This window comes from Candidatus Solirubrobacter pratensis, assembly GCF_000425945.1.
Lineage (GTDB): Bacteria > Actinomycetota > Thermoleophilia > Solirubrobacterales > Solirubrobacteraceae > Solirubrobacter > Solirubrobacter pratensis.
Genome location: NZ_AUEK01000021.1, coordinates 1 through 43980, shown reverse-complemented (window position 1 = coordinate 43980; position 43980 = coordinate 1). Strand labels below are relative to the sequence as shown.

Annotated in this window: 46 protein-coding genes; 28 read left to right on the top strand and 18 right to left on the bottom strand. The window is 73.6% G+C overall.

From position 1 onward, the window contains the following. Window positions 1-2 precede the first annotated feature (2 nt). The 4 genes from H958_RS0123335 to H958_RS0123315 form a co-directional block, all read right to left on the bottom strand. Complete coding sequence (locus tag H958_RS0123335; protein ID WP_156028204.1) at window positions 3-698, bottom strand: ArsR/SmtB family transcription factor; 696 nt, start codon at window positions 696-698, stop codon at window positions 3-5. Next, entirely contained in the window at window positions 646-1023 is a 378-nt protein-coding gene (locus H958_RS0123325) for a hypothetical protein (RefSeq protein ID WP_156028202.1), read from the bottom strand. Before H958_RS0123325 ends, H958_RS0123335 begins: the two co-directional genes overlap by 53 nt. A gap of 46 nt (window positions 1024-1069) precedes the next feature. Beyond that, window positions 1070-1843: an SDR family NAD(P)-dependent oxidoreductase gene (locus H958_RS0123320; RefSeq protein ID WP_028060413.1), complete on the bottom strand. Its 774-nt coding sequence runs from the start codon at window positions 1841-1843 to the stop codon at window positions 1070-1072. A gap of 107 nt (window positions 1844-1950) precedes the next feature. Further along, window positions 1951-2949, bottom strand: coding sequence for an LLM class flavin-dependent oxidoreductase (locus H958_RS0123315; RefSeq protein ID WP_028060412.1), 999 nt, complete (start codon window positions 2947-2949; stop codon window positions 1951-1953). A gap of 61 nt (window positions 2950-3010) precedes the next feature. Between H958_RS0123315 and H958_RS39800 the strand changes: the two genes are divergently transcribed. Then, window positions 3011-3493: a MarR family winged helix-turn-helix transcriptional regulator gene (locus H958_RS39800; protein ID WP_037411285.1), complete on the top strand. Its 483-nt coding sequence runs from the start codon at window positions 3011-3013 to the stop codon at window positions 3491-3493. Window positions 3494-3577: 84 nt separating this feature from the next. Beyond that, the gene (locus H958_RS0123305; protein WP_028060411.1) at window positions 3578-4552 is read left to right on the top strand and encodes a zinc-binding alcohol dehydrogenase family protein; all 975 of its coding nucleotides are present in this window, start codon (window positions 3578-3580) and stop codon (window positions 4550-4552) included. 9 nt (window positions 4553-4561) lie between these two features. Here H958_RS0123305 and H958_RS0123300 read toward each other — a convergent pair whose 3' ends face one another. After that, window positions 4562-5191 (bottom strand): GntR family transcriptional regulator, encoded by a 630-nt coding sequence (locus H958_RS0123300; protein WP_231379353.1) that lies wholly within the window; start codon window positions 5189-5191, stop codon window positions 4562-4564. 62 nt (window positions 5192-5253) lie between these two features. Here H958_RS0123300 and H958_RS0123295 point away from each other — a divergent pair, with 62 nt between their 5' ends. The 9 genes from H958_RS0123295 to H958_RS0123255 are packed head-to-tail and all read left to right on the top strand — an operon-like array spanning window position 5254 to window position 13655. Further along, window positions 5254-6297, top strand: a complete 1044-nt coding sequence (locus H958_RS0123295; RefSeq protein WP_037411299.1) for a zinc-dependent alcohol dehydrogenase — start codon at window positions 5254-5256, stop codon at window positions 6295-6297. Beyond that, window positions 6294-7208: a BKACE family enzyme gene (locus H958_RS0123290; RefSeq protein WP_028060408.1), complete on the top strand. Its 915-nt coding sequence runs from the start codon at window positions 6294-6296 to the stop codon at window positions 7206-7208. The genes H958_RS0123295 and H958_RS0123290 overlap by 4 nt, the downstream gene beginning before the upstream one ends. A gap of 32 nt (window positions 7209-7240) precedes the next feature. Then, window positions 7241-8968 (top strand): PEP-utilizing enzyme, encoded by a 1728-nt coding sequence (locus H958_RS0123285; protein ID WP_028060407.1) that lies wholly within the window; start codon window positions 7241-7243, stop codon window positions 8966-8968. Then, entirely contained in the window at window positions 8965-9804 is an 840-nt protein-coding gene (locus H958_RS0123280; RefSeq protein ID WP_028060406.1) for an FAD binding domain-containing protein, read from the top strand. Before H958_RS0123285 ends, H958_RS0123280 begins: the two co-directional genes overlap by 4 nt. Beyond that, the gene (locus H958_RS39795; protein ID WP_051324723.1) at window positions 9801-11870 is read left to right on the top strand and encodes a xanthine dehydrogenase family protein molybdopterin-binding subunit; all 2070 of its coding nucleotides are present in this window, start codon (window positions 9801-9803) and stop codon (window positions 11868-11870) included. Before H958_RS0123280 ends, H958_RS39795 begins: the two co-directional genes overlap by 4 nt. Next, window positions 11867-12304 carry a (2Fe-2S)-binding protein gene (locus H958_RS0123270; protein WP_028060405.1) on the top strand — a complete coding sequence of 146 codons (438 nt, stop codon included), beginning with the start codon at window positions 11867-11869 and terminating at the stop codon, window positions 12302-12304. The genes H958_RS39795 and H958_RS0123270 overlap by 4 nt, the downstream gene beginning before the upstream one ends. Continuing rightward, window positions 12292-13134 (top strand): fumarylacetoacetate hydrolase family protein, encoded by an 843-nt coding sequence (locus tag H958_RS0123265; protein WP_028060404.1) that lies wholly within the window; start codon window positions 12292-12294, stop codon window positions 13132-13134. The genes H958_RS0123270 and H958_RS0123265 overlap by 13 nt, the downstream gene beginning before the upstream one ends. A gap of 1 nt (window position 13135) precedes the next feature. Then, a complete protein-coding gene (locus tag H958_RS0123260; RefSeq protein ID WP_028060403.1) occupies window positions 13136-13426 on the top strand; it encodes a putative quinol monooxygenase in 291 nt (96 codons plus the stop codon). After that, the gene (locus H958_RS0123255; RefSeq protein WP_028060402.1) at window positions 13398-13655 is read left to right on the top strand and encodes a hypothetical protein; all 258 of its coding nucleotides are present in this window, start codon (window positions 13398-13400) and stop codon (window positions 13653-13655) included. Before H958_RS0123260 ends, H958_RS0123255 begins: the two co-directional genes overlap by 29 nt. Window positions 13656-13657: 2 nt before the next feature. Here H958_RS0123255 and H958_RS0123250 read toward each other — a convergent pair whose 3' ends face one another. From H958_RS0123250 to H958_RS0123235, 4 genes are read right to left on the bottom strand one after another with little or no spacing between them, the layout of a single operon-like run. Beyond that, on the bottom strand, window positions 13658-14389 hold the full coding sequence (locus tag H958_RS0123250) for an ABC transporter ATP-binding protein (RefSeq protein ID WP_028060401.1): 732 nt from the start codon (window positions 14387-14389) through the stop codon (window positions 13658-13660). Then, window positions 14376-15131: an ABC transporter ATP-binding protein gene (locus tag H958_RS0123245; protein ID WP_028060400.1), complete on the bottom strand. Its 756-nt coding sequence runs from the start codon at window positions 15129-15131 to the stop codon at window positions 14376-14378. Before H958_RS0123245 ends, H958_RS0123250 begins: the two co-directional genes overlap by 14 nt. Beyond that, complete coding sequence (locus H958_RS39790) at window positions 15128-16135, bottom strand: branched-chain amino acid ABC transporter permease (protein ID WP_051324722.1); 1008 nt, start codon at window positions 16133-16135, stop codon at window positions 15128-15130. The genes H958_RS0123245 and H958_RS39790 overlap by 4 nt, the downstream gene beginning before the upstream one ends. Further along, on the bottom strand, window positions 16132-17139 hold the full coding sequence (locus H958_RS0123235; protein WP_196807513.1) for a branched-chain amino acid ABC transporter permease: 1008 nt from the start codon (window positions 17137-17139) through the stop codon (window positions 16132-16134). The genes H958_RS39790 and H958_RS0123235 overlap by 4 nt, the downstream gene beginning before the upstream one ends. A 112-nt stretch (window positions 17140-17251) precedes the next feature. Here H958_RS0123235 and H958_RS39785 point away from each other — a divergent pair, with 112 nt between their 5' ends. The 5 genes from H958_RS39785 to H958_RS0123210 are packed head-to-tail and all read left to right on the top strand — an operon-like array spanning window position 17252 to window position 21770. Beyond that, window positions 17252-18619 carry an ABC transporter substrate-binding protein gene (locus H958_RS39785; RefSeq protein ID WP_196807512.1) on the top strand — a complete coding sequence of 456 codons (1368 nt, stop codon included), beginning with the start codon at window positions 17252-17254 and terminating at the stop codon, window positions 18617-18619. A gap of 40 nt (window positions 18620-18659) precedes the next feature. Further along, window positions 18660-19379: a cyclase family protein gene (locus H958_RS0123225; protein ID WP_196807511.1), complete on the top strand. Its 720-nt coding sequence runs from the start codon at window positions 18660-18662 to the stop codon at window positions 19377-19379. Beyond that, on the top strand, window positions 19376-20281 hold the full coding sequence (locus H958_RS0123220; RefSeq protein WP_028060397.1) for a PEP/pyruvate-binding domain-containing protein: 906 nt from the start codon (window positions 19376-19378) through the stop codon (window positions 20279-20281). The genes H958_RS0123225 and H958_RS0123220 overlap by 4 nt, the downstream gene beginning before the upstream one ends. Continuing rightward, on the top strand, window positions 20278-20850 hold the full coding sequence (locus H958_RS45355; protein ID WP_081686191.1) for a hypothetical protein: 573 nt from the start codon (window positions 20278-20280) through the stop codon (window positions 20848-20850). Before H958_RS0123220 ends, H958_RS45355 begins: the two co-directional genes overlap by 4 nt. 32 nt (window positions 20851-20882) lie before the next feature. Continuing rightward, window positions 20883-21770 carry a cyclase family protein gene (locus H958_RS0123210; RefSeq protein ID WP_196807510.1) on the top strand — a complete coding sequence of 296 codons (888 nt, stop codon included), beginning with the start codon at window positions 20883-20885 and terminating at the stop codon, window positions 21768-21770. On the opposite strand, the gene H958_RS39775 is transcribed toward H958_RS0123210, so the two are convergent. After that, window positions 21763-22437 carry a GntR family transcriptional regulator gene (locus H958_RS39775; RefSeq protein ID WP_051324718.1) on the bottom strand — a complete coding sequence of 225 codons (675 nt, stop codon included), beginning with the start codon at window positions 22435-22437 and terminating at the stop codon, window positions 21763-21765. The genes H958_RS0123210 and H958_RS39775 overlap by 8 nt on opposite strands. A 32-nt stretch (window positions 22438-22469) precedes the next feature. On the opposite strand from H958_RS39775, the gene H958_RS0123200 reads away from it, so the two are divergent. Further along, window positions 22470-23306 (top strand): SDR family NAD(P)-dependent oxidoreductase, encoded by an 837-nt coding sequence (locus tag H958_RS0123200; RefSeq protein ID WP_051324717.1) that lies wholly within the window; start codon window positions 22470-22472, stop codon window positions 23304-23306. A gap of 43 nt (window positions 23307-23349) precedes the next feature. Here H958_RS0123200 and H958_RS0123195 read toward each other — a convergent pair whose 3' ends face one another. After that, complete coding sequence (locus tag H958_RS0123195) at window positions 23350-23742, bottom strand: VOC family protein (RefSeq protein ID WP_028060395.1); 393 nt, start codon at window positions 23740-23742, stop codon at window positions 23350-23352. Window positions 23743-23855: 113 nt separating this feature from the next. On the opposite strand from H958_RS0123195, the gene H958_RS0123190 reads away from it, so the two are divergent. Further along, a complete protein-coding gene (locus H958_RS0123190; RefSeq protein ID WP_051324716.1) occupies window positions 23856-25532 on the top strand; it encodes an FAD-dependent oxidoreductase in 1677 nt (558 codons plus the stop codon). A gap of 25 nt (window positions 25533-25557) precedes the next feature. Here the strand turns inward: H958_RS0123190 and H958_RS0123185 are convergent, their stop codons facing one another. Next, window positions 25558-27006, bottom strand: a complete 1449-nt coding sequence (locus H958_RS0123185; protein ID WP_037411282.1) for a gamma-aminobutyraldehyde dehydrogenase — start codon at window positions 27004-27006, stop codon at window positions 25558-25560. A gap of 54 nt (window positions 27007-27060) precedes the next feature. Between H958_RS0123185 and H958_RS0123180 the strand changes: the two genes are divergently transcribed. Continuing rightward, on the top strand, window positions 27061-28038 hold the full coding sequence (locus tag H958_RS0123180; RefSeq protein ID WP_028060392.1) for a TIGR03557 family F420-dependent LLM class oxidoreductase: 978 nt from the start codon (window positions 27061-27063) through the stop codon (window positions 28036-28038). Here H958_RS0123180 and H958_RS0123175 read toward each other — a convergent pair. Beyond that, window positions 27993-31085 (bottom strand): AAA family ATPase, encoded by a 3093-nt coding sequence (locus tag H958_RS0123175; protein ID WP_028060391.1) that lies wholly within the window; start codon window positions 31083-31085, stop codon window positions 27993-27995. The genes H958_RS0123180 and H958_RS0123175 overlap by 46 nt on opposite strands. 97 nt (window positions 31086-31182) lie before the next feature. Here H958_RS0123175 and H958_RS39770 point away from each other — a divergent pair, with 97 nt between their 5' ends. After that, on the top strand, window positions 31183-31539 hold the full coding sequence (locus H958_RS39770; RefSeq protein WP_196807509.1) for a nuclear transport factor 2 family protein: 357 nt from the start codon (window positions 31183-31185) through the stop codon (window positions 31537-31539). A gap of 2 nt (window positions 31540-31541) precedes the next feature. Then, window positions 31542-32816: an MFS transporter gene (locus H958_RS0123165; protein ID WP_196807508.1), complete on the top strand. Its 1275-nt coding sequence runs from the start codon at window positions 31542-31544 to the stop codon at window positions 32814-32816. Here the strand turns inward: H958_RS0123165 and H958_RS45350 are convergent. Next, on the bottom strand, window positions 32702-33763 hold the full coding sequence (locus H958_RS45350) for an amidohydrolase family protein (RefSeq protein ID WP_156028199.1): 1062 nt from the start codon (window positions 33761-33763) through the stop codon (window positions 32702-32704). The two genes, H958_RS0123165 and H958_RS45350, sit on opposite strands and share 115 nt — an antisense overlap. A 465-nt stretch (window positions 33764-34228) precedes the next feature. On the opposite strand from H958_RS45350, the gene H958_RS0123160 reads away from it, so the two are divergent. Further along, window positions 34229-36463 (top strand): transketolase-like TK C-terminal-containing protein, encoded by a 2235-nt coding sequence (locus H958_RS0123160; protein ID WP_028060389.1) that lies wholly within the window; start codon window positions 34229-34231, stop codon window positions 36461-36463. Here H958_RS0123160 and H958_RS39765 read toward each other — a convergent pair. Beyond that, window positions 36452-36943: a GNAT family N-acetyltransferase gene (locus tag H958_RS39765; RefSeq protein WP_051324715.1), complete on the bottom strand. Its 492-nt coding sequence runs from the start codon at window positions 36941-36943 to the stop codon at window positions 36452-36454. The two genes, H958_RS0123160 and H958_RS39765, sit on opposite strands and share 12 nt — an antisense overlap. Before the next feature lie 31 nt (window positions 36944-36974). Between H958_RS39765 and H958_RS46640 the strand changes: the two genes are divergently transcribed. After that, a complete protein-coding gene (locus tag H958_RS46640) occupies window positions 36975-37172 on the top strand; it encodes a hypothetical protein (protein ID WP_156028198.1) in 198 nt (65 codons plus the stop codon). Here H958_RS46640 and H958_RS0123145 read toward each other — a convergent pair. After that, the gene (locus H958_RS0123145) at window positions 37162-37620 is read right to left on the bottom strand and encodes a heme-degrading domain-containing protein (protein WP_028060388.1); all 459 of its coding nucleotides are present in this window, start codon (window positions 37618-37620) and stop codon (window positions 37162-37164) included. The genes H958_RS46640 and H958_RS0123145 overlap by 11 nt on opposite strands. 15 nt (window positions 37621-37635) lie before the next feature. On the opposite strand from H958_RS0123145, the gene H958_RS0123140 reads away from it, so the two are divergent. Continuing rightward, window positions 37636-38391 carry a tyrosine-protein phosphatase gene (locus tag H958_RS0123140; RefSeq protein ID WP_028060387.1) on the top strand — a complete coding sequence of 252 codons (756 nt, stop codon included), beginning with the start codon at window positions 37636-37638 and terminating at the stop codon, window positions 38389-38391. Here H958_RS0123140 and H958_RS0123135 read toward each other — a convergent pair. Further along, window positions 38388-39368: an NAD-dependent epimerase/dehydratase family protein gene (locus H958_RS0123135; RefSeq protein WP_037411279.1), complete on the bottom strand. Its 981-nt coding sequence runs from the start codon at window positions 39366-39368 to the stop codon at window positions 38388-38390. The genes H958_RS0123140 and H958_RS0123135 overlap by 4 nt on opposite strands. Beyond that, complete coding sequence (locus H958_RS39760; protein ID WP_051324714.1) at window positions 39358-39969, bottom strand: NUDIX hydrolase; 612 nt, start codon at window positions 39967-39969, stop codon at window positions 39358-39360. The genes H958_RS0123135 and H958_RS39760 overlap by 11 nt, the downstream gene beginning before the upstream one ends. A gap of 24 nt (window positions 39970-39993) precedes the next feature. Here H958_RS39760 and H958_RS0123125 point away from each other — a divergent pair, with 24 nt between their 5' ends. The 4 genes from H958_RS0123125 (at window position 39994) to H958_RS0123110 (ending at window position 43159) form a co-directional block, all read left to right on the top strand. Beyond that, complete coding sequence (locus tag H958_RS0123125) at window positions 39994-40173, top strand: rubredoxin (RefSeq protein WP_028060385.1); 180 nt, start codon at window positions 39994-39996, stop codon at window positions 40171-40173. Window positions 40174-40267: 94 nt separating this feature from the next. Beyond that, window positions 40268-41776 carry a spermidine synthase gene (locus H958_RS39755; protein ID WP_051324713.1) on the top strand — a complete coding sequence of 503 codons (1509 nt, stop codon included), beginning with the start codon at window positions 40268-40270 and terminating at the stop codon, window positions 41774-41776. Next, window positions 41773-42381 (top strand): fused MFS/spermidine synthase, encoded by a 609-nt coding sequence (locus H958_RS0123115; protein ID WP_028060384.1) that lies wholly within the window; start codon window positions 41773-41775, stop codon window positions 42379-42381. Before H958_RS39755 ends, H958_RS0123115 begins: the two co-directional genes overlap by 4 nt. A gap of 16 nt (window positions 42382-42397) precedes the next feature. After that, window positions 42398-43159: a 3-keto-5-aminohexanoate cleavage protein gene (locus tag H958_RS0123110; protein WP_028060383.1), complete on the top strand. Its 762-nt coding sequence runs from the start codon at window positions 42398-42400 to the stop codon at window positions 43157-43159. Window positions 43160-43980: the final 821 nt, after the last annotated feature.

Sequence of the window (43980 nt, the reverse complement as noted above, 5' to 3'; positions counted from 1 at the left end):
GTCTACTGCTCGGCGCGCCTGAAGTGCAGCACGGCGAGCTCGGTGGGGAAGACCGTGGTGCTCTTCTCGCCTTGGCGTTGGGCGCTTTCGGCGGCGATCGCGAGTGCTTGTTCGTGGGTGCGGGCGAGCAGGCGGTTGAGCTTCTTGAAGGCGCGGTCGTCGAGTTCGAGCGGGGTGCGTTGGACGATCACTTCGGGGTCGTCGAGCTTGCCGGCTTCCGAGGCGGCGCGCATGTCCTCGACGATCTCGGCGAGGGTTTCGCCGGAGAGCTCCTTGCGCAGGCTGGAGGGCAGCGTCTTCCACTGGTCCTCGTCGAGCGTGGGGCGCGCGGTTGCGCGGTAGAAGTGCTGCAGGGCGCCGCGGCGTGGCTCGGTGCGTACGAGCTCGACGCAGTCGTAGTCGCGCAACATTCGGACGTGGTAGCTCACGACGCCCAGTGGGGCGCCGAGCTCCAGGGCGAGATCACCGGGGCTGGCGACGCGCTCGCCCAGTCGCTGCAGGATGCGGGCCCGCAGCGGATGGGCCAGCGCTTTCGCGATCCGCGCCTCCGACGTCTCGCCAGGAGGACGGGCCGGTTCTTCGCCGGATGAAGATTCTGTGACAGTGGGCATGGTGTCCGGATCGTAAATGTCGACCGTGTAGCACTCATAAGAAATTCGGTGGAACTCGTGCGCGGGCGCTTGATGGCGCGGGCGCACCCGCCTGCCGCGCCGGAGGCGCGCGCCTGGCGAACGCCCGCAGCGTGGCCTTGGCTTCGTCGTCCGGGAGGCCGTCGAGCGCCTCGATCGCCAGGTGCAGCTGCGCGAGCGTGAGCCCCGGCGCCTCGAGCGCCAGCCGCCCGGCCCAGCGCACCGCGGCCGGCTCGAAGCGTGTTTCGTCCTGCGCCTCGATCAGCTCGAGGATCGCGAGCGCCTCGGGCAGCGGGACGTGCCGCACCTCGGCCGCGACGCTCCGGACGCGCGCGAGGTCGCCGGCGCGCAGCGCCGCGGTGAGCCGTCTGATCGGCGAGCCGTCACTCGTCACGAACACATGTTCGCATCCGGTCCGGACGCTCGTCACGGCGGAGGAGTCAGGACGCGGCGCGCGAGCGCGCCGCCAGCCACTCGCCGAAGCGGCTCGCGACGATCCGCTCGTCATGCACGCCCGCCGCCTGCGGCGAGGCGAGCCAGACGATCGGCGGTCCCATGACCGCCGGGTCCAGGAGCCGCTCGCGCGCCGGCTGCGGCATCCCGTCGGGGATCATCCCGGTGTCGGTCGCGCCGCCGGGCAGCAGCAGGTTGGCCCGTACCCGCGTGTCCGCGAGGTCGGCGGCGACGATCCGGCCGAGCGCCTCGACCGCGGCGCCCGACGGCCCGTACGGCACGAAGCCCTTGCGGGTCATCGTCTGCTCGTTCATCGAGACGGTCACGATCTGACCGCCGCCCGCCGCGAGCATCCGCGGGACCACCTCGCGGGCGACGAGGAAGCACCCGGTCGCCTTGGTCTCCAGCACGTCGCGGAATCCGGCCGGCGAGACGTCCCAGAACGGCTGCGGGTCGGTCATGAACCGAGGATTGACGGTGCGCATGCCGATGCCGGCGTTGTTGACCAGCAGGTTCAGGCCGCCGAGCCGCCGGATGGCCTCCTCGACCCCGGCGGCGACCGCGGTCTCGTCGCGGACGTCGAGCGCCATCCCGGAGACACGGCCGCCCAGCTCGCTCGCGGCCTGGTCGGCACGGGTCCGGTCCCGGCTCGTGAGGACGACGCTCGCGCCGGCCTGCGCCAGCGCCTGCGCCATCGCGCGGCCGAGCCCGCTGGTGCCGCCCGTGACCAGCGCGCGGGTGCCGGTGAGATCGGCGGTCATGCTCCGACACTAGCGGCGCGGGCAGCCGCCCACGCCCAGCGAGGTCCCGCGCTCGTCGCCGCGGCGGGGGAGCGGCGGTGCGCCGCTTCCCGACGGGCCCACCGGTCTCAGGCGGCGACGAGGCCGGTGGTCTCGGCGAGCAGCTCGAGCGAGCGCAGGCGCGCGGCGATGGTGTCGCCCTGGTGCACGACCATCAGCTCGTCGGCGTCCGCGTGCGCGCGGAACTCGTCGAGGTAGGTCCTGACGGTGTCGGGGGTGCCGGCCGCGGTGTAGGTCAGCATCTGGTCGACGTGCAGGCCCTGCGGCGAGCGCAGCACGATCTCGAGCTCCTCGTCGCGCAGGCGCCGGCCGGGGCGGCTGAAGATGCCGCGCGCGAGCGTCCGCCGCCGCAGCTCCAGCTGCCGCCGGGCCTCCGCCTCGCTGTCGGAGGCCAGCACGTTGACGGCCGCGATCACGTACGGGGCGCCGAGCTGCGCCGAGGGCTTGAACTGCTCCCGGTAGACGGCGACGGCGGCCTCCAGCGCCTGCGGCGCGAAGTGCGAGGCGAACGCGTAGGGCAGCCCGAGCGCGGCGGCGAGCTGGGCGCCGAAGAGCGAGGAGCCGAGGATGTAGAGCGGGATACCGGTCCCCCGGCCGGGGATCGCGTGCACGTGCGGGATTCGCGTCTCGCCGCTGAGGTAGCCCTGCAGCTCGACGACGTCCTGGGGGAAGCTCTCGGCCGAGGTCGCGTCGCGCCGGAGCGCGCGCATCGTGTTCTGGTCGGTGCCTGGAGCGCGCCCGAGCCCGAGATCGATCCGGTCCGGGTGCAGCGTCGCAAGCGTGCCGAACTGCTCCGCGATCACGAGCGGCGCGTGGTTGGGCAGCATGACGCCGCCGGCGCCGAGCCGGATCCGCCGGGTGTTCGCGGCGATGTGGGCGATCAGGACGGCGGTCGCCGACGAGGCGATCGACTCGAAGTTGTGGTGCTCGGCGTACCAGACGCGCAGGTACCCCAGCTGCTCCGCCCGCTGCGCCAGCCGCACGCTCGCTTCGAGCGCGTCCTGCGGGGTCTCGTGCTCGCCGATCGGCGCGAGGTCGAGGACGGAGAGTGCAACGGACGAGGACATGCGTCCAAGCTAGCAGGTAGATAGACGGGCCAAACTATCCATCTGCGGTAGAGTCGGCGCTGTGCCGGGACCGACCGCCGCCGCCGATTCCGCCGCGCTCGAGCGCCTCGAGCGCGCACTCGTCTCGCTGCTCGGCTGGCTCAACGACCGCCAGACGATCGGCGATCTGGCGCAGCGCACCGGCCATGATCTCGCGCCGGCCTCATGGGCGCTGCTGGAGCACCTCGACGCCCGCGGCTCGATGCGCGTCTCCGACATCGCGGCGTGCCACGGCGTCCACACCTCCTCGATCACCCCGCGCCTCCAGCGCCTCGAGCAGGACGGCCTGATCGAGCGCGGGGCCGACCCGGCGGACGCGCGCGTCTCGATCATCCACATCGCCCCCCCGGGCCGCGCCGCCCTGCGCAGCATCCACCGCGCGCGCCGGCTCGCGCTCGCCGCCGCGCTGGACGGCTGCGCGGGCGAGGACCTCGAGCAGGCCGTGGAGATCGTGGCCTCGATCGCCGAGCGCCTGTCCGTGGATCGCCGGCCGCAGGCGCGCTGACACGGCTCCCGGCGCCCGGCCCACCGGTGCCGGGCGATCGCGCCCGGCTTGCCGGTGAGGCGCCCGTGGGCTCGTATCCACGGGATGCGGGCGATCGTGATCGAGAGGTTCGGCGGACCGGAGAGCCTCGTCTACAAGGAGCTGCCGGACCCGGAGCCCCAGCCGGGTCATGTCGTGATCGAGGTCAAGGCGTTCGGGCTCAACCACGCCGAGATGCACATGCGCCGGGGCGAGTGGGCCGAGGCCGCGGAGGTCAGCGGCATCGAATGCGTCGGGCTGGTGCGCGCCTGCCCCGGCGGCGAGCTCCCGGCCGGGGCCAAGGTCGCCGCGCTGATGGGCGGCCTCGGGCGCACGATCAACGGCAGCTACGCCGAGTACACCAGCGCGCCGGTGTCCAACGTCGCACCGATCGAATCGGACCTGCCGTGGGCGCAGCTCGCCGCGATCCCGGAGACCTATGCGACGGCGTGGACGTGCCTGTTCCGCAATCTCGAGCTGGCCCGCGGACAGACGCTGCTCATCCGCGGCGGGACCTCCTCGTTCGGCCAGGCCGCCGTCAACCTCGCGGTCGACGCGGGCGCGCGCGTCATCGCCACGACGCGCAAGCGCGAGCGCTTCTGCCTGCTCGAGGAGATCGGCGCGGAGCGTGCGGAGCTGGAAGGACCCGCGCTCTCCGAGCGGCTCCCCGAGGCCAAGCAGCTCGACGCGGTGCTCGATCTCGTGGGCAACAGCACGATCCTCGATTCGCTCGCGCTGCTGCGCCGCGGCGGCCGAGCGTGCCTCGCCGGCTGGCTGGGCGGCCTCGAGCCGATCGCCGACTTCAACCCGCTGCTGCAGATGGCGAGCGGCGTCTACCTGACCTTCTTCGGCAGCTTCGTGTTCGGAACACCCGGGTTCCCGCTCGACGACGTGCCGCTGCAGGCGATCGCGGCGCAGGTCGCGGCCGGGCGGCTGCGGGCGAAGCCGTCGCGCGTGTTCGGGTTCGAGGAGATCCGCGAGGCCCATCGCGTGATGGAGCGCAACGAGGCGCACGGCAAGATGGTGGTCGTGCGCGCCTGACCCGAGCGGTCAGGGCTCGGACGGGATCCAGGCGGCGAACGCCTCGATGTGCCCGCGCAGGATCGCCGCGGCCCGTTCCGCGTCGCCGGCATCGATCGCCTCCAGGACCGGCAGGTGCGACTCGGCCGCCTCGGCCAGCTCGGCGGCGTGCTTGATCAAGGTGATCGTGGTGCGCAGCTCGACGTGCAGCGAGCGCCAGAGCTCCTGGAGGGTGCGGTTGCCGGAGGCCTCGACGATGATGCGGTGGAACGCCACGTCGTGGGCGATGAACGCGTGCACGTCGCCCTGCCTGGCCGCCCGCCGCATCGCCGCGAGCTCGGCCTCGAGCGGCTTCACGTCGCCGGCCAGCGTGGGAGTGGCGGAACGGGCGGCCACCTCCTCGAGCGCAGCACGGACCGGATAGATCTCCCTCAGCTCCTCCGCCGTGACCTCGCGCACGCGCGCGCCGCGGAACGGCTCGGAGACGACGAGCCGCAGCAGCTCGAGCTCGCGCAGCGCCTCGCGCACCGGCGCCTGGCTGACGCCGAACTCCTCCGCGACGCGCATCTCGACGATGCGGTCGCCGGGGCCGTAGACGCCGTCGAGGATGCGCTCCACGAGCGCGTCCTTGACCTGGTCGCGAAGCATGCTCCGGGTCACCACCACTTGACCGAGCCTATCGATTATCTATGATCTCGGCGACCCCGAGGCAAGGAGGAGCGATGCGCGCCCTCGTGGTGACGGCGCCGAACGAGTTCGCGGTCGAGGACGTCCAGCGACCCCGGCCGGGGCACTTCGAGGTGCTCTGCAAGGTCCGCGCGGTCGCGATCTGCGGCACCGATCCCCACATCATCGAAGGCGACTACCCGGGGTTCTGGCCGAAGGCGTGGCCGCTGATCCCCGGGCACGAGTGGTGCGGGGAGATCGTCGAGGTGGGCGAAGGCGCCGCGGCGCTCGGGTGGGAGCCCGGCACGCGCGTGGCCGGCACCTCGCATGCCGCCTGCGGCTACTGCCGGCGCTGCGTCGAGGGCCGGTACAACATCTGCGAGAACTTCGGCGTCGACGGGCTGCACGCGCAGTACGGACACAACGCCGACGGCGCCTACGCCGAGTACGTCGTGCACTCGGTCAAGAGCGTCTTCGCGGTCCCCGACTCGATCTCCGACGAGGAGGCGGCGATGCTCGACCCGACCGCGATCGCGCTGCATACCGTGATCCGCGGCGGCCACCGCGCCGGCGACACGGTCGCCGTCGTCGGCCCCGGGGTGATGGGGCTGCTCGTCGCCGAGTGCGCCCACGCGCTCGGTGCGGGCCGCGTGATCGTCGTCGGCCGCGGGCAGCGGCTGGCGAAGGCGTCCGCGCTCGGCCACGAGACCGTCGACGTCGAGGCCGGCGATCCGGTCGCCGCGATCCGCGGGCTCACCGGCGCAGGCGGGGCCGACGTCGCGCTCGAGTGCTCCGGCGCGGCGGAGGCGGTCGCGCAGTGCGTCGGCATGGTGCGCAAGGGCGGCCGCGTCGCCGTCATCGGGATCCCGTTCGAGGACGCCCGCGTCCCGATGCAGCGGCTCGTGCTCGACGAGATCGACGTCGTCGGGGTGCGCGCGGCGGCGGGCGAGATGCCGCGCGCGATCCAGCTCGTCGCTTCAGGCAGGCTGCGGCTGCGCGAGCTCATCACGCACCGCTTCGGGCTCGAGGACTTCGGCGACGCGTACGCGACGTTCACCGAGCGCCGCGACGGCGCCCTGAAGGTGGTCGTGCGGCCATGAGCGATCCGCGCGTGCTGCTCTCGTGCGCGATCACGGGCGGCATGAGCGTGCCCGGCCAGAGCGCGGCGATCCCGATCACGCCGGAGGAGATCGTCGACTCCGCGGTCGCCGCGCACGCCGCGGGCGCCGCGATCGTCCACCTCCACGTCCGCGAGCCCGAGACCGGCAGGCCGGTGTCGGACCTGGGGCTGTTCAAGCACGTGATGGCCGGCATCGCCGAGCGCTGCGACGCGATCGTGCAGCCGACGACCGGCGGCGGCGTGGGGATGACGATCGACGAGCGTGCGCGGGTGGTGGCCGAGTGCCGGCCGGAGATGGCGACGTTCAACTGCGGCTCGTTCAACTTCGGCATCTTCGGCGTCAAGCCGCGGCCGGAGATGGCGCCGTGGGAGGTCGAGTACCTGGACGGCACGCGCGACTACATCTTTCGCAACACCTTCAAGGACGTCTACCGGCTGGCGGAGATCTTCCGCGAGGCGGACACGAAGCCCGAGTACGAGGTCTACGACGTGGGCCACATCTACAACCTCCGCCACCTCGCCGACCAGGGGCTGGTCGACTTCCCCGCGCACCTGCAGTTCGTGCTCGGGGTGCTGGGCGCCAACGCGGCGACGATCGAGCAGCTCGTGCACATGCACCGGACCGCCGTCAGCCTGTTCGGCGCGGACGGGTTCACGTGGTCGGCCGCCGGCGTCGGCTACCCGGCCCAGTTCCACCTCGCCGCGACGTCGATGATGCTCGGCGGGCACATCCGCGTGGGCCTGGAGGACAACCTGCGCGTCGCGCGCGACCGGCGCGCGCAGTCGAACGCCGAGCTGGTCGAGAAGGCGCTGGCGATCGCGCCGCTGCTGGACCGCGAGCCGACCGGCCCGCCCGGCGCGCGCGAGCTGTTGTCTCTCGATCATCGATAATCTATCGTTCCGGCACCGAGGGAGGAGAGAGCATGGCCGCCACGCAGCAGCATCAGGTCCTGGGTACGAACTTCGGGTCGGACGAGTTCCCGGTCCGGTGGGAGGAGGGCGAGAAGGAGCTCTTCTGGATCCACGACGACCTGCACATCCCGAACCCCGTGTCGCCGCTGTTCTTCGACATCGGCGGCTGGTGGTTGACCTGCGACCACATGTTCAGGCGCTTCGGCACCCCGTTCGCCTGCGACTGGATCGCCAAGGAGATCAACGGCTACGTCTATACGGCGGCGATCCCGTGCGATCCGTCGCTGCGCGCCGAGGCGACGGAGTACGAGAGCCGCTACGCGCCGCGCACGCCGCGCGACCCTGAGTACGCCGGCCAGATCGGTGGGTATCTCGGCGGCGTGCTGCCGGTCTACGCGTCCAACTTCATGCAGTGGTGGAAGGACCGGCTGCGGCCGGAGATCGAGCGCAACTTCGCGTACCTCGACGGCTTCGACTACGACGGCGCGTCGCTGCTCGAGCTCGCGGTCCTGCTCGAGGACGCGATCGACGTGCACGACCGCCACTGGAAGATCCACTGGATGCTCAACTTCGCGCAGTTCGCCTCGACCACGAACCTGAACGCGGCGATCGCGGAGGTCGGCGCCGACACGGGGCTGATGGGGCGCCTGCAGTCCAGCGTCGAGGACCGCAACTGGGACTCGATCGAGGACCTCTGGAAGGCCAAGCAGGAGGTCGTGGATGACGCCGAGCTGCGGGCCGCGTTCGAGGCGCCGACGGCGCCGGAGGTGATGGCGGCGCTCGGCGGCTCCGAGCGCGGCCGGCGCTTCATCGCCGAGCGGATCGAGACCCACCAGCGCACCTTCGGCTACAAGTCGATCTGGTCGCACGAGCTGATGTACAAGCTGTGGGCCGAGGACCCCGCGCCGATCATCGAGGCGATCCGCGGGTACATCGCGACCGACTACGACTACCCGTCGAGCCTGCGGGCCGTGCGCGACGACCTCGAGGACGCCAAGCGCGCGGTCATGGAGGGCGTCGAGGGCGCCGATCGCGAGAAGCTCGCCGCCGCCCTGCAGCTGTCGCTGAACATGAACCCGCTCACGCCGGACCACCACTTCTACGTCGACCAGGGGACCAACGCCCGGCTGCGGGTCGTGGCGATGGCGGCCGGCCGCAAGCTCGTCGAGGCCGGCGCGCTCGCCGATCCCGAGGACGTCGTCTTCCTGCACTACAACGAGCTGCGGCGCCTGCTGGCCGACCCGCAGGCCTTCGACGCGCGCGAGCTCGTGTCCGACCGCCGCGACGACCGCGAGGACGCGTTCGAGCGGCGCCCGCCGGCGTGGCTGGGGACCGCGACGCAGGAGGCGCTGGACTTCCCCTACGCGGGACTGTGGGGCTTCCCGGACCGCTTCTACGCGGGCGAGCCGACCACCACCGGGGAGATCAAGGGGCTCGCCGCGTCGCCCGGCGTCGTCGAAGGATCGGCGCGCTTCGTCTCCTCGCTGGCGGAGTTCGACCAGGTGCAGGAGGGCGAGATCCTCGTGTGCCGCATGACCAACCCCGCGTGGGTCGTGCTGTTCACGAAGATCGCCGGGCTGGTCACCGAGGCCGGCGGCACCGTCTCTCACCCGGCGGTCGTGGCGCGCGAGTTCGGCATCCCGGCGGTCGTGGGCACCGGCAACGCCGGCGAGCGGATCAAGACCGGCGACCGCGTGCGGGTCAACGGCGCGACCGGCGTGGTCGAGATCCTCGGGTGACGGCGGAAGCCGAACCGACCTGGCTGGCGCCCTCCTCGCTCGAGGAGGCGCTGGCGCTGCGCGACGAGCACGGCGACGAGGCGACCGTGCTGGCGGGCGGGACCTTCCTGGGCATCCTGATGAACCAGGGCTTCCTCAGCCCGGCGGCGTTCCTGTCGCTCGGCCGCGTCGCCGGGCTCGGTACGATCGAGACCGCCGGCGGATGGCTCCGGCTGGGCGCGATGGCGACGCACACCGCCGTCGCGCGCTCTGAGGCGGTGCGCACCGGGTGGCCGGCGCTGGCGCGCGCGTTCGGGCTCGTGGCGAGCCCGCGGATCCGCAACCAGGCCACGGTCGGCGGGGTGCTGGCGGACGCGGACTACGCGTCCGACCCGCCGGCGATGCTCGCGGCGCTCGGCGCGCAGGTCGTCCTGCGCTCGGTTCGCGGCGAGCGCACGGTCACCGTCGGCGAGCTGATCCTCGGCTACTACGAGACCTGCATCGAGCCCGACGAGCTGCTGGTCGAGGTCGTGGTCCCGCCGGCGCCGGAGCGGGCGGTCTACCGCAAGTTCCGGGCCCGCTCGACCGAGGACCGGCCGTGCGTCGCCGTCGCCGCCACGCGCGACGACGGGCGCGTGCGCGTCGTCGTCGGCGCCGTCGCGGAGGTGCCCCAGCATTTCCCGGACGTGTGCGGGCTCGCCGACGGGCAGCCGCTCGAGCCGGCGCTGCGCGAGGAGATCGCGCGCCGCTACGCCGAGCGCGTCGAGCCGATGGAGGACGCCCGCGGCTCGGCGGCCTACCGGCGCCGGGTAACCGCCGTCGAGGTGCGGCGCGCGCTCGAGGAGCTCGCACCGTGAACGTCGCGGGCCTCGACGCGCGCGTGACCGGCGCGCAGCGCTATGCGTGCGACGCCGAGCGTCCCGGGATGCTGCACGCCGCCTTCGTCCGCTCGCCGCACGCCCACGCGCGCGTGCGCGCCGTCGACGTGAGCGGGCTCCCGGACGGCTGCGTCACACTGACCGGCGCCGACGTCGAGGACCTCGGCGCCTACGGTTGCCAGGTCAAGGACCAGCTCGTGCTGGCGGATGTCGCGCGGTTCGCCGGCGACATCGTCGCCGCGGTGGCCGCGCCGACGCGCGCAGCCGCGAGAGCCGCGGCCGCGCTTGTGGAGGTCGAGTGGGACGAGCTGCCGGCGGTCTTCGACCCGGTCGAGGCCGTGGCGCCCGGCGCGCCGGCGCTGCACGAGCAGTCGGGGGCGTCGGCGCACGACGCGGTGTCGATCGACGTGCGCCCGATCGAGGGCTCCAACGTCTGTCATCGCTTCCTGATCCGCCACGGCGACGCCGCGGCGGCGATGGCGCAGGCCGACGTCGTCGTCGAGGAGGCCTTCCGGACCCCGAGCGCCGCGCACATGGCGCTCGAGCCGCACGCCACGCTCGCCGAGTGGAACGACGAGCGGCTCACGGTCTGGACCGCGACGCAGACGCCGTACAACGTGCGCAGCGACCTGGCCGGGGTCTTCCGCCTCCCCGAGGAGCGCATCCGGATCGTCGCCCCGCCGATGGGCGGCTCGTTCGGGGCCAAGACCTTCGTGCGGCTCGAGGCGGTGGTGGCCGCGCTCGCCCGCAAGGCGGGGGCGCCGGTGAAGGCGGTGCTCGACCGCGCCGAGGAGTTCGCGACGCTCAACCGCCACCCGGCGACGGTGCGCGTGCGTATCGGCGCGCGCCGCGATGGGACGCTCGTCGCGAAGGAGCTCGACTGCTGGGTCGACACGGGCGCCTATGCCGACTGCGGGCCGGGCGTCGCGACCAAGCTCGGCTACGCCGGCGTCGGGCCGTACCGGATCCCGAACGTGCGCGTCGACTCGCTCGCGATCTACACCAACCTGCCGCCCAACGGCGCGTATCGCGGCTACGGCGCCATGCAGTCGGTGTGGGCCTCCGAGCGCACGATGGACGTGCTCGCGGAAGCGCTCGGCATGAGCCCGCTCGAGCTGCGGCGCAGGAACCTGCTGCGCGACGGCGACCGCTTCGCGACGGGCGAGGTGATGCACGACGTCCACTTCGAGGAGTGCCTGCAGGCGGCCGCCGACGCCGTCGGCTACGAGGACGACCCGCGCGGCAAGGGCCTGTGCGTCCTGCTGAAGGGGATGCAGACGCCGAGCCGCGCGCAGATCAGCGTCGAGCGCACGCCGATCGGCTACGTCATCCGCTCCGCCTCATGCGAGATGGGGCAGGGGATCCGCCGCTCGCTGCGGCTCATGGGCGCCGAGATGCTCGGCTGCGAGCCCGGCCAGATCGAGGTGCCGGACCCTGACACCGACAGCTCGCCGTACGACACGCGCACGACGTCCAGCCGCTCGACGCACATGATGGGCCGCGCGCTCGAGCGGGCCGTCGCCGACCTGCGCGTGGGGGACGGCGAGCGCGGCGTGGGCGAGATCGTCAACGAGGGCGGCCTCGACCCCGACACGGGCCAGGGCGTCGCCTCGTCGCACTGGCATCAGGGCGCGGCAGCCGCCCACGTGACCGTCGACGAGCAGACGGGCGCGGTGCGCGTCGAGCACCTGCACGCGTCGGTCTACGCCGGCCGCGTCGTCAACCGCGAGGGGGCCGAGCTGCAGAACGAGGGCTCGATGATCATGGGCCTGGGCACCGCGCTGCTCGAGCGCATCGCGTTCGCGGACGGACAGGTCTCCAACGCGAACTTCTCCGACTACAACATCCCGGCTGCGGCGGACCTCCCCGTGCGGATGACGCACGACCTGATCGAGCGCGAGGGGGCCGAGGTCCATGGGCTCGGGGAGACCGCGCTTCCGCCCGTCCCGGCGGCGATCGGGAACGCGCTGCACTCGCTCGGCCTGCACGTGACCGAGCTGCCGATCACGCCCGAGGCCGTGCTGGAGGCGGTCGACCGCAGGTGAGCGTGGAGCTGATCCTCAACGGCCGCGCGGCCGTGCTCGACGCCCGGACCGACGAGATGCTGCTGCCGGCGCTGCGCCGCGCGGGGCTGCTGTCGGTCCGCGAGACCTGCGCCATCGGCGTGTGCGGCGCCTGCACCGTGCTGCTCGACGGCGAGCCGGTGTCGGGCTGCCTGACGCTGGCCGCGCAGGCCGCGGGGCGCGAGGTGACCACGGTCGAGGGGCTCGACGGGGACCCCGTGCAGCGCGCGTTCGCCGAGGCGCACGCGTTCCAGTGCGGCTGGTGCACGCCCGGCTTCGTGCTCGCCGCCAAGCGGCTGCTGGAGCTCAACCCGTCGCCCGGCGACGAGGAGATCGCCGAGGCGCTGGGCGGCAACCTGTGCCGCTGTGGGTCCTACGTCAAGATCGCCGAGGCGGTGCGCCGATGCGCCTCGTGACCTACGACGCCGGCGCGGGGCCGCGCGTCGGCGCGCTCGCGGACGGGACGGTCCACGACCTCGGCTTCGACGGCGACATGGTCGCCTTCATCGCCGCCGGCGCGCCCGCCGGCACGCGCACGCCGGTGAACGGCGACGTCCGCCTGCTGGCGCCGCTGCGCCCGCGCTCGCTGCGCGACTTCCTCGCGTTCGAAGGCCATATGAAGGCCGCGCTCAGTCGGCTCGGGCGCGACATCCCCGCCGAGTGGTACGAGGTCCCCGCCTACTACAAGGGCATGCCCGACACGGTGATCGGGCCGGACGAGGAGATCCCGTGGCCGGCCTGGACCGACCGGCTCGATCACGAGCTCGAGCTGGCCGCGGTCATCGGCCCGGCGCCGGTGCGCGACCTCACGCCCGAGACGGCGCGGTCGGCCGTCTTCGGCTGGACGATCTGGAACGACATGTCCGCCCGCGACGTGCAGGCGCGCGAGCTGCCGATCGGAATGGGTCCCGGCAAGGCCAAGGACTGGGACGGCTCCAACGTGCTCGGGCCCTGCATCGTGACCGCCGACGAGCTCGACGCCGCGGACGTGCGGATGACCGTGCGCGTCAACGGCGAGACGTGGGGCGAGGCGTCCTCGGGCGCGATGCACCACGGCTTCGGCGACCTGATCGCCTACGCCTCACGCTCGCAGACCCTCTATCCAGGCGAGGTGATCGGCTCGGGGACCGCGCCCGGCGGCTCGGGCATCGAGCTCGACCGCCGGCTGGCCCCGGGCGACGTCGTCGAGATGGAGATCGAGGGCATCGGCGTGCTGCGCAACACCATCGCAACGAAGGGAGCCTGAGATGGCCTACGTCGTGTCGGCGAAGTGGCGGGCGAAGCCCGGCAAGGAGGAACGGCTCGCCGAAGTCTGCCGGGAGATGACCGACCCGTCGCGCGCGGAGCCCGGCAACCGCTTCTACCAGGCGCACCGCTCGCCCGAGGACCCGCAGCTGTTCTATCTCTACGAGCAGTACGTCGACGAGGCCGGCTACCAGGCCCACATGGACTCCGAGCACTTCACGCGGCTCGTGAAGGGCGAGGCGATCCCCGAGCTGCTGGAAGCGCGTGAGCGCGAGTTCTTCGAGACCTTCTGAGCCGCGCTGGCAGGACCGCCTGCCGCCCGGCCCGGCGGCCGCCTCGGCGGAGGCGGCCGCGCGCGGCCACGCGATCCGCGCGGGCGCTCCGTCCCGTTCGCAGGCCTCGCCGCCCGCGGCCGACGACGTCGCGTCGCCGCGGCGGCCGCGGGCGCGGCTGCGGCTCGTCCTGCCCGCCGCCGCCGCGCTGGCCGTGGTCGTCGCCGTCCTGGTGCGCCGGTACGGCTGAGCTCAGGCCGCGAGCGGCTCGACGCCGAGGTAGCGGCGCTGGGCGTCCTCGTCGGCCTCCAGCGCCGCCGCCGTCGTCTCGAGCGCGATGCGGCCGGCGACCATCACGAGGATGCGGTCGGCGAGGGCCGTCGCCACGCTGAGGTTCTGCTCGACCAGCAGCAGGCCGATCCCCTCGCCGGCGAGCGTGCGGCACGTCTCGACCAGCTCCTCGACGACCCGCGGCGCGAGCCCTTCCGAGGGCTCGTCCATCAGCAGGACGCGCGGGTTCGTGAGCAGCGCGCGGGCGATGGCGAGCATCTGCTGCTCGCCGCCGGAGAGCTGCGTCCCGCCGACCTTGCGGCGCTCGGCGAGTCGTGGGAACAGCGCGTAGACGGCGTCGATCGACCAGCGCCCGCGCTTGACGAGGCGCGGGCTGATCATCCGCAGGTGCTCCTCGACGCTCAGCGAGCCGAACAGGCGCCGGCCCTGGGGCACGTAGCCGATGCCGGCCTGGCAGATGCGATACGACGGCCGGCCGGCGAGCTCGGCGCCGGCGAAGCGGATCGACCCCTGCACGGTCGGCGGCTGGATGCCGGCGATCGCGCGGCAGAGCGTCGTCTTGCCCATGCCGTTGCGGCCGACGATCGCCACCGGCTCGCCGCCGACCGCGAACGTCGCGTCCTCGACGGCGAGCGCGGAGCCGTAGTGGGCGCGCAGCCCGGCGACCTCCAGCAGCTGCTCACTCTCCGCCATGGCCGCTCCCGAGGTAGATGTCGTGGACGAGCTTGCTGGCGCGGATCTCGGCGGGCGTGCCCTCGAGCAGCAGCGTGCCCTGGTGCAGCATCGTCACGCGCGCGGCGACCGTCAGCGCCACGTCCATGTCGTGCTCGATGATGATCAGCGTCACCTCCGGGTCGAGGTCGAGCAGCGTGCGGGTCAGCACGACGCGCTCTGCGCGCGAGAGGCCGGCCGCAGGCTCGTCGAGCATCAGCAGGCGCGGAGACGGGGCGAGCGCGAGCCCGACCTCGAGCTGGCGCTGCTCGCCGTGCGAGAGCGACCCGGCCGGCGCGTCGAGCCGGTCGGCGAGGCCGACCTGCGCGGCCACCTCGCGCGCCCGCTCGCGGCGCCCGCGGTCGGCGCGGCTGCGCAGCGGGCGCAGGTGCCCGCGCTGGGTGCCGAGCACGGCCACGTACAGGTTGTCCTCGACGCTGAGCCCCGCGAGGACGCGCGAGGTCTGGTACGTGCGGCCGAGCCCCAGCCGTACGCGCCGGCGCACGGCCATCGCCGTGACGTCGCGGCCGAACAGCTCGACCCTGCCCTCGGTCGGGGCGAGGTCGCCGGCGATCAGGTTGAACAGGGTCGACTTGCCGGCGCCGTTGGGGCCGAGGATCGCCCGCCGCTCGCCGCCGGCCACCTCGAGGTCGACGCCGCGCACGGCGTGGACGCCGCCGAAGCGCCGTCCCAGCTCGTGTACGCGCAGCAGCGTGGCGGTCATCGCGCCACCGACCCCGGCTCGGCCGGCCGGCCCAGGCTCTCGACCGACTGCTCGCCGCCGCCCGCGACCGGTCGCCGGCGCGTGCGGGCGCGCAGCTGCCCGGGGAGGCCCGTGACGCCGTCGGGGCTGAGGATGAGGATGACGAGCAGGATCAGCCCGATCCACGTCTCGAAGCGCCCGGTCACGCCGCGCGTGTAGGTGTCGAGCAGGGTGTAGAGCAGCGCGCCGATCCACGCGCCCTCGATCCGGTACAGGCCGCCGATGACCGCGATCGTGAGCAGCTGGATCGTCTGCGAGACGTCGATCGTTCCGGGCGAGATGCGCGTCTCGTGCCAGGTACCCAGCACGCCGGCGAGGGCCGCGAGGAAGGCGCCGCCGGCGAAGCCCAGCGTCCGCTGCGCGCGCACGTTGTAGCCGAGGGCGCGCATGCGGACCGGGTCGTCGCGCACCCCCTGCAGCGCGAGCCCGAACGGCGTGCGGGCGACGTAGCGGATGAGGGCGTACGCGCCGGCGCTGCAGGCGAGGGTCAGGTAGTAGATCGCCGCCGGGTGGCGGACCGGGTCGCCGATGAACCCGGGCGTCGCGACGCCGTTGATGCCCTCGTGGCCGCCGAAGGCGGTCACCTGTGAGAAGAAGTAGAACGTGATCACGCCCAGCGCGAGCGTGATCATCAGCAGGTAGATGCCCTCGCTGCCGCTCGCGACGGCGCCGAAGAGCGCGCCGAACGCGACCCCCACGGCGATCGCGACGAGCGCCGCGGGGATCGGGTCCATCCCGCTGTTGACGATCAGGCGCGCCATCACGAAGCCGGCGATCCCATAGAGCGCGGTCTGCGCCAGCGACACCATGCCGCCGTAGCCGGCGAGGAACGTCAGGCTGGCGGCGGCCAGGCCGAGGTAGAGCGCACGCGACGCGACGGCGCCGGTGAAGTAGCCGGAGAAGACCAGCGGCACGAGCGCGAGCGCGATGACCACGGCGGGCGCGGCGAGCCGGCGCGCCGTCATGCCGTTCTCCCGAACAGGCCGGCGGGTCGCGCCGCCAGCACGGCCACGAGCAGGACGAACGTCAGCAGCACGGAGTAGTTGGTGTAGGCCGACGGCAGATACACGGCCGAGAGCTGCTCGACCAGGCCGAGCGCGAGGGCGCCGACCGCGGCTCCCTGCAGGCTTCCGAGCCCGCCGATGATCACGACGACGAGCGAGCTGAGAAGAAACTTGTCGTCCTCGCCCGGAGCCAGCGAGAGCACGGTGCCGCCGAAGACCCCGCCGAGCCCGGCGAGCAGCGCGCCGAGGAAGAACGCGCCGGCGAACACGAGCTGCACGTTGACGCCGAGCGCGGAGGTCATGCCGCGGTCGTCCACGCCGGCGCGGATGACCATGCCGAAGCGCGTGTGGCGGATCAGGACCCACAGGAGCGCGGCCACCGCCACGGCGGCGCCCATGATGAAGACGCGGAACGCGGGGTACTGCAGCTGGTACACGCCGAGGCTGACCGAGCCGGCGAGCGCCGGCGGCGGCGTGATCGTCTTCGGCTCGCCGCCGAAGCGCACGATCATCTGGTCGGCGAGGATCATCGCCACGGCGATCGTGATCAGCGCCTGGCGCAGGTCCTGCCCCTGGTTCCAGCGCAGCAGCAGCTGCTGCATCGCGAGCCCGAGCGCGCCGCAGCCGATGGCCGCGAGCAGCGCCGCCGGCCACCAGCCGAGGCCGTGGTCGATCAGGTCCAACGCGAGGTAGCCGCCGAGCAGATAGAGCGCGCCGTGGGCCATGTTGACCACGCGCATCAGCCCGAACACGAGCGTGAAGCCGCTCGCGGTGATGAAGTAGAGCGCGGCCAGGCTCAGCCCGTTGAGGGCCACGATCACGAACTGCGGACCGTTGCCGGTCAGGCCGAACCCCTTGCCGAACGCCTTGGAGGCCACCCAAGCGACGGCGAAGACGAGCAGCCCGATCGCCACGACGCCCGGCGCCCGGCGCGCGAGCACCATCGTCGGAACACCTCTCCTCATCGCGGCGATGGTAGTGCCTGAACCATCATCGGGCAACGATCATCGATTCTTGATTCTCGGTGATCGGGGCGCTATAAGAGGCGGTCCGAGGCGGATCCCTGGAGGAGGGCTCATGGCACGAGGATGGACAACGCTTGCGGCTTCAGCGGCGGCCGCGCTGGTGCTCGCCGGCTGCGGCTCGAGCAACGACAACTCGAGCGGCTCGACGGCGACGCCGACGTCCACTGCGACGACCGCAGCGAGCTCAGGGAACGGGAAGGCGCTCAAGATCGGCGTGCTGACGACCTGCGGCGGCCCGTTCGCCCTGTTCGAGGCCGAGGCGTTCTCCGGCGCGAAGTACGCGCTCGTGCAGGATGCCGGCGGCAAGGCGGCCGGCACCGGCCCGCAGGATCAGGTCACCGGCGCCACGATCGCCGAGCGCCCGGTGCAGCTCTCGTTCGGCTGCTCGGACGCGACGCCCGACAAGGCGGTCGCGGAGGCGCGCCGGCTCGTCGAGAGCGTCAAGGTCGACGTGCTGCTCGGCCCGCTCTCAGGCGACGAGGGCATCGCGGTGGCCAACTACGCCAAGACGCAGCCGCAGGTCACGTTCGTCAACGGCACCTCGGGCGCCCAGGAGACGACGCTCAGCGTGCACGCGCCGAACTTCTTCCGCTTCGGCGGCGACGGCGCGCAGTGGATGGCCGGCCTGGGCTCCTACGCGTACAACACGCTGCACTGGAAGAAGGCGGCCATCCTCGGCGAGGACTACTCCTATCCGTACACGCAGGCGGCCGGGTTCCTCGCCGAGTTCTGCGGCCTCGGCGGCCAGGTGACCAAGCGCGTGTGGGCGCCGCTGACGACGACGGACTGGTCCTCCTACGTGGCCCAGCTTCCGCGCGACGTCGACGGCGTGCTGTTCCTGACGGGCGGCACGAACACCGTCAACGCGCTGAAGTCCTACACCCAGCTCGGCCAGCAGATCAACGGGCACGCGCTGGGCGGCTCCTCGGTGCTCGACCCGACGGCCTTCACGGTCGGCAACCAGCTCGCGGGGCTCGTGGGCGGCTCGCCGGTCCCGCTGGGCGGAACCGGCGCGGACTGGAAGAACTACGTCGACGGCTTCTCGAAGGTCTACAAGCCCGACCTCGCCCAGAGCCTGTTCACCGTCCTCTACTACGACGGGATGAGGGCGATCATCGACGGCCTGAACAAGGTCAAGGGCGACGTGGCGGGCAATCAGAAGACGTTCCGCGACGCGCTGACGAACCTGAATCCGACGTTCCCGAACGGCTCGGTGAAGCTGGACGCCAACCGCAACTCCGTCCAGCCGGCCTACGTTGTCCAGGTGGTCGACAACGGCAAGCTCGGCTTCAAGGTCGCGCGGACGGTGCCGGAGGTCTCGCAGGACTTCGGCGGCGCCTTCAAGCCCGGCGCGAAGCCGCCGGGGCGCGACAGCCCGCAGTGCGCCAAGGGGCCCGTGCCGCAGTGGGCGCAGGGCTGAGGCGGCTCGTGACTTCCAAAGCGACCGAACAGGAGGCGCCGTGAGGCGAATCGTCGACCTTTCGATGCCGGTGCACATGGACATGCTGACGTTCCCGCGGGTCCCACCGCCCGCGCTCACCGTCTATGAGAGCCACGAGGACTTCGCCACCCGCATCGGCGCCGCCGAGCACGGCGTGGACTCGTTGACCGCGAGCTACCTGGTCGTGTCCAACGACCACGTCGGAACGCATCTGGACGCGCGCAAGCACATCGTGCCGACCGCCGGCGGGCCGGAGACGATCCCGCTCGAGTACTGCGTGTCGGACGGGGTGCTGCTCGACTTCACCGACAAGGAGCCCGGGTACGTCATCTCCGTCGAGGACGTCAAGGCCGAGCTCGACCGGATCGAGTACACGCTCAAGGAGCGCGACATCGTGCTCAATCACACCGGCGCGGGCGCCTACAACACCGAGGAGCGCTACCGCACCGACCATCCGGGGATGAGCGGCGAGGCGACGCGCTGGCTGATCTCGCACGGGGTGCGGCTGATGGGCTGCGACGCGATCACCTACGATCCGCCGGTCTGGGCGATGTTCGAGAAGAAGCTCTTCTGGGAGGCCCATCGCGTCATGTGGGACGAGGAGTACTGGCATCTCGAGAACCTCATGAACCTCGACCAGATCGGCCGGCCGCACGGCTTCCAGCTCTGCGTGCTTCCGGTCAAATGGGTCGGAACCACGGCGGCTCCCGTCCGCGCGGTCGCGGTGATCGACGAGTGACGAGCGTGCTCTCGTTCGGCGAGGCCGCGTGCCTCGACGTCGCCGAGGCCGGGGGCAAGGGATCATCGCTCGCGCGCATGACGGCGCTGGGCCTGCCCGTGCCGCCGGGCTTCGTGATCGGCGCGGGAGCGCTCGCCGCGGCGCTGCCGGACGGCGGCGTCCAGCTGCGCGCGCTCGCCGCGCGGCGCGATGCCGAGGGCGCGCAGGCCCTGATCCGCGAAGTCGAGCTCGACGCGGCGCTGCGGAGCGCCGTGCTGAGCGCCTACGCGCAGCTCGGCGAGGGCGACGTGCCGGTGGCGGTGCGCTCGAGCGCCTGCGCGGAGGACTCGGAGGAGGCCTCGTTCGCCGGTCAGCAGGAGACCTACCTCCACGTTCGCGGCGGCGCTGACGTGCGCGCCCGGATCCGCGACTGCTGGGCGTCGTTCTTCTCCGAGCGCGCGCTCTTCTATCGCGAGCGCAAGGGCTCGCTGGAGGATCTCGGCATGGCGGTCGTGGTGCAGCGGATGGTGGAGGCGGAGATCGCCGGCGTGCTCTTCACCTGCGATCCCGTGGCCAAGCGCCAGGACCGCATGGTGGTCGAGGCGGTGCTCGGGCTGGGCGAGGCGGTCGTCTCGGGCCAGGTGACGCCGGATCACTACGTGCTCAAGCGCGACGGCCGGGTCAGGAAGGCGCAGGTCCACACGCAGCCGTACGCGATCGTGTCGCTCCCCCAGGGCGGCGTCGAGGCGCGCGAGCTGAGCCCGCAGGAAGGCGGCGCGCAGAAGGTGGACGAGGACGTGCTCATGCGGCTCGCGCGCATCGGCGACGAGCTCGAGCAGCGCCTGGGCGCGCCGCAGGACATCGAGTGGGCGATGCAGGGCGGCGAGATCTTCGTGTTGCAGGCGCGGCCGGTCACTGCATGAGCGAGCTGCTCCCACGTGCGCGGGACTGGGTCGAGGCGGTGCATCCGCACGCGCCCCATCTGCTGCGCACCGAGGCGTGGGCGCTCGAGCTCGAGCCCGGCGCGGGCGAGGCGCTCCGCCTCGCCGCGGTGGTGCACGACATCGAGCGCGCGTTCCCCGACGACGGCCCGGGCTGGGACTCCGCGCGCGACTGGGACTCGCCGGACTACAACCGCTGGCACCAGGACCGCTGCGCCGAGATCGCCTCCGCCTGGCTGCGCGACCAGCAGGCGCCGGACGCGCTCGTCGCCCAGGTCGCCGCGCTCATCCGCGTCCACGAGGAGGGCGGCTGGCGCGAGGCCGACCTGCTGCAGGCGGCCGACTCGCTCTCGTTCCTGGAGACGATGGTCCCGCTGGTCGTCGGCTGGGTGCAGCGCGGGCGCGCCCCGCGCGAGCGGGCCGCCGCGAAGCTGCGCAACTCGGTCGAGCGGATGGCGCCCGGCATGGATCGCGCGCGCGAGCTGGCCGCGCTGTACCTCGAGACGGGGCTGCGCGCGGTCGCCGGCGCGCGCGAGGAGGCGCGGCGCTGACCCGCGCCGGCGACATCGCGGCGCGCGGGATCGTGCGTCCGGGAGGCCCCGCCGCCGACGCGGCGGCGCCGACTCCCGCCCGCGTGCTCGAGGCGCTGCGGCTCGTGCGCGAGGGGCGCATGTTCAGGCTTGCGCGCGAGCGCTTTCCCAAGATGCCGCTGTTCCCGGGGCACCCCACGTTCGAGGTGCTCTCCTACCGGACTCCGCAGGGCATCCGTGCGGCGGGCGACCAGCCGTGGGGCGCGCCCAACGACGCCTGCCTGGGCTACATGAGCGAGCTGGTGATGGGCACGACCCACACGGGTGCGCACATCGACGCGCACGCGCACATGACGATCGGCGACGACGACCGCTGGCACGGCGGCTCGGCGCGCACCGAGCTCGGCGACTTCGGCCCGCTGACCGGCGACGCGACCGAGATCCCGCCGCTGTGGCGCCGCGGCGTGCTCTACGACGTACCCGGGCAGCGCGGCGTGACGGCGCTCGCGGCCGGCGAGGCGGTCGGCGCGGACGAGCTGCTGGCGATCGAGGCGGCGACCGGCGTCGCGGCCGGCGAGGGCGACGTCGCGCTCGTGCGGACCGGCTACCTGTCGGCCTGGCCGGACCCTGACCGGCTGGCGGCGCACAAGGGCGCCGGCCCCGACATCTCCGCCGCGCGGCTGCTGGTCGAGCGCGGCGTCGTCGCGACGGGGTCCGACACGGAGACCTACGAGGTGCAGCCGGCGCCGGACCGGGGCGAGCCCGCCAACCCGCAGCCGGTGCACACCCTGCTGCTGATCGAGCGCGGCGTCTACATCCTCGAGAGCCTCGACCTCGAGGCGCTGGCCGCCGCGGGCGTGCGCGAGTTCCTGTTCGTCGCGCTGCCGCTCGCGATCCGCGGGGCGACGGGGTCGATGGTCGACCCCGTGGCCGTCATCTGATCTCGCGGCTGTCCATGAACATGCGACCGAAGTCCTCGACGTGGCGGCGGATCTCCTGACCGGCGGCGTCCGCGTCCTCCAGCCGCAGCGCGTCCACGATCGGCTCATGCCGCTTGGCGATGTCGACGGGGTCCAGGCCCGTGCGGAGCGCCGTGATCATCGTGCGCGCCTCGACCTGGAGCGAGCCCCACAGCTCGATCAGGCGGGCGTTGGCCGAGGCCTCGACGATCAGCCGGTGGAAGCGGACGTCGTGCTCGACCTGCTCGTGCAGGTCCTTCGCCTTCGCCATCCTGCGGACCTCGCGCTCGAGCGGGGCGACCTTGCCGGCCAGGCGCTCCGCGGCCGCCCGCGCGGCGACGTCCTCGAGCGCGGCGCGGATCGGGTAGATCTCGGCCAGCTCGGCGTCGCTGACCTCTCGCACCCAGGCGCCCTTGAACGGCGCCGATTCGACGAACCGCAGCGTCTCGAGCTCGCGCAGCGCCTCGCGCACCGGCGCCTGGCTGACGCCGAGCTCCTGGGCGATGCGGGTCTCGACGAGGCGGTCGCCGGGCGCGTACTGGTGGGCCAGGATGCGCTCGAGGAGCAGCTCCTTGATCTGCTGCCGCAGCACGGTCCGGCTGACGACCGCCTTTGCGGGGGGTGGAGATGAGCGGTCCGTGGCGGCCATCGGCCGGACGATATCAGTACGATCACTAATCGATGATCGATTCTGGGAGCGCGGATCCGGTGGGGACCTCGACTGCGGCGGTGACGGACGAGCTGGGCCGCTTCCGGCTCGACGGGCGGGTGGCGATCGTGACGGGCGCGACCGGCGGGATCGGCAGCCGGCTGGCCGAGGCGCTGTCGCGCGTCGGGGCGCGCATCGCCGTACACGGCCGCGACGAGTCGCGCGCCGCCGGGCTGACGGAGCGGTTGAGCGGCGAGGGCGCCGAGGCCGTGCCCGTCGTGGCCGACCTGACGCGCCGCGAGGAGGCCGACCGGATGGTCGAGCAGACGCTGGCCGCCTTCGGCCGCGTCGACGTGATCGTGAACACGGTCGGCGGCGGGGCGGGCACGGCGCTGTATCCCGCCGAGGCCTATCCGGAGGACGAGTGGGATCGCATCATGGATCTCAACCTGCGCTCCACCGTGCTGCCGACCGCGGCCGCGGCGCGCGCCATGATCGCCGGCGGGCAGGGCGGCCGCGTGCTGCATCTCTCCTCCGTCCGCGGCCAGCTCGGCATCGACAACGGCTTCTCCGCCTACGTTGCGGCCAAGGGCGCGCTCGACGCGCTGACGCGCCAGCAGGCGACCGAATGGGCCAAGCACCGGATCACGGTCAACGCGCTCTCGCCGACGTTCGTCGCGACCGCGCAGACCGCGAGCCTGCTCGCCGACGAGGAGTTCCGCGCGGGCCTCGAGCGGCGGATCCCGCTCGGGCGCATCGCCGGCACCGACGACGTCGTCGGCGCCGCCCTGCTGCTCTGCTCGGACGCCTCGTCGTTCATCACCGGCCAGGTGCTGACGCTCGACGGCGGCCTGACCGCGTGCCAGTGAACGCCGGGCCCGGCGGCGGCGCACCAGGCCCGGCGGCGTGCCGTCAGGCGGCCTCGACGACCATCAGCGTGTTGCCCTCAGGGTCGCGGAACCAGAACAGCGGCGGCACCGGCGCGCCCATGCGGCTGACCTCGGCGTCGACGTCCACGCCGGCGTCCTTGAGCTCGGCGTGGTAGGCGTCGATGTCGTCGGTCTGCAGGCTGATGCCGGTCTGGACGTTGCCGGTCGCCCCGCCGGGCGGGGGCGGGCAGATCGCGATCGTCGTCTCGGCGCCCTCCGGCCCGACCTCGACCCAGCGGTAGTGGTCGCCGAACGGCTCGTCCGCGCGCTTCTCGAGCCCGAGCGTGTCGACGTAGAACGAGATCGCGCGGTCCTGGTCGGCGACCGGGACGACGACGGTGTTGATCTTGGCGATGCGGGCGCGGGTCTTGCTCACGGTGCCTCCTGTAGGTCGGTTGTGCCGTGTAGACCGGCGCACCCGGCGGAACTCATCGCCGCCGCGCGTCGAGCTCCGCAAAGCGCGCGCTGAAGGCGCGGTAGCCTCGGTCAATGGCCACGACGCGCGTGATGCGGAGCGAGCGGTTCCCGGACCTCGACGACGAGGTGCTGTTCCCGCGGCTCTCGGACGCGAAGCTCGAATGGCTCGCCGAGCGCGGCGAGCGGCGGGTGTTCGAGCCCGGCGAGGTGCTCTACGAGCACGCCGTCCGCGACGCGCCGTTCTACGTCATCGAGTCCGGGCTGGTCGAGCTCGTCGATCGCAAGCCCGGAAAGGACGTCTACGTCGCGCAGGCCGACAGCCGCACGTTCATCGGCGACATCGCCGCCTTCACGGGCGAGCCGACGATCAGCGCCTGCGTCGCCGTCGAGACGACGCACGTGATCGAGTTCGACCGCGCCGGGCTGCGCGACATGGTCGCCCGCTGGCCGGAGTTCGGCGAGCACGTCTTCCGCACGCTGCTGGCCCGCCGCGCCTGGCACGAGGCCGAGGGCCACGGGATCATGCGCCTGATCGCCGCGCGCGGATCGCGGCGGGCGTTCGAGGTGCGCGACCTGCTCGAGCGCAACCTGCTGCCGGTGCGCTGGTACGACGTCGACACCGACGAGGAGAGCGCCGCGCTGCTGGACTGGCTCGAGATCCCGCGCTCGGAGACGCCCGTGCTCATCCACGCCGCGAACGTGATGCGCAACCCGTCCGCCGCGCAGGTGGCGCGGTCGCTGGGCCTGCGCGCCGAGGTGGAGGGCGAGCGCTTCGACCTCGTCGTGCTCGGCGCCGGGCCGGCCGGGCTCGCGGCCGCGGTCTACGGCGGCTCGGAGGGGCTGCGGACGCTCGTGGCCGAGGCGTGGGCGCCCGGCGGCCAGGCGGGCACGAGCACACGGATCGAGAACTACCTCGGCTTCCCGAGCGGGATCTCGGGGACCGACCTGACGCGCAAGGCGACGCTGCAGGCGCGGCGCTTCGACGCCGTGCTGTCCAGCTTCCATCGCGCCGTCGAGCTGGCCGACGGGCCCGAGGGGCTCGTCCGCATCGACCTCGACGACGGCCAGCACGTGCTGGCCCGGACCCTCGTGATGGCGACCGGCGCGCGCTGGCGCGAGCTGAAGGCCGAGGGCGTGGACCGCTTCCGCGGCGCCGGCGTCTACCACGCGGCGATGCCGACCGACGCCGAGCGCTGCCGCGGCGAGGACGTGGTCGTCGTCGGCGGCGGCAACTCGGCCGGCCAGGCGGCGATCCACCTGGCGTCGCGCGCCCGCAGCGTGCGCATCGTCGTCCGCGGCGACGCGCTGAAGTCGACGATGTCGCACTACCTCATCGACCGCATCGAGCGCTCGCCGCGCATCGAGGTGGTGACGCGGACCGAGGTCTCGGCGATCCACGGCTCGGCGACCGTCGAGTCGGTGACCCTGCGCGACCGCGACGGCGGGGAGCAGCAGGCGGCCGTCACGGCCGTGTTCGTGATGATCGGGGCGGACCCGTGCACCGAGGCGTCGACGGGGATGCTCGCGGTCGACACCGCCGGCTACCTGCTCTGCGGCTCCGGCGCGGCGAAGTGCGACGGCTACCTCAACTGGCCGCTGGCCGACCGCGAGCCGCATCTGCTCGAGACGGTCCGCCCGGGGGTGTTCGCGGCGGGCGACGTGCGCTCAGGCGCCTCCAAGCGTGTCGCGGGCGCCGTCGGCGACGGCGCGATGGTCGTGCGCTTCGCGCACGACGTGCTCGCCGGCTGAGCCGGCGAGCACGCCGCGCATCGGACTAGCTGCCGATGTTCGCCATCACGTGCTTGACCACGGTGTAGTCCTCGAGCGAGTACATCGAGAGGTCCTTGCCGTAGCCGGACTGCTTGAAGCCGCCGTGCGGCATCTCGCTCGCCAGCGGGATGTGGTCGTTGATCCAGACGCAGCCGAAGCGCAGCGCCTTCGAGACGCGCAGGGCGCGGCCGAGGTTCTGCGTCCAGACCGAGGAGGCGAGGCCGTACGGCGTGCCGTTGGCCCACTTGATCGCCTCCTGCTCGTCCGTGAACGGCTGGACGGTGATGACCGGGCCGAAGATCTCCTTCTGGATCATCTCGTCGTCCTGCCTGAGGCCGCCGACGACGGTGGCCTCGAGGAAGAAGCCCGGCAGGTCCGGCTCGCTGCCGCCGGCGGCGATCTCGGCGTGGTCGGGCCGGCGCTGCAGGAAGCCCTCGACGCGCTCGCGCTGACGGGAGGAGTTGAGCGGGCCGAGCGTCGTATCCGGGTCCATCGTGTCGCCGGTCTTGTAGCCCTTGGCCTGCTCGGCGAGGCCGTTCATGACGTCGTCGTAGATCTTCGAGCCGGCGAGCACGCGCGTCGCCGCCGTGCAGTCCTGGCCGGCGTTGTAGAAGCCGGTGCCGGCGATCGTCTCGTAGACGGCCTCGAGGTCGGCGTCGTCGAAGACGACCACGGGCGCCTTGCCGCCGAGCTCGAGGTGGACGCGCTTGAGCGTCGCGGCGGCCTCGCGCGCGATCCACTTGCCGGTCTCGACGCTGCCGGTGAGCGAGACCATGTCGACGTCGGGATGGGTCACGAGCGTCGCGCCCGTCTCGTTGCCGCCGGCGACGATGTTCAGGACGCCCTTCGGGAGGAACTCGGACGCGATCTCGCCGAGGCGCAGGGTGGTCAGCGGCGTGGTCGGCGCGGGCTTGAGGACGATCGTGTTGCCGGTCGCGAGCGCGGGGCCGACCTTCCAGATCGCCATCATCAGCGGGTAGTTCCACGGCGCGACCTGGCCGACGACGCCGACCGCCTCGCGCCGGATCCAGGACGTGTAGCCCTCGAGGTACTCGCCCGCGGCCTTGCCCTCCAGGTTGCGCGCGGCGCCCGCGAAGAAGCGGATGTTGTCGACGAGTGCGGGGATCTCGTCGTCCTTGACCGCCTGCAGCGGCTTGCCGGCGTTGCGGGCCTCGAGCTCGGCGAGCTCGTCGCCGCGCTCCTCCAGCGCGTCGGCGAGCTTGAGCAGCGCCTCCGAGCGCGCGGCCGGCGTCTTGTTCGACCACTCGTCGAACGCCGCGCGGGCGGCCTTGACGGCGCGCTCGACGTCCTCGGCCGTCGAATCCGGCGCCGTCGCCATCACCTTGCCGTCGGCGGGGTTGACGACGTCTGACGTGCGTCCTTCGGCGGCGGGCACGGACTCGCCGTCGATGAAGTTGTTGAAGGTCTGGGCTCCGGTCTCGGTAGCGGCCATGCGTCCTCCTCAGGTCGGCTCGTGCGTGACGCTAGCACCGGGTAGCCCCGGGGAATGACGCGCTTTTTCCTCGGGGCCTCCCAGGAGGAGTTCCCACCCGAAGACCTCTTGCGCCAGGCCGTCGAAGCCGAGTCGGCGGGGTTCGACGGGGTGTCCAGTTCAGACCATCTGCAACCGTGGTGGCAGGGCGGTGAGTCGGGGCACACGTGGCCCTGGCTCGGCGCCGCCGGCCAGGCGACGAAGACGGTGCCGCTCGGGACCGGCGTGACGTCGGTCGGCTCGCGCTACCACCCGGTCATGATCGCCCAGGCGTGGATGACCATGGAGCGCCTGTTCCCGGGGCGGATGTTCCTCGGGCTGGGATCGGGCGAGGCGCTCAACGAGGTGCCGCTCGGCGATCCGTGGCCTTCGATCGAGGACCAGATCGCCCGGATGGAGGAGGCGCTGTCGATCATCGACCGGCTGTGGAAGGGCGAGACGATCACCGAAGAGGGCCGCTTCTACACGCTGCGCGACGCGCGGCTGCACACGTTGGCCGAGCGGCGCCCGCCGATCTGGGTGTCGGCCTTCGGGGAGAAGGCCGCGGGCGTCGCGGGCCGCTGGGGCGACGGCGTCTGGACGCTGCCGGACCCGGAGTCGACGCCGGGGGTGCTCGAGGCGTTCCGGTCGGCGCGCGGCGACGACGGCGGCGACATCGTCTTCCAGGCGCTGTTCTCGTGGGCCGAGGACGACGACGCGGCGTTCGAGTCGGTGCGCAAGTGGAAGGGCGCGCAGCCGGCCGACCACTACCGCGAGGACTGGCACGAGCCGCGCGCGATGTACGAGCACGGCGAGGAGGTCATCTCCGACGACGAGCTGCGGCAGAACGTGATCGTAGGGTCCGACGTCGAGGCGCACGTGGAGGGGATCCGCGAGCTGCTCGAGCTGGGCCCGACGGTGATCGTGCTGCAGAACAACTCGCCCGATCCGCACCGGGCGATCCAGGTCTACGGCGAGAAGGTGCTGCCCGCGCTGCGCTCGGTCCGCGCGTAGCGCTCGAGCCAGACCCTCGCGTGCATGCGCTCGTTGTGCGCCTGCGCTCGTGTGAAGTGCCGCTCGGCCGCTTCGGTGCGGCCGAGCAGGCGGGCGAGGACGCCGAGGTGGTAGGACGCTGACCCGTAGCCGGCGGCGCCGCGTCCGTTGACGATGTTGCGGTCGGCGTAGGGCGCCAGCAGGTCGTAGATCCGGGCGGCGGGGCCGGGCTCGTCCAGGAGCGCGAGCGCCTGCGTGAGCTCCGCGAGCGCGGCGAGCCGGTTCATGTCGTCCTGGAGGCCTCCGAGCGCGAGCGCGATCTGGGCCCGCGCTTCATCGGCGCGGCCGCCGAGCGCGAGGATCCATGCGTAGCCGGCGCGGTAGGCGTACTCGGCGGGACGGCCGGTCTCGCGCTCGACCGGGTTCAGGTCGAGGGTCGAGACGTCGCCGCGGACGAGCGCGGTCACGAACCCCTGGATCTCCGCGTAGAGGCCGGCGTTGGGGTCCTCGGCGCTCATGAACTCGTCGACCAGGCGCTGGGCGTCGTCGAAGCGGCCCTCGAGGATCGCGAGGCTGGAGCGCCACATCGGGCCCCACCACTCGTAGGCGGGCAGCCTGAGCCGGGCCGCGAGCCGTTCGTGCGCGGCGATCTCCTGCCTTGCGTCGTCGAGGTCGCCGCGCTCCATCAGGTCCAGCACGCGCCAGTTGCGGCCCTGCAGCTCGCGCTCGGCGTCGCCGTGGCGCGCCGCGAGCGCGATCATCTCGTCGGCGGTCGCGAGGCGCTCGTCGAGGTACTGGGCGCTCCAGAGCGCGGCGTGACGGGCGTTGAGCGCGTCGATCCGGGCGTCGCCCGAAGCGAGTGCGACCGCCTCGTCGCCCAGCGCCTTGCGCCGCTCGGGCCTGGACACGTAGTAGGTCTCGATCGCGAGGCGGGCGAGGAGGCGCGCGCGCAGCGGATGGTGGCCCGGGAGCGCGGTGAGCGCCTGCTCGAGCAGCGCGACCGCCTCCCGGTCGACGGCGATGATCGTGACGCCGAGGCCGCTGAAGCCGAGCGCGGCGCGGGCGAGGAGCTCGGCCGCGAAGCCGGGCTCGCCGCGGCCGGGCGCCGCATCGGCGCGCATCGGCGCCGCGCCTCCCTGCAGCTCGCGCGCGACCTCCGCGGCGGCCGCGAACGCCGTTCGCGCGCGGTCGTTCTCTCCCGCCCGCAGGCGCGCGTCGCCCAGCGCGAGCAGCAGCTCGCCGCGCCTGCGCCGCTCGCCCGGCGCGTCCTCCAGCGCCGTCAGCGCGCGCTCGCACAGGCTCGCGGCGTCCTCATAGGCGAGCGCGCGCATCGCGTCGTGCGCGGCCGCGAGCGCCGCGTCGGCGGCGGGCGCCGGATCTCCCGCGGCCGCCGCTTCGAGCCGGTGGTGGGCGAGCTCCGCGAGGCGGTCCGGCGGGAGCGCGTCCGCGAGCGCGCGGTGGGTGCGGACGCGGCGCGTGAGGCTGAGCTCGTCGTACAGCGTCTCGCGAACGAGCGCGTGCGCGAACGTGTAGCGGCCGGGGCGCTCCTCGCGGATCATCTGCGCGCCGCTCGCCTCCTCGAGCGCGCCGAGGACGTCGTGGTCTGCCAGCACGGCTTCGAGCAGCGCGACGTCGAACTCGCGGCCGGCGACTGCCGCGTAGGCGATGACGCGCCCGGTGCCGGGCGCCAGGCGGGAGAGGCGACGGCCGATCACGTCCTTGACGCCCTCGGGGATCGCGGCCGGGTCGCCGCCGTCGGCGAGATGGCGCAGCACCTGCTCGACGAAGAACGGGTTCCCGCCGGTCTCTCGGTGCAGGGCGTTCGCGTCGGCCCGCTCGCCGACGAGCTCGGCCACCGCCGCCTCGTCGAGGCCGCGCAGCGCGACGCGCTCGATCAGGCCGTCGCGGCGAAGGTCGGCGAGCGTCGCGGCCAGCGGATGGGTGCGCGAGATCTCGCTGTCGCGGTACGCGGCCGCGATCGCCGGCGCCCGCGGCCGGTGCAGGAGGTGCGCGAGCAGGCGCAGCGTGCCGGCGTCGGCCCAGTGGAGGTCGTCGAGGAGCAGCAGCGAGCCCTCCAGCCGGGCGCCGATCGCCTCGAACAGCCGCCAGCGGCCGCCCTCGCCGTCGGCCTCGGGCATCACCGCTCCGAGCGCCTCCACGAACGGCTGGTACGGCGTCAGCGCCTCCTCGTAGCAGCGCCCGTACAGCGCCCCATCGGCGAGCTCGGCGAGCAGCCGCGTCTTCCCGATCCCGGGCTCGCCGGCGATCGCCACGAGCCGCCCGGGCGCGATCAGCGACCGGACGCGCGCGAGCTCGCGGCGGCGGCCGGCGAACGGGCCGCGGGGAGGGAGGGCGGCGGGACCACGGCTGATCGCGGCGCCGTCCTCGCCGGTGCCGGCGCCCCCCGCGCGGATCTCCTCCACCAGCTCGCGGGTCCGGCGGGAGGGGACGACGCGGAGCTCGCGCCGCAGCCGCTCCTCGAGGCGGGCATAGGCCGCGAGCGCGGCGGCGCGGTCCCCGGCTTCGCTCAGCAGGCGCATCAGCCGGCGGGTGGCGTCCTCGGAGAGCGGGTCGGCGCGGACGTGCTCGCGCGCCCAGCGCAGCGCGGCCTCGCCCTCCGCCGCGTCGGCGAGGCTCGCGAGCAGCCCGGCGACCAACTCGCGGTGCACGTCGCGGGCGGCGACGGCCCAGTCGCGGTCGAGCCCGGGCAGCGCGTCGCCCGCGCACAGCGCGAGCGCCTCCTCGGCGCGGCCCTCCGCGGCCAGTGCGCGCACGGCGAGCGCATCGACCCACGGCTCGCCGGCGAGGACCACCGTCTCGCGATCGGCGACCACCGCGTCCTCCCCGACCGAGCGGCGAAGCTCGTGCAGCGCCGTACGCAGGCTCGCGCGGGCGCTGGACTCGAGCACGTCCGGCCAGAACCGGCTTGCGAGCTCCAGCCGCGGGTGCGGGCCGGGATGCAGCGCCAGCCACGCGAGCAGCTCGCGCGCGGGCCGGCTCGCCGGTGCGATCCGCCGGCCGCCCTCCGACTCGACCGCCAGCTCGCCGAGGAGCCGAACGCGCAGCATTGCCGAAGCCTACGGCGGCCCGGAGTGTGCCGCGGGCCTGCGGAGCGCTGACGGTGGGATCACGGTGCGCTGACGGGCGTCATGGATGGTGATGCGCATGTCAGCCACAGTCACCCCGCTCGACGTCGAGTCCCTGATCGCGGACTCGTCGAAGGCCAACCTCGCCGCGCTGCTCGCCGACGACGTCACGTGGGTCGAGGTCGATCAGCGCTCGCAGCCGCAGGCGCCCGCCGTCTACCGCGGGCGCGCGGCCGTGCTCGCGATGCTGGAGCAGGCCGCGGCCCGCGGCATCACCAGCGAGGTCGTGGACGGCTTCAGCGCCGGCGACCGCGCCGCGCTCGCCGTCCTCTGCAGCTATCCCGGCGGCGGCGCCCAGGTCCGCTGCAACGCGCTCCTGCACGTCCACGACGGCAAGATCGTCCGCTGGGACGGCGTCCAGGCCTGGGACGAATGACCATGCGCGACCTCCGCCTGCTCTCCGGGGCCGTGGCGCTGTCGGCCGCCGGCGACCTGATCCTCGTCGTCGTGCTCGCGCTGCGCGTGCACGATCTGACGGGATCCGGCTTCGCCGTCGCCGCGCTGTTCGCGGCGCTGATGGGGCCGATCGCGCTGCTCGCCTCGCCGGCGGGGCGGCTCGTCGACCGCACCGAGACACGCCGCACGCTCGCGCTCGTCTCCGTTGCGCAGGCGGTGGTCGCGACCGGCCTCGTCTTCGCCGGCGGCCTCGCGGCGATCCTCCCCCTCGCCGCGCTGCTGGGCGCGGGCGCCGCCGTCGCCGGCCCCGCCGAGGCGGCGCTCGGTCCCGTCGTCGCCCGCGAGGGCGCGCTCGCGAAGGCCAACGGCTGGATCGAGAGCGCCCGCTACATCGGCTACACGGCCGGGCCGCTGATCGCCGGCGCGCTGACCGCCGCCGGCGGCGCCCGCGTCGCGCTCGCGGTCAACGCCGCGAGCTTCGCGGCCGTCGCGATCGCCGCGCTGCTGCTGCACGCGCGGAGAGAGCCGACGCCCGTGGCCGCCGCCGAGCGCCGGCGTCTTCCCGGAGGCCCGTGGCGCCGCCGCGAGGACGGCGCCTTCGCGCTCCTCTTCGCCGACCCCACGCTGCGCGTCGCCGTCACCGCCGCCACCGCCGGGCTCCTGTTCATCTCCGCCTCGATGACCGTGGAGGTCTTCTATGTCCGCGACGTCGTCCACGCCGGCGGCGCCGGCTACGCGCTCGTGTTCGCCGCGTGGACGGCCGGCATGGTCGCCGGAGCCGCCGGGCTCGCGCCACGCGCCAAGAGGAGCCTCGCGGCGACCGCGATGCTCGCGCTCGCGCTCCAGGGCGCCGGGATGGCCGCCGCCGCGTGCTGGGCGGTGCTCGCGTGGGTGATGGCCGGCTACCTCGTCGGCGGCGCCGGCCACGGCGTGAAGAACGTGCTGATGCGCACGCTGATCCAGGAGCGCGTCACCGCCGCCAGGCACGGCCGCGCCTTCGCGGCCTACGGCGCCGCCCGCAACACGGCCGAGCTCGGCGCGCTCGGCATCGGCGGCGTGCTCGTCGCGGCGATCGGGGCGCAGCCCGCGCTGCTGATCGCGGGCCTCGGCCCCGTGGTCGCCGGCCTCGCCGCGCTGGGCGCCTACAGGCCGAGCAGCGCGGCCGCGTTGTCGCGCAGGATCGCCTCCGCGACGTCCTCCGCCAGCCCGAGCGCCTCGAACTCGGCCAGGCAGGCCTCAGGGTCGAACATCGGGTAGTCGGTGCCGAACACGAACTGCCCGCGCAGCCGCCGCGGCATCTCGCGCCGGACGTCCTCGGGCAGGTAGCGGTACTTCCAGCCGGAGATGTCCAGGTAGACGTTGGACTTGTGCAGCGCCATCGCGACCGCCTCGAGATGCCACGGCCAGCCCACATGCGCCAGCACGATCGGCATCCGCGGATGCCGCGCCGCGATCCGGTCCAGCAGGATCGGGCGGGCGAGGTCGATGCGCAGCCCCTGACCGCCCGGCTCGCCCGCGCCCAGGCCGCTCGTGCCGGCGTGCGTGAGCAGCGTGAGGCCGAGCTCGGCGGCGGCGTCGAAGAACGGCAGGAAGCGGTCGTCGCCCGGGTCGAACGCCTGCATCGTGGGATGCAGCTTCAGGCCGCGCAGGCCCAGCGACGGGAAGCGCGCGAGCCGGTCCAGCGCGTCCGGCCGGTTCGGGTCGACCGAGCCGAAGCCGACGAAGCGCGACTCGCGGCAGAAGGAGCCCAGCCAGGCGTTGTCGATCTCGCGCCCCTCGGCGTCCCACCCGAGCAGCACGCCGCGGAGGTCCAGCCGCTCGTACAGCGCCACCAGGTCCTCGACCGTGCGCGGTTCCGGGCGCGTGCCGAAGTAGCGCTCGACCGAGTCCAGGTAGTGGCCGACGCAGCCGCAGACCCAGTCGCCGGTCGGCAGGTGGACGTGCATGTCGACGCCGCGCATCGCGCCGTGACGATAACCCGGCGCGCTCCAGGGCGCCGCGAGGCTGCCGTTCACACGCGTCATGTGCCACCAGGACGGCCCGGCGATGAGCCATGCGTACGACCCACGGTCTGCGCGGCGGTCGCCGGCGTGCTGCCGCAGGACGCTGCCCGCCGGCACCTGCATCGCCTCGGCCCGGCCGACCCGCCGGCGAACACCGTGGAGCCGTCGATCGCCGGACGGGTAGACGTAGACCAGGGCCACGCCCGCGCTCGCGTCTTTGCGTCAAGTCAACGATGGCTCGGCGGGCTGACGCCCCGTCAGGGGACGCGCCTGAGCGAATGGCGCGGGGTGGCGAACGGCAACTGCGCGGTAATGGTGGGCGGGGACCTCGGGCCTGCGTGGATCGTGCCCCGCGGTCGCTCTCCGCGATCGCGGCGTCCGCCGGCGCCGCCATCACGGCGTGATCGCGGCGCCTTCCGCGATCGCGGCGGCCGCCGGCCTCCGTCATCGCGCTCGCCCGGGCCGCGGGCGAATGTGCGCGTCACCGTCGATCGGGGGTCCGAGCGCTCACGATCGATCATCGTCGCGCGTCGCCGGCGGGGGTGTGTGTCACGTTCCTGCGGCTCTGTATCGATGAACGTGGCGCACCCCCTCTGGGCCCGTGATCGTTTCGCCGCCCGGTGGCGCCCACGCGTGAGACGCGGCGCAGGAGGTTAGGCTGCGTCCGTGGCCCTCGCCGCGGAACCGCAACTCGACCTCCAGACGCTCGGCCACGTCGAGCGGCGCGTGCTCTGGCTCGCGACGAGCCTCGTGCACCACGCCAACCGGGTGCGCGAGAACCGCTCGGGCGTGAAGGTCGGCGGCCACCAGGCGTCCAGCGCGTCGATGGTGTCGCTGATGACGGCGCTGTACTTCGCGCACCTCGAGGCGCCGGACCGGGTCAGCGTGAAGCCGCACGCGTCGCCGGTGCTGCATGCGATCAACCATCTGCTCGGCCGTCTGGACAAGCGCTACCTGACGACGCTGCGCGAGTACGGCGGCCTGCAGTCCTATCCGAGCCGCACGAAGGACCCGGACCCCGTCGACTACTCGACCGGCAGCGTCGGCCTCGGCGCGACGGCGCCGATCTGGGGCGCGCTCGCGCACCGCTACGTCGCCGGTCACTTCGACGTCCCGGTCGGCGGCCGCCAGATCGCGCTGATCGGCGACGCGGAGCTGGACGAGGGCGCGTGCTGGGAGGCGATCGCCGACCCGATGGTGAGCAAGCTGGGCGAGGTCATGTGGGTCGTCGACCTCAACCGCCAGTCGCTCGACCGCGTCGTCCCGGACATCGCCGCCGGCCGGCTCGCGTCGATGTTCGAGGCCGCCGGCTGGCACACGGTGATGGTCAAGTACGGCCCGCGGCTGCAGCGCCGGCCCGCGCTGCGCGCCCGCATCGACGCGATGCCCAACGAGGAGTACCAGCGGCTGCTGCGCGCCGACGCGCCGCAGCTGCGCGAGCGGCTCGAGGTCGACGTGTCCGACCTCGAGGACGCCGAGTTGCTCGCCACCTTCCGCGACCTCGGCGGGCACGACCTCGCGACGCTGATCGACGGGTACCGGCAGGCCGACGCCGTCCGCGACCGCCCGTCAGTGGTCTTCGCCTACACGATCAAGGGCTGGCGACTGCCGACCGAGGGCCACCCGGCCAACCACTCGGCGCTGCTCACCCCTGAGCAGTACCGCGAGCTGGCGCAGCAGCTCGGGGAGGACGCGGACGATCCGTGGCGGCCGCTCGAGGGCCGCGAGGCGGACCTCTGCGAGGTGACGGCGAAGCGCCTGGAGCGCGAGCCGCCGAGCGCGATCGCCCCGCCGGCGGTCCCGCCGGACCTCGGCCGCGAGCACAGCGGCCGTGAGTCCACGCAGCAGGCGTTCGGGCGGTTCTTCGTCGACCTCGCGCGCGAGGCGCCGGAGGTGGCCGAGCACGTCGTCACCGTCTCGCCGGACGTCGGCACCTCGACCAACCTCGGCGGCTGGATCAACAAGGCCGGGATCTGGAACCTCGGCGATCGCATCGACTGGTTCGCCGACGACACCGACACGCTGATCCGCTGGCGCGAGTCCGACCACGGGCGCCACATCGAGCTCGGCATCGCGGAGGTCAACCTCGTCGGGTTGCTCGGCGAGCTCGGGGCGACGTGGTCGCGCGACGGCCGCCCGCTGCTTCCGGTCGGCACGATCTACGACCCGTTCGTCGCCCGCGCGCTCGAGCCGTGGTCGTTCGGCATCTACGCCGGCGGGCAGTCGATCCTCGTCGGCACGCCCAGCGGCGTCACGCTCGGGCCGGAGGGCGGCGCGCACCAGTCGGTCATCACGCCGTCGATCGGGATCGAGCAGCCGGGCTGCGTCGCGTACGAGCCGGCGTTCGGGCAGGACTTCGAGTGGTGCTTCCTGCACGCGCTCGCGCAGCTCGGGCGCGAGGGCGGGACGTCGGCGTACTTCCGGCTCTCGACGCGCCCGATCGACCAGACGCTGCACAGCGGCACGCGGGCGGAGGCGATCGCCGGCGGCTACCGGCTGCAGCCCGACGAAAGCCCGGACCTCGCGATCGCCGTGATGGGAGCGCTGGTGCCCGAGGCGGTCGCGGCGGCGGACATCCTCCGCGCGGAGGCAGGGCGGCGGATCGAGGTCGTCTGCATCACGAGCGCCGACCTGCTGTTCCGCTCCTTCCAGGCGCGCTCGGGCCTCGGGGAGGGCGATCCCGCGGTGCTGGAGCGCCTCTTCAGGCCCGGTGTCCCGATCGTGAGCCTGCTCGACGGGCACCCGCACACGCTGTCGTTCCTCGGGGGCGTGGGTGGGCGTGGCGTCAGTTGCCTCGGCGTGCGGCGCTTCGGCCAGGCCGGCGACATCGCCGAGCTCTACGAGCACCACCAGATCGACGCGGAGTCGGTGGTCGGCGCCGCGCTGGACCTACTCGGCTAGTCGCATCTCCATGTCGAGCAGCGGGCCGTCGAAGGCGACGGTGTTGAAGCCGAGCGTGCGCAGCATCCGGCGTGCGGGCCGGTTGTCCCAGTAGGTCGTGCCCGTCAGCCGGGTGAAGCCGTTCGCGCGGGCGTGCTGGATCACCTGTCGCGCCAGGCGGGTTCCGAGCCGGCAGCCCTGCCACTCGTCGATCACGGCGACCGCCACGTCGGCGACGTCGTCGCGATCCGCCCACGCGTGGTAGCGGGCGACGGCGACGATGCTCCCGTCGCGCTCGTCGATCGCGGCGAGCGCGACCTGGCGGACCTGGTCGACGTCGGTGAGGAACGTCAGCTCGCGGTCCGACAGCCGCGGCTTGGGGCCGAGGAAGCGGCGCCGGCGCGACTCCGCGCTGAGGCGCTCGAACGTGACGGCGAGCGCGCTGCGGTCGTCAGGCCCGAGCGCGCGGACGGTGTAGTGGGGGAGAAGGGCGAGCGGCATCTGCTCATGGGAAGACGCTGCCGCCGCGCGGTTGTTCCCCGATCGAGATCGCGATGCCGTCGAGCGCGCGCTGAACGCCGCGCTCGAAGCGGTCCGGATTGGACGCCATGTCCACGAACGCGCGCATGTCGCCGCCCGCGAGCTGGGCCGTGTGCGTCGCCAGCGCGTTTGCGTGGATCGCGGCGATCGCGGCGCCGTGCGCCGCTACCGGATCCGCGCTACCGGCTGAGGAAGATGCCCAGCTGCTCGACCATGAACTCGTGGTCCTCGACCTGGGGCAGGCCCGAGACCGCGGCGGTGCCGACGACGCCGGTGCCGCGCACGCGGACCGGGAACGCGCCGCCGTGGGCGGCGTAGCGGTCGGGGTCCAGCCGGCTCTGCTCCTCGAACGTGCTGCCCGCCTGCCGCGCCGCCTCGCCGACGCGGTAGGAGGCCTGCTCGTAGCGGTCCACGACGCGCGCCTTGCGCAGCAGCCACGCGTCGTTGTCGGGTGCGCTGCCGGGCAGCGCGGCGTGGAAGACCGCGCGGCCGTTGCGGCGCAGCTCGATCGCGACGGGCAGCCCGCGCGCGGCGGCCGCGTCGCGCAGCTGCACGCCGAGCGCCCAGGCGACGTCGTCGTCGAAGCGGTCGAACTGCAGGCGCTCCTCCTGCTCCGCGAGCTCCTCGAGCGTGGGCATGCCAGCATTGTGGCGGTGCGGCGCTGGCTGGCACTCGAGGGCGCGGCGAACGCGCGCGACATCGGCGGGCTGCCGCTCGCGCGCGGCGGCGCGACGCGCGAGGGCGTGCTCGTGCGCACCGACAACCTGCAGGGACTGACGCCCACCGACGTCGCGGCGCTGGAGGCGCTCGGACTGCGGCTCGTGGTCGATCTGCGCACGACGTCGGAGCTGCGGCTCGAGGGTCCCGGACCGCTGGTCGGCCGGGTGGAGATCCGCCACCGCTCGCTGCATCCGGAGCGCGGCGACCTCACGGACGCCGCCGCGGAGACCGTCCTGCCCTTCCGCCGCTCGGGCGGCGATCTCGAGGAGACGCCGATGGTGCGCGCCTACCTCGGCTACCTGCACGACCGGCCGGACTCGGTCGTCGCCGCGCTGCGCGACGTCGCGCGCGGCGAGGGCGCCGCGATCGTCCACTGCGCGGCGGGCAAGGACCGGACCGGCGTGGTCGTCGCGCTGGCGCTCGAGGCGGTCGGCGTCGCGCGCGACGCGGTCATCGAGGACTACGTCGCGACCGGCGAGCGGATCACGGCGGTGCTCGAGCGCCTGCGCTCGACGCCGACCTACGCGGCCGACCTCGACGACGAGGACGACGTCCACGTGCCGCGGCCGGAGACGATGGACCGCCTCCTCACGCTGCTCGACGACCGCTACGGCGGGCCGCGCGGGTGGCTTGGCGAGCACGGCTTCGGCGAGGACGACGTGACCGCGCTGCGGGCGCGCCTGATCTAGACGACGCCGCGCTCGCGCGCCGCGGCGACGGTCTCGCGCAGCGTCGCGAGCGTGTCGTGGCGCGGGCGCCAGCGCAGCTGCCGCCTCGCCTTGGCCGTGTCCATGAGGACCGGCACGCGCGCGGCGTTGACCCACTGGGCGAGGCTCGGCATGAGCGGCAGCTTTGCGCCGAAGGCGGCCAGGCCGACGAGCGGCGCGGGCACCGCGATCGCGTGCCAGCCGAGCGCGCGGGCGAGGTCGGCGAGGGTGATCGTCCCGTCGCCCGCGAGGTTGTAGGCGCCCGGCTCCCCCGCGCCGCGGACGGCGGCCACGAGTGCGCTCGCGACGTCGTCGTGGTGCACGAGCTGGAACGGGATGCCGGGATCCGGCAGCACCGGCGGGACGGCCTTGCGCAGCGGGCCGGGGACGCGCGCCTGCGGCAGCTGGCGCATCAGCACCAGCGCGTCGGGCCCGGCGACGATGCACGGGCGCAGGACGTACGTCTCGGTCGCCGCGCCGGCCAGCTCCTCCTCCAGCGCCTGCTCGAGCTCCGCCTTCTGGGCGGAGTAGTAGAACGCCTCGGTGCCGCGCGGCGCGACGTCCTCGGTGAGCGGCTGCGGGTTGTCGGCATGGAAGCCGTAGGCGGCGACCGACGAGGTGTAGACGAAGCGGCTGACCTGGCGCGCGGCGGCGAACACGTGCCGCGAGCCCTCGAGGTTGATGCGACGCGTCTCCGCATGACCGCCGAGGACGATGAACGCGAGGTGGACGAGGACGTCGGCCTCGGCGGCCAGCTCCTCGACGGCGCCGCGGTCGAGCACGTCGCCCTGGCGGTACTCGGTCTTGCGCAGGCCCTGCTCGCGCGGATCGAACGGGCGGCGCGCCATCCCGAGGACGCGGCCGACGTTGCGGCGACGGTCGAGCGCGCGCAGGAACGCGCGGCCGATCTCTCCCGTCGGCCCCGTGACCGCGACGGTCAGCTTCGGCTCAGAGGGCATCCTCGTCGTCGAGGACGATACGCGCCGCCTCGCCCTGACCTTCCACACGCGGCTGCACGGGCTTGACCTCGCGGCCGGCGGCCCATTCGAGCAGGGCGTCGGCGCTGTCGAAGCGCGCGAGCCGCTCGAGGTTCTTGATCGTCGGGAAGACGAGCAGGAGGTCTCCCGCCTCGCCGCCTTGGATCGCCCGCGCCGGCTCGAACCAGCGGGCGTCGACGATCTCCTGCCCGTCCGGGTCGGCCTCCTGGCCTTCGGGGGCGCGGGCGAGGAAGAACCACGTGTCGAAGCGGATGCTGACCTCCGGCGGCGTGATCCAGCGCGCGAACGGGACGAGGGCCGTGGGGTCCCCGATGACCAGGCCGGCCTCCTCGCGCAGCTCGCGGACGGCGGCGGCGCGGTGGCCGTCGAGGTCGGCCTTGTCGACCGAGCCGCCGGGGAACACCCACGCGCCGCCCATGAAGCGCGCCTTCGGCGTGCGCTGGACGAGCAGGACCTCGAGCCGCTCGCCCCCGCCGCGCAGGACGATCACCGTGGCCGCCTGACGCGGCTTCGTGGGCTCGCCCTCGTTGAGGATCGTGCCGGGCTCTGGACCGTGCGCCATCAGGGGAGCCTAATATCCGCCCACATGACGACGGAGACGGAGCAGAGGTGGATCTGCGAATCGTGTGGCTTCATCTATGACCCTGAGGAAGGCGATCCCGACGGCGGGATCCCTCCGGGGACGCCGTTCGAGGAGATCCCGGCGGACTGGTTCTGCCCGGTATGCGGCGCCCGCAAGGCCGATTTCTCGCCGTATGCCGATTGAGTGATCGCCGTCCGGGCGGAGACGACACATCGCGGCAGACGCGTTCGCCGGCGATGCGCCGTATCCGCGAACGGCGACCACTAGCCTGCCCTAGGTGACCGCACTCCGGGCCCGGACGCTGCGCCTCCCGCTGGAGGTGCTCGTCTTCGCGGTCGGCGTCAGCTCGCTGGGCGCGGAGATCGCGGCGGCGCGGCTGATGGCGCCGTTCTTCGGCGCCTCGACGGTCATCTGGGCGAACACGATCGCGGTCGTGCTGGTCGCGCTGTCGGTCGGCTACCGCGTCGGCGGGCGGCTTGCCGACCGCCGGCCTCGGGTCGAGGCGCTCGCCGGGCTGGTGCTGCTGGCGAGCGTGCTGCTCGCGGTCGTGCCGCTGGTCGCCCACCCGTTCCTGTCCTTGAGCGTGAAGGCCTTCGACACGCTCTCGGCGGGCGCGTTCCTCTCGTCGCTGTTCGGCGTGCTCGTCCTCGTGGCGGTGCCGGTACTGCTGCTCGGCGCGGTGTCGCCGTGGGCGACGCGGCTGCGGATCGTCGAGGTCGCCCGGGCCGGCGAGGTCGCGGGGAGGCTCTACGCGATCTCGACCGCGGGCTCGCTCGCGGGGACGTTCCTCGCCGCGCTCGTGCTGATCCCGGGCGTCGGGACCCAGCGGACGTTCCTGATCCTCGCCGCGATCCCGGCGCTCGCGGCCGCGGTGGCGCTGCGGCCCCGCTGGCTCGTGGTGCCGGGCGTGCTGCTCGCCGCGCTGGCGCTGCCGGTGGGGACGGTCAAGCCGGCCGAGATGGGACGCGTGCTGTACGAGACCGAGACGCCGTACCAGTACGCGCGGGTGGTCCAGATGCCCGACGGCTCGCGCCGGCTGGAGCTCAACGAGGGGCAGGCGATCCACTCGCTGTGGAAGCCGGGCACGGTCCTGACGAACGCCTACTGGGATGGCTACCTGGTGCTCCCGTTCACGGTGGCGCCGCGGCCGCCGGGGAGGATCGCCGTGCTCGGGACGGCGGGCGGCACGGTCGCGCGGGCATACGCGAAGTACTTCCCGGACACGCGGATCGACGCCGTCGACATCGACGGCAGGCTGTTCGAGATCGGGCGCCGCTGGTTCGGGCTGGAGCCGCGGCCGCAGCTGCGCGAGTTCGCCGAGGACGCCCGGCCGTTCCTGCGCCGCACGCCGGAGCGCTACGACTCGATCTTCGTCGACGCGTACCGGCAGCCGTACATCCCGTTCTACCTGGCGACGAAGGAGTTCTTCTCGATCGCACGCGAGCGGCTGCGGCCCGGCGGGTCGGTGATCGTCAACGTCGGTCACCCGGTGGGGTCCGACACGCTGGAGAAGGCGTTGTCGGCGACGCTGGGGAAGGTGTTCGCGCACGTCGCGCGCGATCCGATCGTCCCGACCAACACGATGCTGATCGCGTCCGACGCGCCGATCTCCTCCTCCTCGATGCTGGGCGCCGCGATGCCCTCGGACCTCGGCCCGCTGGCCGCCGGGCAGCGGATCGAGCCGGCGCTGCGCGGCGGCGAGGTCTTCACCGACGATCGCGCGCCGGTCGAGTGGCTGATCGACACCTCGATCGTGCGCTACGCCGCGGGGGAGGCGGGCGGGTGACCGACGCCGTCGTCGCCGGCCGCCGCGAGCGGCGCTGGACGTTCGTCGAGCTCGTGGTGTTCACGGCGGGCGTCGCGACGCTGGCGGCGGAGATCGCGGCCCAGCGGCTGGTGGCGCCCGCATTCGGCGCGTCCACGGTCGTGTGGGCGAACACGATCGCGGTCGTGCTGCTCGCGCTCGCCGGCGGGTACTGGCTCGGCGGTCGCCTCGCCGATCGCCATCCGTCGGCACGCGGGCTCGCCCTCACCGCGCTCGCGGGCGCGGCGCTCGTGGCGCTGATCCCGCTCGTGGCGATCCCGCTGCTCGGGCTGACCGAGGACCGGCTGCAGGAGCTCGCCGGGTCGCTGCTCGTCGCGCTCGTGCTCGTCGGGCCGCCGGTGCTCGTGCTCGGGGCGGTCTCGCCGTGGGCGATCCGGCTGCGCGTGCGAGCGGTCGAGGACGCCGGCGACGTCACCGGGCGCCTCTACGCGCTCTCGACCGCCGGCGGGCTCGTCGGCACGTTCGCGGCCGCGCTGGTGCTGATCCCGCTCGTGGGGACGCGCTGGACCTTCCTGATCGCAGCGGCCCTGCTGGCGCTGGCGGCGGTGCCGGGGGCGCGGCGATGAGGCGGGGGCGCCGCGCGTGATCCAGGCCTGCCTGAACGGGAGTCGGGCGCCGGAGGAGCACTCGGCGTTACCGGTCACGCCGGAGCAGCTCGAGCACGACGCGCGTGCGGTGGTGTCGGCGGGCGCGGGCTCGGTCCACGTCCACCCGCGAGACGGGGACGGCGCCGAGACGCTCGAGCCGGCGGCGGTCGCCGCGGCGGTGCACGCGATCCGGGTCGCGGCGCCGCGTCTCGAGCTGTCGCTGTCGACCGGCGTCTGGATCACGGGCGGCGACGCCGCGGAGCGACTGCGCCTGATCTCGGGCTGGACGGAGCGTCCGGACCTCTGCTCGGTGAACTTCTCCGAGCCGGGCTGGGAGGAGCTGATCGCGCTGCTGGGCGAGCGAGGGATCGAGGTCGAGGCGGGGCTCTGGTCGGTCGAGGACGCCGAGGCGCTCGCGGGCAGCGGCCTGGTCGAGTCCTGGGGCGCGGGCTCGCACGGGCGCGGCCGGCGGCACCTGCCGGTCCGGCGCATCCTCGTGGAGCCGCACGACGAGTCGCCGGAGGACGCGATCGCGCGGGCCGCGGCCATCGACGCGGTCCTCAACCGAGCCGCGATACCCACCCCGCGGCTGCACCACGGCTACGGGCCGGCGACGTACGCGGTGATCGACGCGGCGCGAGCGCGCGGGCACGACGTCCGGATCGGGCTCGAGGACGTGCTCGTGCTGCGCGACGGGTCGCTTGCGCCGGGGAATGCCGCGCTGTTGGCGCGGGCGAACGTCGACGGGGGCGGGTGAGGGGAGCGAGGGGCGAGCCGCGTTCGCGCACGTCGCGCCTCGTCGCGCCGGTGAACGTCAACGGCGGCAGGTGAGGGGAGCGAGGGGCGAGCCGCGTGCCCAGACGATCACCGCATGCGGGGGGTGCCCACGCTCCTTAGGTCACCCTCGGCACCACCGCGCGAGGCGGTCGATCGCGATCGCCGAGCCGGCTCACCGTGATCGGGCGCGATCGGTCTCACCCCCTAACGCGCAGTTGACGTTCGCCGGGAGAGACGGGCCGCACGAGGAGATCGCGTCGGCGCTGGGCGCGGGTCGCAGGAGCGGCGGAGGAGCGCGCGGGGTGGTGAACTCGCGGGGCGCCGTGGATCGCCGGCGCCGGATTCCCGCGGGCAGCGGTAGATCGCGGCGGCGGCGAGGATCGCCGCAGTAGCCGAGGGCCCCGCCTGGAATCGCGGCGGCGGGGATCGCGGCCCGCGGCGGAATCGCGGCGGCCGGCGGCGGAGCATCGCGGCGGCCGCGGATCGCGCGGGGGCGCCAACGGTGCTTGCGGCCCGCGGCCGGGGATCGCGCCCCGCGGCGGGGGATCGCGCCCCGCGGCGGGGGATCGCGCTCCGCGGCGGGGGATCGCGCTCCGCGGCGGGGGATCGCGCTCCGCGGCGGGGGATCGCGCCCCGCGGCGGCGATCGCGCCCCGCGGCGCCCCGCCCCCCGCGCCCCCGTGCCTACGCCGCCTCGGCCAGCCCGTCGAAGACCTGGTGCGCCGCCGCGACCGGCACGCCGGCGCCCGGGCGGAAGCCGCACTTCAGTGCGGCGCGCCCGAGGACCGTGGCGACCTCGCGG

Coding starts and splice junctions, on each gene's coding strand:
- H958_RS0123190 (WP_051324716.1), top strand. CDS start 23,856: ATGGCCACGACGCGCGTGATGCGGAGCGAGCGGTTCCCGGACCTCGAC.
- H958_RS0123295 (WP_037411299.1), top strand. CDS start 5,254: ATGCGCGCCCTCGTGGTGACGGCGCCGAACGAGTTCGCGGTCGAGGAC.
- H958_RS0123320 (WP_028060413.1), bottom strand. CDS start 1,843: ATGACCGCCGATCTCACCGGCACCCGCGCGCTGGTCACGGGCGGCACC.
- H958_RS0123185 (WP_037411282.1), bottom strand. CDS start 27,006: ATGGCCGCTACCGAGACCGGAGCCCAGACCTTCAACAACTTCATCGAC.
- H958_RS0123135 (WP_037411279.1), bottom strand. CDS start 39,368: ATGCCCTCTGAGCCGAAGCTGACCGTCGCGGTCACGGGGCCGACGGGA.
- H958_RS39785 (WP_196807512.1), top strand. CDS start 17,252: ATGGCACGAGGATGGACAACGCTTGCGGCTTCAGCGGCGGCCGCGCTG.
- H958_RS39765 (WP_051324715.1), bottom strand. CDS start 36,943: ATGCCGCTCGCCCTTCTCCCCCACTACACCGTCCGCGCGCTCGGGCCT.
- H958_RS0123145 (WP_028060388.1), bottom strand. CDS start 37,620: ATGCCCACGCTCGAGGAGCTCGCGGAGCAGGAGGAGCGCCTGCAGTTC.
- H958_RS0123200 (WP_051324717.1), top strand. CDS start 22,470: ATGATCGATTCTGGGAGCGCGGATCCGGTGGGGACCTCGACTGCGGCG.
- H958_RS39770 (WP_196807509.1), top strand. CDS start 31,183: ATGTCAGCCACAGTCACCCCGCTCGACGTCGAGTCCCTGATCGCGGAC.
- H958_RS39790 (WP_051324722.1), bottom strand. CDS start 16,135: ATGACGGCGCGCCGGCTCGCCGCGCCCGCCGTGGTCATCGCGCTCGCG.
- H958_RS0123315 (WP_028060412.1), bottom strand. CDS start 2,949: ATGTCCTCGTCCGTTGCACTCTCCGTCCTCGACCTCGCGCCGATCGGC.
- H958_RS39760 (WP_051324714.1), bottom strand. CDS start 39,969: ATGGCGCACGGTCCAGAGCCCGGCACGATCCTCAACGAGGGCGAGCCC.
- H958_RS0123180 (WP_028060392.1), top strand. CDS start 27,061: ATGACGCGCTTTTTCCTCGGGGCCTCCCAGGAGGAGTTCCCACCCGAA.
- H958_RS0123250 (WP_028060401.1), bottom strand. CDS start 14,389: ATGGCGGAGAGTGAGCAGCTGCTGGAGGTCGCCGGGCTGCGCGCCCAC.
- H958_RS0123245 (WP_028060400.1), bottom strand. CDS start 15,131: ATGACCGCCACGCTGCTGCGCGTACACGAGCTGGGACGGCGCTTCGGC.
- H958_RS0123285 (WP_028060407.1), top strand. CDS start 7,241: ATGGCCGCCACGCAGCAGCATCAGGTCCTGGGTACGAACTTCGGGTCG.
- H958_RS45355 (WP_081686191.1), top strand. CDS start 20,278: ATGAGCGAGCTGCTCCCACGTGCGCGGGACTGGGTCGAGGCGGTGCAT.
- H958_RS0123175 (WP_028060391.1), bottom strand. CDS start 31,085: ATGCTGCGCGTTCGGCTCCTCGGCGAGCTGGCGGTCGAGTCGGAGGGC.
- H958_RS39775 (WP_051324718.1), bottom strand. CDS start 22,437: ATGGCCGCCACGGACCGCTCATCTCCACCCCCCGCAAAGGCGGTCGTC.
- H958_RS0123265 (WP_028060404.1), top strand. CDS start 12,292: ATGCGCCTCGTGACCTACGACGCCGGCGCGGGGCCGCGCGTCGGCGCG.
- H958_RS0123165 (WP_196807508.1), top strand. CDS start 31,542: ATGCGCGACCTCCGCCTGCTCTCCGGGGCCGTGGCGCTGTCGGCCGCC.
- H958_RS0123260 (WP_028060403.1), top strand. CDS start 13,136: ATGGCCTACGTCGTGTCGGCGAAGTGGCGGGCGAAGCCCGGCAAGGAG.
- H958_RS0123290 (WP_028060408.1), top strand. CDS start 6,294: ATGAGCGATCCGCGCGTGCTGCTCTCGTGCGCGATCACGGGCGGCATG.
- H958_RS0123125 (WP_028060385.1), top strand. CDS start 39,994: ATGACGACGGAGACGGAGCAGAGGTGGATCTGCGAATCGTGTGGCTTC.
- H958_RS0123305 (WP_028060411.1), top strand. CDS start 3,578: ATGCGGGCGATCGTGATCGAGAGGTTCGGCGGACCGGAGAGCCTCGTC.
- H958_RS0123235 (WP_196807513.1), bottom strand. CDS start 17,139: ATGAGGAGAGGTGTTCCGACGATGGTGCTCGCGCGCCGGGCGCCGGGC.